We start from the raw sequence: 55,906 nt of genomic DNA on the forward strand, positions 1-55,906 counted from the left end.
AAGGCGCCAGATCCACGGTCCGGCGGTCACGATCACCTGCCGGAGCGCCCAGACGCGGTCGGCTGAGCGGACGAGCACGTGATCGTCGTACGGCTCGATCGCCGTGATCGCACAGCCTTCGACCACCTCGGCACCCGCGGCGCGAGCCGTCGAGGCGGCGGCGGCGATCGACAGCTCCGGCCGGACGAAGCCGGTCCTGTCGTTCCAGAGCGCCACATCGTCGTCGCGGAGCACGTGCTGCGGGAAGCGCTCGTGCAGCTCCGCCCGGCCGACCGGCAGCGGGGACTCTCCGGCCGCGACCATCCGGCCGGTCAGCTCCCGGATGAGCGCGGAGTCGCGGCGTCCGATGGTCAGCCCGCCGGTCATGGTCAGCAGCGTCAGCCCGCTCTCGTCCTCAAGCAGACGGTACTCGCGCTCGGCGACCGCCATGATGTCCCGCACGTCTGGCTCGAGCAGGCTGTCCCGGAACTGGCGCGCCTCCCCGACACCAGCGCCCAGCTCGTGACCGACCCGGAACTGCTCGAAGCCGATCGCCGCCACGCCCCGGCGCGCCAGCTGCCAGAGCGCCATGCTTCCCATCGTCCCGACGCCGACGACGCCGACCTCCGCATCCAGGTGCACGGTCGCCTCCTCAGCCGGCCGCGGCCCGCGCGGCGATGACGGAGAAGTCGTCGTCGCCGTTGCCGGCATCCTGTGCCGTGGTCAGCGCCGCGTATGCGGTGACGAGTGCGGGAAGCGGACGGTCGGCCGAGGCGAGCATCAGCCCGATGTCCTTCACGATCAGGTCGGTGGAGAACTGCGTGTCGCCGAACGAGCGCGCCCGAATGGTCTGGCCTTTCATCCCAGCGATCACGCCGAGGCCGGTTCCGGTCAGGGTGGTCAGCACCTCCTCCGTGCTGAGGCCGGTGGCGTGCCCGAGGTCGATGGCCTCGACGAGGCCCTGCATCGAAATTGCGAGCGCGAGGTTGGCGACGAGCTTGCCGCCCGCCGCCTTCGACGGTGCGTCGAACTCCCACAGCCGCGCGGGGTCCGCCCAGAGCGACACGATCGGCAGGGCGACGGCTCGGTCCGCGGCGTCTCCCCCGACCAGTACGCCGAGTGATCGGTTGGCGGCAGGGGCGAGCGAGCCGATCACCGGAGAGTGCACGTAGCGGACGCCCGCCGAGCGCGCCCAGGATGCGAAGACGGTCGCGTCCTCCGGCGAGACCGTGGTCACGTCGACCCAGACCGTCGTGTCGGACAACGGGAGCTCGCCGTCGAGGACGGCTTCGCGAACGGCGGAAGGACCGAAGAAGGCCGTGACGACGAGGTCGGCGCCCGCCACGGCATCCGCAGGGGTCGCCGCGCGTCGTGCGCCCGCCGCGACCAGCGCGTCGGCCCGTGATGGCGTGCGGTTCCAGACCGTGACGTCGTGGCCGGCGTCGACGATGTGCTGGGCGAGGACGCGGCCCATCCGGCCGAGGCCGAGGAAGGAGATGTTCATGGGAGTCCGTTCGAGGAGGTGGATGGGTCAGTGCGCGACGGAGACAGGCGGCTGCTCGGCATCATCGGCGAACCGGCCGATTTCGGGGGTCTGGTGGTAGAACCGCTCCGGGCGGGCGGCGGCGAGTTCTGGCACGGTCTCGCCGTGCAGCAGCTCGCGAGCGGCGAGGTCGCCCCACACGGGCCCCCAGCCGATGCCGCCGTGCGACAGCACGTGGTACAGCCCCGGCGTCCACGGCAGCGCGCCGACCACAGGGCCGCCGGGAGGGATCGGGCGGATTCCGACGCTCGTGCGCGCGACTCTGGACGAGGCGAGCGCCGGCAGGCTCCGCGCCACGTCGGCCAGGATGCGCTCGGCCGACCACCCGTTCGCACCGTGCACGCTCGTCATGCCCTCTCCGCGCCAGTGGATCGCCACACCGCCGGAAGGGTCTGGACGGCTGAGCCAGGTCGGCGCGTCGATGACGCAGGAGGGGACGGTGGCCGGGTCGACCCTGTCCGTGTAGATCATCAGTCCGGGAACGAGGTCGAGCGGGATGGCCGCACCGCCGAGGGCCGCCAGATGGCTGCCCCAGCTTCCGGTGGCGTTCACGACCGCGTCCGCCTCGATCGTTCCTGCTCTGTCGGTCACCACGCCGCTGACGGCGTCGCCGGAGCGCAGCAGCGCGACCACCCGCGTGTCGCGCAGCAGGGTGCCGCCGAGGTCCTGGAAACGCGCGATCAGGCGCTCGATCAGCGCGGGAGCGTCGACCCAGCCACTGTCCTGCTCGAAGATGAACTCGCCGTCCGGCTCGACCAGCAGACCGCGCATCCGGCCCGTCGTCGTCGCTGCGTCGAGGATCGCGACGTCCACACCGCGTTCCCGGCAGACGAGCGCGGCGTCGTGCAGTGCTGCGCGTTCGGCCGGCGCGCCCCAGGTGAGGGTGCCGACCCAGTGCACCCAGTCACCGCCCAGCTCGTCGGCGAGTTCGTGGAAGCGCTGGTGCACGGTGCGCCGCAGCGCCGCGCGTCCGGCCTCCTCCGTCCAGCTCATCTGCGGAAACGACGACAGCCAGGCGAACGACGACGAACTGGTTCCCTGGGCGGGAGCTCCGGACTCGACCAGCACCACGTCAGCGCCGTGCTCGCGGAGCCGGTACGCGACGTGGGCGCCGATCGAGCCGGCCCCGACCACGACCACCCTCATCGCGCATTCCGGAACACGGCGGGAGACAGTTCGGCGACGCTGGAGACGCCGAGGTGTCCGAGCGTCGTCCAGAACTCCTGTTGCAACAGCTCCAGGGTGCGCAGGACGCCGCGCTCTCCGTCCGCGGCGAGGCCGATGGCGACCAGACGTCCGAGCGCGACAGCGTCGGCGCCCAGGGCGATGGCCGTCGCGATGTCGCTGCCCCTGCGGATGCCGGAGTCCAGGACGATCGGGATGTCCGGCCCCGCCGCAGCGCGGATCTCGGGCAGCAGATCGATGGTGGCGGCCGTGCGGTCGATCGTGCGGCCGCCGTAATTGGAGACGTACAGTCCCACCGCGCCGGCGTCGATGGATGCGCGCGCGTCGTCCGCCGACTGCACGCCCTTCACGATGCACGGCAGCGGTGAGCGCGCGATCGCCCGCTTCGCCTGTTCCCAGTTCCAGCGCGGCTGCGTGAACTCGAGCAGCTCTACGAGAGGCGCGGGGTCGGAGCGTCCTTGGCCGAAGTTCGACTCCGCCAGGTTGGTGCGCGGCGAGAAGCGATCCTCGAGCAGGCGCTCCCTCCACTGCCGGATCGGCGAGTACGTCACGCAGATGTGCCGGTAGCCGGCGTCCGCGGCGCGGTGCATCATCTCGACCACGTGGTCCTCCTCGCCGACGAACGTCAGCTGGAAGACCGAGGCGACCGAGGACGCCGCAGCGACGTCTTCGAGGGAGTACGAAGCGGCGACGGGGACCATCTGCTGGATGCCGGCCCGCTCTGCCGCGCGCCCGACGGCCAGGTGACCGTCAGGATGGAATGTCGCCTCCCCGCCGAACGGCGCGGTGAAGGCGGGGAAGCCGAGGTCGTAGCCGAGCACCGTCGTGCTGGTGTCCGGGTTGCTGATCCCGGCGAAGAGCGGGGTGGTGTACTGACGGCGGTCGAACGCGGCGGTGTTGTCATCCGCGGTGCGCTCGTCGCCTGTCCCCGTCCACAGGTAGTTCCACGCCGACGGCGAGAGCTGGCGCTCGGCCTCCGCACGGAGACCGCGGAGCGTCGTGAAGCGCTCGGCGGAGGCGAATCGGTCGTCGATGGCCGTGCCGACCTGTCCCGTCGGCGTGTCCGCCATCAGGCCGCCGCCTCTGAGCTGTCGGTCGCCGTGAACGCCGCAACGATCTGCTCCACCGTGCGCACACGCCCGATGTACGGGAACACGTTCGCCAGCGAGCCTTCGTGCATGGCGACAGAGCCTGTCCCCATCGCGTCTTCGGCGAACACGACGTCGAAGCCGTGGTTGTACGCGCTGCGCGCGGTGCCCTCGACGCCGAAGTTGGTGGAGATCCCCGCGATCACGATGGTGTCGATGCCGTGCCTGCGCAACTGCAGGTCGAGGTCGGAGCCGTAGAACGCGTCGAAGCTGCGCTTGACGATGACCGGTTCGGTGGGCAGCGGCTGCAGCTCCGGCACCAGCTCGTCCCACCCGGCAGGACGCACGGGCTTCGCCGGCCTGGCCACGTCCATCTTCGGGTGCAGCGCATCCGACTCGTCCGGCAGGAAGCTGGTGCGCACGTACACGACCAGTCCGCCGCCGGCGCGGGCCGCCTCGACCATGCTGCCCACGCGGGCGATCACGTCAGAGGCGGAGTTCGGCACCGAGTCGTGGCTCGCCACGCCCTTCTGCATGTCGATGGAGATGAAGGCGGTGCGCGCTGGGTCGAAGAGGCGGTCGGTCATGGTTCGGTGAGCTCCTTTGGTTGCGGTGATGATCGCCGGGCGGCGGCGTGCACAGTTCGCCGCCGCCCGGAGCGTTGCTACTTCTTGGTGATGTTGTACGTCCACTGCTCCGACGAGTACATGCCGTTGTACCCGCTGTACTCATACGGGGCGCGGATCGCCATCAGCGTGCTCGGCCAGTAGAGGTTGACGTTCGGGACGTCCTTCGCCACCGTCTGCAGGATCGACGTCATCAGGGTCTTGCGCTCCTCCGGGTCGGTGGATGCGAGCTCCTGGTCGATCATGGTGTCAACAGCGGGGTTCTTGTAGTTGGACAGGTTGTACTGGTTCGGCACAGCGTGGCTCGACGGGTACTGGCTGAGGATCAGGTCGCTCGGGTCCGGGTAGTCCGGGTTCCACTGGGCGATCTGGATCGTCAGGTTCTCGTGGCTGCCGCTGATCAGCGACACCCACTGCTGGTACGGGATCTCCTTGACGTTGAGCGTGATGCCGATCTTCTTCAGGTTCTCGGCGAGGACCTGGAGGGCCTGTCCGAGTTCCGGGCGTGCATCCGGGTAGCTGATCGACGTGGTGAAGCCGTCCGGCACGCTCGACTTGGCCAGCTCGGCCTTCGCCGTCTTCATGTCGAAGTCGATGGTCGGGATCGAGTCGTAGATCTTCGAGACCTCGTCCGCGTCGGCGAGGTTCGTCCAGAACCCTGGCGATGCGATCGCGTTGGCCGGCTTCGCGTAGCCGCCGAGCACGTTCTTGGTGAAGCTCTCCGCATCCCAGGCGGAAGCGATGGCCTTCCGCACGTGGATGTCGTCGAACGGCTTCGACTCGACGTCGAACATCAGGGAAGAAGTGGCGAGACCGTCACCCTGCTCGATGGTCACGCCCGAGACGTTCTTGAACTGCGACACCTTCGACAGGGCGATGCCGAAGTAGCCGTCGACATCGCCGGAGCGCAGCGCCAGGGAGAGCGCGCTCGGGTCCGCGATGTAGCTGAACGACACGGACGCCACGTCGGGCTTCTCGCCCCAGTACTTCTCGTTGCGCTCCAGCTTGATACCGCTCGAGGCATCGAACGACGCGACCGTGTACGGTCCGGAGCCGACCACGGTCGTCCCAGGGGCGCCGTACTGCGCTCCGGCCTTCTCCACGACGCTTTTCTCGACGATCGGCGCGAACAGCGGGTCGTAGATCCAGGTGGCGTCCGGCTGGGTGAGCTCGATGGTGACCTCGTGCTCGCCGGTCACCTTCGCCTCTTTCAGCGTCTTCAGGTGCGAAACGCTGGCCGAGGTGGAGCCGTCCGCGATGTGTCGGTTGAACGAGAACGCGACGTCGTCCGCCGTTACCGGCTTGCCGTCGGAGAATGTGGCGTCATCGCGCAGCGTGTAGACGTAGGTCGTCGGCGTCGTCGCCTCCCATTTGGTCGCAAGCGACGGCTCGAGCTTCAGGTTGTCGAGCTTCACGAGCGACTCATAGACGAGGCTGTCGACGATGTTCGCGTTGGAGCTGAAGTCCCCGTACATGTCGAGGGCACGCGGAGCGGAGGCGAGTGCCCACTTGAGCTGGATGTCGTCGGAGCCTGCTGCGGCGCCCTTCGATCCATTGCTCTGCGAACACGAGGTCAGCGCGAGAGCGGCCGTCACCGCGGCTGCTGCCGCGACGAGGATCGTCCTTCTGCGGGATGTGATCATGCGACGTTCACTTTCTCGAGGGTTGATGATGCGGGTTACGGCAGTGCGATCGCGTTCTGCGGCACAGAGGCCACGAGCGAACGGGTGTACTCCTCTCGTGGTTCGTCGAGCACGGAGCCGGTCGGCCCATGCTCGACCAGGCGACCGCGGTGGAGCACGTAGACGCGGTCGGTGATCTGGCGCACGACGGCGAGGTCGTGGGTGATGAACACATAGCCGACGCCGAGCTCGGCGCGCAGCCGGTTCAGCAGGTTCAGGATCTGCGCCTGCACGGAGACGTCGAGCGCAGAGACGATCTCGTCGCAGACGATCAGGCGCGGTTTGCGCGCGAGCGCGCGGGCCAGGGCGACGCGTTGGCGCTCCCCGCCCGACAGCGACGCCGGCTTGCGGCGCGCATACGACGCAGGGAGGCCGACGAGGCCGAGCAGCTCGGCGACATCCGCCGTCGAGGCGCGCGGGTCGTCGAGCCGCAGAGCCTCGCGCAGCACGGAGCCGATCGAGCGCGCCGGGCTGAGCGTGGAGAACGGGTCCTGGAACGCCATCTGCACGGCAGAGCGCAGCTGGGCGACCTGTCCGTGCCCGAGGGACTCGTAGTCGGAGGCGTCGACGCCGCCGATCCGGATGCTGCCGTCGCTCGGCGTCTCCAGGCCGACGATGCTCCTGCCGAGCGTGGTCTTTCCCGACCCGGACTCGCCGACGATGCCGACGCTCTCACCGGCAGCGACCTCGATGGATACACCGTCGAGGGCGACGACGGTCCGGCCGCCACGGGTGAACTCCTTGCGGAGGCCGACGACGGAGAGGAACGCGTCGGAGCCCTCTCCGTCCGTCCCCGCATCCACCGCTGTCGCCGTGCTGACGCTCGCCGGCGCGGACGCCGCAGCGACCTGCGGGCGGATCTCCTCGATCCGGATGCACGCCGAGAGCCGCCCGGTCTCCCCGCCGACCTCGCGCAGCGGCGTCGCGCCGGCACGGCAGTCGTCGGTCACCCACGCGCACCGGTCGGCGAACGGGCAGCGGTGCAGCACCGAAGCGGCCTGCGGGACCGACCCTGGCATCGAGTACAGCGACGCCGCCCGGTGGTCGAGCGGAGGGTCGGACTCGAGCAGGCCCCTGGTGTACGGGTGCAGCGGTTCGGCCAGCATCCGAGCGCTCGGCGCCTGCTCAAGCAGCTGGCCGGCGTACAGGACGTAGACGCGGTCGGCCATCGAGAACGCGACGCTGAGATCGTGCGTGATCAGGATCATGCCGACGTTCCTCGCGCGCTGGACGCTCCTGAGCAGCTGCAGGATCTCCGCCTGCGTCGTCACGTCGAGGGCGGTGGTGACCTCGTCGGCGATGAGCAGCGTGGGATTGGAGGCGAGCGTGGCGGCGATCCCGACGCGCTGCCGCATTCCGCCGGACAGCTCGAACGGGTAGCGGGTGGCCACGCTGGGATCGTGGATGCCCACCTCGGCGAGACGCTCGATCTCAACGGCACGCGCCGCGGCTCCGCGGAGCCGCCGACCCCGGCCGTCGCGGAGCGTCTCGCTGATGTGTCTGCCGCTCGGCAGCAACGGGTTCAGCATCGTGAAGGGGTCCTGGAAGATCATCGCGAAGTCGTCGTGCAGCCGGCGCCCTCTGCTGCCGGGCAGCAGCTCGTCTCCGCGGTAGCGCACGCTGCCGTCGACCGTGACGCCTGCGGGCAGCAGCCCCATCAGGGCGCGCGCCGTCATCGACTTGCCCGAGCCGGACTCGCCGACGATGGCGACCGTCTCGCCGGCGGACACGCTGAGGTCGACGCCGGCCACCAGGGGACGCAGCTCGCCGTCGACGGCGGCGGTGACCCGGAGGCCGGACACCGTCAGAAGCGGTTCGGTGGGGATGCTCATGCGCGTGCCTTCCCTCTGGCGCCCAGTCGCTCCAGCAGCCAGTCGCCGACGATGTTCATGCTCGCCGCGGTCAGGGCGATGGCGAGTCCCGGCCCGACCGCCGCCCACGGGTTCATCGCGACGAGGTCGCGGCCTTCGGCGAGCATCCTGCCCCAGTCGGCGGCACCAGGCGCGACGCCGAGGCCGAGGAAGGACAGCGAGGCGAGCGTGACGATGCTGGTCGCGAAATTGAGGAACGTCTGTGCGACCGTGAGCGGCATCAGGGTCGGCCAGACGTGGCCGACCAGGATGCGCCTCGACGGGACGCCGACGACCCGCAGCGCCTCCACATACGGAAGGTTGCGCTGCGCGACGGTCGCGCCGCGCAAGAGCCGGGTGTCCGCCGGAGCGGTGAGCACGATGAGGACGAGAACGGCCTCCCAGTACGTGCCCTGCAGCACGCCGACGACGACGATCGCGATCAGCAACTGCGGAACGGCGAACATCAGGTCCACCCAGCGCATCACCAGGGTCTGGTACCAGCCGCCCCGGTAGCCGGCGGTGAGACCGAGGAGCGTGCCGATCAGCATCGCGCCGATGGCGATCACCGTCGGGCCCATCAGAGCCGAGCGGGCGCCTACGATGATGCGGGAGAACACATCCCGGCCCAGGTCGTCTGTGCCGAGCAGGTGCGACAGCGACGGCCCGGCCAGCGTGTCCGTGAGGTTCTGAGCACCGGCCGGATACGGCGCGATGAACTGGCCGAACACCGCGCAGACCACGACGAGCCCGACGATGACCCAGGAGAACCCGACGAGCACCGAGCGCTTGCCTGTGCGCGTCCTGACCAGCGGCTCCGGCGTTGCGACGACGGCGCTCACGCGATCGCCCCCTTCATCCTGGTGCGCGGATCTATCACGAAGTAGCTGAGGTCGACGATGAGGTTGACCAGGACGACGAGGACCGCGATCAGCATGGTCGTGCCCTGCACCACGGGAATGTCCTTGTTGTTGATCGACGAGATGAGGAGTGAGCCGATGCCCTGCAGGCTGAAGGTCTGCTCTATGAGGACGGAGCCGGTCAGCGTCGTGGCGATCACGAGGCCGGCGGCGGTGACGATCGGGATGAGCGAGTTCCGCAGCCCGTACACGAACAGGATGCGCACCGCCCCGACTCCTCTGCTGCGCGCGAAGTTGATGTAGTCCTGCTCGAGGCTGTCGATCAGCGCCGCCCTCGTCATCTTCGTCATCAACGCGGTCCCCGTGATCCCGAGGGCGAGGGCGGGGAGGGTGAGGTGCCAGAACCGGTCGCCGAAGTCGGCGTCCCCCGCGCCGATCACGGGGAACCAGCCCAGCTGGATGGCGAACACCCACAGCAGGATGAGGCCGGTGGCGAAGGTCGGGGCGCTCACGCCGAAGATGGCGAGGCCGACGGCGCCGCGGTCGGTCGCGGTGCCGCGCTTGACGGCGGCGGCCGTGCCGAGCACCAGCCCGGCGACCGCGGCGACGAGGAAGCCGTAGACGGCAAGGAAGAGCGTGACGGACATCCGCGAGGCGATGGCGGTGGTCACCGGCTGGTTGAGCATGATCGACCGGCCGAAGTCGAAGTGAGAGGCGTTCCCGAGCCAGATCAGGTACTGGACGATGAACGGCTCGTCCAGGTGGTACTGCTGCCGGATCGCCGCGACGACCTCCGGCGACTTCTCACCGAGGCCGAGGAGGACGTCCACCAGGTTGCCCGGCGCCAGGTAGATCAGCGAGAAGACGAGCAACGAGATGATCAGCAGCAGCACGACCAGGCCGAGGAGTCTCCGCGCGATGAAGACGCCGAGGATGCGCAGGTCCATGCGTTTCGTCCTTCCGGAACCGGGGTGGAATGGCGGATGAGGTTGTATGGACAGTAACGGGATACACGATTGTGCGTCAATACTGGACACGCTTCTTTTACATGCCCGTAAAAATGGAACCTGACGCCCATGCTGTGCAGTATTGACGACGGGCAGTGTGCAGAATATGCTCATTCCGACAACGCGGCGATCCGATCGAATTCCGGTTGAATAGAGCCGTCCGCGACCCGCCGAAAGAAGGTGCCACCGTGACGACCGACGCCGCCACAGCGGTCTCCACCGCCGACTCCCACTTCGCGCTGTCCGCTGACGACGCCGCGGGAGACGACCGATTCGCGTCGTCGCTGGTCGCGGTCGGTGCGCGGTTGCGGGAATTCCGCCGCGAAGCCAAGTTCTCCCTGCGCGACCTGGCCGCCGCGTCCGGGCTGTCGCCGAGCTTCCTGTCCCTGGTCGAACGCGGCGAATGCTCGCTCTCCCTGACCTCGCTGTTCTCCATCGCGCACGCGCTGAAGATCGACCCGAGCGACGTGCTCAACGCCGGGGCCGCTCCTGTGCAGCCGAAAGCCGAGTACGGAGTGTGGCGCGGTCCGCAGCACGCGACGACGCGCACCGTCGTGGGCGAGCGCGAGTACTTCCCGTTCGCCGCCGACGTCGCCCACGGCGTCCTCAACCCGATGTTCTTCCGCGTGCAGCCCACGGCGACCATCGCGCCCCTCGCCGTGCACGACGGCGAGGAGGTGGCATACGTCGTCTCCGGGACGCTGTGGCTGCGTCTACGCGACGACGAGGTCGAACTGCAGCCGGGCGAAGCCATCCACTTCTCGTCGCAGACGCCTCACTCGATCGCCAATCGCACGGATCAGCCGGTCGAGGCACTGTGGCTCACCACCAACACGACGGCCACCGCCCAGCACCACGAATCCTGACCCACCGCTCGACACCGACGAGCATCCGACCCGCGCCCGACCATGCAGCCGGGTCGTCAACGCCCACGCGCCGTGACCCGGCGCAGGAACCGAGGGAGCACTATGCCAGCCACCACCGCCATCGTCATCGGAACCGGGATCGCCGGCGCGGCCACCGCGTTCTCCCTCGCCAGGCGTGGCGTGACGGTGACCATGGTCGAGGCGGGCTTCGACGGCCAGGCGACCGCCGCGGGTGCCGGGATCATCCAGCCGTGGAGCTCGGTCGTCACCGGCGAGTTCTACGACCTGTACGCGGCGGGCGCCGACCACTACGACGAGCTCATCGCGCAGCTCGCCGCCGTGGACGTGCACGACATCGGCTACCGCAGGGCGGGCGCGCTGGTGGTCAACCGCGAATCGGGGGTGCTGGACGAGGTGGAGGCGCGGATCACCGGCCGTCTCGGCGGTGCACGATCGGCCGGCCAGGTGTCGCGCATCCAGAACAGTCGCGCGCGCGAGCTGTTCCCGCCGCTCGGCGAGGGGTTCGACGCGCTGCACATCTCCGGCGGCGCCCGCGTCGACGGGCGCACCCTGCGGACCGCGCTGCTCGCCGGGGCGCGGACCCTGGGGGCGACCATCGTGGAGGGAATCGCCTCCATCGCCGCGGTGAACGGGGGCGGCTGGGCGGTCGAGACCGCCGGGAACACCCTCGAGGCCGACACGGTGGTGGTCGCGACCGGCGCGTGGACCAACCGCATGCTGGAACCGCTCGGCCGCCGCATCCCGGTGGAGCCGCAGCGCGGGCAGATCACGCACCTGCGCGTCGGCACGGCGGACACGCGCTTCTGGCCGTCGGTGCATCCCGTCTCCAGCCACTATCTGGTCGCGTTCGACGATTCCCGCGTGGTGGTCGGCGCGACTCGCGAGACCGGCTCCGGCTTCGACCCGCGGGTGACGGCGGACGGGCAGCGCCAGATTCTGGACAATGCGCTGTCGGTCGCCCCCGGCCTCGCGGACGCGACCCTCATCGAGACCCGCGTCGGCCTTCGCCCGCTCCCCGACGGCGAGCTGCCGACGGTCGGTGCACTGCACGGCCTGGACGGCGTATACGTGAACGCGGGGTTCGGCGCAGCCGGCCTGACGATGGGGCCGCTGGTGGGCGATCGTCTCGCCGCGGTGATCACCGGGGAGGCCGCGGCGCCGTCCGCCGGGTTCCTGTCAGACGTGGACGCGCGCGTCTGACGTCGGCGGAGACCGACTGAACCCGGCAGAGACGAGCTGGCGCCGGCCCGTGCCGGCGCCGCTCAGCCCAGCTCTCGCCGCATCACCCAGCGCTGCGTCGCGCCAGAGTGCGCATCCGTCGCCTGCACGCGGGCCAACCCGTGCTTCTCGAACAGGGCCACCGTTCCCACGTAGCCGCTGATCACATCCACCCGCTCTCCCCCGGTGTCCACCGGATACCCTTCCACCAGCGCGGCCCCGGATGCGCGCGCGTGTTCCACCGCGCCGTCCAGCAGGTCGTGCATCAGCCCGCGCTTGCGGAAGCCGCCACGCACCACGAAACACACGATCGACCACGGGTCGCGTTCCTCGTCGAGGTGCGGAATGGTCCGCGAGTTCATCAGCCGCCGGTACGTCGATTTCGGCGCCACGGAGCACCAGCCCGCCACCTCGCCATCGAGGTAGGCGAGCACACCGGGCCCAGGTTCCGCCGAGCACTCCGAGCGCATGTATTCGATGCGTTCCGGCATCCCGAGCCGCGCATCCCGGTACGACATGCACACGCACCCGCCGCCGCCCGGCTTGCGCGGCACCATGAAGGTGGCGAAATCGTCCCAGTGGCCGGTTGCGGGAAGCACATCGATGGACATGGGAAGACGCTACCGGCCACCACGGACATTCACGGCACGATCGGGCGGGTGAGCAGGCGCGCCGCCCTCTAGTACTCGCCCTTGATCACGAAGAACGACCCGCGGATCGTCCCCGCCAGCTTCGACTTCTGCCGCGCGAACTTGAACTTGTCGGCCAGCTCAGCAGGAATCTCCATCCCGTCCGACAGCTTGAGCCCGACCGCCCGCTTGCCGGCATCATCGATCGTGTACATCACGTTGATCGACAGCCCGGACTCGTAGAACACGTACGCCATCCGGATCCCCTCGACCTCGAACGCCGTCGCCTCCAACGCCCGCGATGCGATGACCAGGTCCCGCTCCTCCTTGAGGATGCGCGTGACCCACGCCAGCGCATCCGCCGCCTCCCCCGGCTCGTCCACAGAGCCGACCGTGAAATCGTGGTCGTACTTGTTGTGGAGGTAGCGCGCCTCGTTGGCCCGCAACCCGGCGAGCGCCTCGGCCACGGGCGACGACTCCAGCCCGGCAGTGGAGACAGTGACGAAGTCGACGGTGTACGGCATGGGCGGCCCTCCTGGGTTGGCTGATGGTGCGGGTGGTGCGGGTGGTGCGGTCGAATTCTGCCACAGCGCGTCTGGGGGCGCCGGAATGCGACGCGCGTCGACGGCTTGCGCAGACCGCGTTCACCCGGACGCTGAGTCCGCGTTCCCTGAGCGCTGCGGGGCCGGACCAGCGACTTCGGCGAGCGCCCTCAGGTATCGCGTACCGATCGACACAGCCGTGATGGCGCGAAGTCGGTACCCGAGCGGCTGCGCGTGCCACGTGGCGTCGCGGCGAACCTCCGTCAGCCACACCCGCTTGGACGCGATCCCGTCAACTTCGCCGATCCACATCGCCGATCGCTCGCGCTCCTTCTCGATGCCGATCAGAGACGATCGGGCGGAGAAGGCGCGAAGCACCTCGGCTGTACTGTCCGCCGGAAAGTCCTGATCGAGCACGCCGGGCCACTCCGGTCGGCTGCGCGAGAAGGTGGCATCGAAACCGCGAACCCGTTTCGCCCTCCTCACGCTGCGGGAAAGGACCGCGATGTAGCCGTCGAAGTATCCGCCGTCCTCCGTCCGCGCAAGGACGGTCCACTTCCTCCCGACCGCGACGACGAACCCGCATACAGGGTCGCTGTACCGGTGCGCGCTCCACGCGCACGAGGTCGGCCGATTGCTGGGCCGACCGGAGTCTGTCGATCGTCATTCTGACCATCCGCTCACGCTATCGAACGACGTCAGCTTCTCGATCTCTGGAGGTGCTTCCTACGGAGCTGCGTCCGTGCTGCGTGCGGGATACCGCGCGCACTCTCGCTCCCACTCGTCCGCTGCCAGGCCGATATCGGCGAGAGACATCTGCACCGTCACGACCCGAGCCTCCTCGCCGGCGCCACCGACTCCATCCTCTGGATGCGCCGCGCCCCCGGAGAACACGACGCGAATCACCGCATCATCGTCGCTCAGGAGCGCGCATTCGAAAGCCAGCTCTGGCTCGGTGAAATCGAGCGACGTGACGCTGCGGCGGTCGTCGCCCCGACCGCTCTGCGATATCACGCGCAGCCATCGCCCGAGCTCACCCGCCTCGAATGCGGTCAGGCACGGGTCGCGGAACTCCCCCGTGCGGCCATTCGAGTGGATCTTCCCTATGACGACGAGCCAGTCGGCGTCCCATTCCCCGGCGGGGTGAGGCGGGGTGAGGTCGGGGAACTGATATCCGGAGAGGAAGAGCGAAATGGATGCTTCTGCGAAGGCGAGTCTCATGGGATGTCCGCGGTGGGAACGCCCGACCTCGGCTCCGCTCGGCTGTTGTAGACGATTCGGCTCTGGTAGACGCGAACATTGTCGAGACGCTTCCCGCTCGCTTCTCGCGTCGGGTCGTTCGTCACCAAATCCACTCGTTGATTATGCACGCCCAGTGCCGCTTCTGGATCGTGGGGACAGCATCTCGGCGGCGCGCGACCCGTATGGTGCGCGGAATGCCACGGTGGTTCAACGAGCCTGGTCAGCCGAGCGAGAGGCTGAACCCTCCGGAGAATGCCACCGTCGCCAGGCCGACGACGGCCAGGGTCACCAGCACTGCATACGCGACCGTGACGACCCATGCGTTCCGAGGCCGATGGGCCGCTGGGACGAGCACGACCGTCAGCGGCAGGAGCAGGAGCGCTCCGGAGACGACGGCGGGCGCCACGCGGACGTCGGGTGCTGGACACGGGTACGCCAGAGCACACACTGTCGGGATGCCCTGCGCGAGCACCAGGAGGAGCCAACTGACGAGGACGATGCAGATGGCGGGCCATGCTCTACGGAGCGTTCTCGATAGGGTGACGTCGGTGTCCATCGGTCCATGGTGGCAGGAAGACCCCGCGGGCGCGTTCGGACCGCGGTGATCGAGGGTCCTTGAGGGGCTGCGAACATCGAATTCACGTCCGATCCATCCGAGCCGGCGGGGAGCGATGCGGTCTCGGTGCGAACGTCAAGACCAGGGATGGTGAACGGTGGTCAGCTTCCCCACTCGGCGGACCAGAGTTCTTCGGCCTCGAGGGTCAGATCGATCGTCTGACGCAGGAGACTCCCCATGGATGTCGACTGCAGCAGGGTGTACCTGTCGTACTCGCCCAGTGGGGCGATCGCTGCCAGTTGCCACACGGCCGCGACGGGATCGTCCGACAGTTCGGCGTCGGCATCCGGCTGCGGCTCCGCGACACGGGCGATCACCCGGCGGACAACCGCTTCGGCCTCGGCCCGCAGGGGTGCGAGCGCCTCGGACCACTCCAGCTCCGGCAGCATCGAGAGCTCGGCCCGAGGATACGGGTTCTCGTCGACCCAGCGATCGACCGTGAACCGCCTGGTCCCCACACCGACGATGAGCAGGTCGTCGGCGCCAGCGGCCGCGCTCACGAGACGCGCCATCGTTCCGACCGATGCACGCTGGTCGCCACCCCCGGCTTCGGGTCCGCGCTCGATGAGGACCACGCCGAACTCGAACCCCGGCTCGTCCTCGTCGAGCAATCGCCCGACCATGGTGAGATACCGCGGCTCGAACACCCGCAGGGGGATGGGCACGAATGGGAACAGCACTGATCCGAGCGGGAACATCGGTGACGGGGCCATACCCCAGTGAAGCACCGCTGACATAGAGTGAACAGGTGCCCCGGCCGCGCCCCGAGATCCCAGGAACCGGACAGGAGTCTGTGTGGGACTACCCGAGACCGCCACGCATCGAGCGCGTCGCCGCGCCTGTCACGATCCGTCTGGGCGGGCAGCTCATCGTTGAAACGCGAGACGTCGTCAGGGTGCTCGAGACCAGCCATCCGCCGGTCTACTACCTCCCGATAGCGGACTTCGCCACCGGTGCGCTGCTCGACGCCGACGGATCGTCGTTCTGCGAGTTCAAGGGCACCGCACGATATCTCGACGTGCGCGGCGGAGGCGAGGTCCGGTCCGCTTGCGCGTGGAACTACCCGCATCCGTCGCCCGGCTTCGAATCGCTCCGAGACCGCGTCGCCGTCTACCCGCAGCAGATGGACGAGTGCACCGTCGACGGCGAGGTCGTCACGCCGCAGCCCGGAGGCTTCTACGGCGGCTGGATCACGAGCGCCGTCGTCGGACCCTTCAAGGGGTCGCCCGGGTCACAGGGCTGGTGAACTCCGGGGATATCTAGACGTTGAAGCGGAACTCCACAACATCCCCGTCCTGCATCACGTAGTCCTTGCCCTCCATGCGCGCCTTCCCCCGAGACCGCGCCTCGGCCACCGAGCCCGCATCCACGAGGTCGTCGAACGAGATCACCTCGGCCTTGATGAAGCCCTTCTCGAAGTCGGTGTGGATCACGCCGGCCGCCTGGGGGGCCTTCCAGCCCTTGTGGATGGTCCAGGCGCGCGACTCTTTCGGGCCGGCCGTCAGGTAGGTCTGCAGGCCGAGGGTGTCGAAGCCGATGCGGGCGAGCTGGTCGAGGCCGCTCTCGGTCTGGCCGGTGGATGCGAGGAGTTCGGCCGCGTCGTCGGCGTCGAGGTCGATGAGCTCGGATTCGAGCTTCGCGTCGAGGAAGACCGCCTGGGCGGGAGCGACCAGGGCGGCGAGTTCGGCGCGGCGGGCGTCGTCGGTCAGCACGGACTCGTCCACGTTGAAGACGTAGATGAACGGTTTCGCGGTGAGCAGGCCGAGTTCGGCGATGGGCTCCAGGTCGATGGATGCGGCCGACAGCGGCTTGCCCTCGAACAGCACCGCGTGCGCCGCCTGAGCCGTTTCGAGCACGATCGGCTCCAGCTTGCGGCCCTTGACCTCCTTCTCGTACCGAGGGATCGCTTTGTCCAGCGCCTGCAGGTCGGCGAGGATCAGCTCGGTGTTGATGGTCTCCATGTCGCCGGCCGCATCCACCTTGCCAGCGACGTGGACCACATCCGGGTCGTCGAAGCCGCGGACCACCTGGGCGATCGCGTCGGCCTCGCGGATGTTGGCGAGGAACTTGTTGCCGAGACCTTCGCCCTCGCTCGCGCCCTTGACGATGCCCGCGATGTCGACGAACGACACCGGAGCAGGGAGGATGCGCTCACTGCCGAAGACCTCGGCGAGCTTGTCGAGCCGCGGGTCAGGCAGGTTCACCACGCCGACGTTCGGCTCGATCGTGGCGAACGGGTAGTTCGCCGCGAGCACGGTGTTCTTGGTCAGCGCGTTGAAGAGGGTGGACTTTCCCACGTTGGGGAGTCCGACGATTGCGATAGTGAGAGCCACGATCGACCATTCTACGGGCCGTGCGCCGCGCACCCCCGCGCTGCGCAAAGCACTCGTGCGAAACGTGCGGTGCGCGCGCTCCGCAGCGTGTGTTCGGCACGAATCGTGCGCCGCGTCAGCCCGGAAGCACGGTGCGGTAGCAGTGCGTGACGTACGGGAGCTCGAACGTGTCGCGGCCGGCCAGGTCGGGATGCTCGGCCGCGAGTCTGCGCAGCGATGCGATCACGGCGGCCTGGGTGTCGGCGTCCTTGGTGATGAAGTAGCTGCGCGAGCGGGCCAGGTCGAGCATCCCGTCGACGGTCAGCTGCTGCACCCAGCGCACCTCGTGCCGTTCCAGCGGGCCGAACGGCTCGCCGACCACGGGTTCGACCTCGTCGCTCGCGTACGCGGAGCCGGTGTCCATCAGCTCGCCGAGCCGCCGCACCCAGCCGACGGACTCGTCGCGGAAGTTCCACACCAGCCCGAGCGCCCCACCCGGGCGCAGCACGCGCGCCACCTCGGGAACCGCGACGGCGGGGTCCACCCAGTGCCACGCCTGCGCTGCCACCACCAAGCCGGCGGAGTGATCGTCGACCGGGATGCTCTCCCCCGTGCCGAGCCGCGCTGCCACCCCGGGGAGTCGCTCGCCCAGCACGCGCAGCATCTCCGGAGAGGGATCGACGGCGGTCACATCCAGCCCTCGCTGCACGAGGGCGGCGGTGAGCTTGCCCGTGCCTGCGCCGAGGTCTACGGCGGGGCCGGTGGCGTCGCCGATCAGCCAGGACACGGCCTCGGCCGGATAGCCGGGACGCGCGGCGTCGTACACGTCGGCAGCCTTGTCGAAGGAGCGGGCATGGGCGTCGTGGTCGTTCCGTTCGTACATGCTGCCGATGCTACGCGCGCACCCTGCGGCGGATGCGCGCTCGCCGGTGGATCCACACCCCGGCCCGGCGTGCGCCCGCGCGCGGATGTACGCCCCGCCCCCACGCATCCACGGCACACCGCCGCCCTAACCAGGCGGCGTCGGTGGGCCGTGCGAGCATGTTCCCGTGCCACTGGACTTCACCGCTATCGACTTCGAGACCGCGAACGGGAGTGCGGCGTCCGCGTGCTCGGTCGGGCTCATCAAGGTGCGGGACGGCAAGGTGGTCGACCGGGTCGGCTGGCTCATCCAGCCGCCCATCGGACACGACTTCTTCCAGGAGTGGAACACGCGCATCCACGGCATTCGCGCAGAGGACGTGGTGAACGCCGCCGGCTGGATCGACCAGCTTCCCGACCTGGTCCAGTTCGCGGAGGACGACTACCTCGTGGCGCACAACGCCGGGTTCGACATGGGCGTGATCCGCGCCGCGTGCCAGGCCACTGCCATCGCCTGCCCCGACTACAGCTACCTCTGCAGCCTGCAGGTCGCCAGGCGCACATACACGCTCGACTCGTACCGGCTGCCGGTCGCCGCGATGGCCGCGGGGTTCGAGGACTTCCACCACCACGACGCGCTGGCCGACGCCGAAGCCTGCGCCGCCATCATCGTGCACGCCGCCCGCCGCCACGGGGCGGCCAGCATCGACGAGCTCGCCGTGAGCACCGGCTCCCGGCTCGGCCGCATCGGCACCGCGCAGGCCGCGTAGCGCTCCCAGCCACTCCTACCCACGCCCACTCGCCGCGCCCACCCGCGCACCGGGGCGGACGGGTGCTAATGTCGGGACCACCCATTTGTCCTGACATGAACGAGGTATCGTGCCCCAGAGCGACGGCCCCCTCCCGCAGCACCTGTTCATGGACCTCGACCACTCCGGGCCGGTCCCCCTCTACTTCCAGGTGGCGACGCGGATCGAGAACGCGATCGTGGACGGCGAGCTGCCGCCTGGATCGCGGCTGGAGAACGAGATCGCACTCGGCGAACGCCTCGGCCTGTCCCGGCCGACCGTACGGCGCGCCATCCAGGAGCTGGTCGACAAGGGCCTCGTGGTGCGCCGTCGCGGGATCGGCACCCAGGTCGTCCACGGTCCCGTCACCAGGAAAGTCGAGCTGACCAGCCTCTACGACGACCTTGCGCGCGGCGGCAAGCATCCGGAGACCACCCTGCTGCTGCACGAGGTGATCCCGGCAGGACCCACGATCGGCGGGGTCCTCAACCTGGAGGCGTCGAGCCCCGTCCTGCACCTGCGGCGCCTGCGCAGCGCGGACGGCGTGCCGGTCGGCGTGCTGGAGAACTACCTGCCGTCCGACTTCACCGACATCACGGCGGCCGACCTCGGCGAGCACGGTCTCTACCAGCTGATGCGCGGACGCGGCACCACGATGCGGGTGGCGCGTCAGACGATCGGCGCGCGTCGCGCATCCGCCGAGGAGAGCACGCTGCTGGAGATCGACGGCGGCGGACCGGTGCTCACCATGGACCGCACCGCGTACGACAACTCCGGCAGAGCCGTCGAGTTCGGCCACCACTGCTACCGGCCCGACCTCTACTCCTTCGAGATCACCCTCGTCGACAAGTAGGCCACGCAGAGGTGCCGGCTGTCACGCGTAGAACGCGGGACGCTCCACATAGCTGACCTCGGTGCGGAGGCCGCTGGCCTGCGCACGCACGCCCGCCTCGCAGACCGCGGCGGCGAGGTAGCCGTCCCAGGCGCTCGGGCCGTCGATCGCACCGCGGCGCACTGCATCCACCCAGCGCTGCACCTCGGTGTCGTACGCCTTCGCGAACCGCGTCGTGTACGACAGGTGCTCGGCCTGCCGGAACGCGCCGTCCACATACCGGGCGATGCCCGACGTGCGCCCGATCTCGGCGACGCTCCGCTCGAACACGGCGTCCGTTGTCACCTGGTAGCCGAACTGGATGTTCACGCTGATCTCCACGTCCGCCAGCACACCGGATGCGGTCTCCAGCAGCACCAGCTGCGGCTCGCGCAGGCCCTCGGGGGCGAGCGAGTTGCGGCGCGGCTTGCGCACCTCGACGGCGGCGATCGGCTCGCCGACGAGCCACGGCACCACGTCGATCTCGTGCACCACGGAGTCGGTGATGAGCATCGACTCTGTGTAGCCGGGCGGGGTCGAAGGGTTGCGGTGCGCGCAATGCAGGGCGAGCAGGGCGCCGGCGTCGCCGGAGTCGATGAGCTCTTTGAGCTGCAGGTACTCGTCGTCGAAGCGTCGCATGAAGCCCACCTGGATGCGCGGACGCCCGGTCTTCTGCTCGGCCTCCAGGATGCGCAGCGACGACTCGGAGTCCGGCGTCAGCGGCTTCTCGCAGAGGATGTCCACCCCGGCGTCGAGCGACGGCAGCAGCACCGACTCGTGGAACGGGCCAGGGGTCGCGATGATGACCGCGTCGATGCTGTCGTGCTCCAGGGCGTCCTCGATGCGGCTGCGCGTCACGGCAGCAGGTGCGCCTGCAGCGGCAGCGGCGGCGCGGGCGGCGTCCGGTTCCACGACGGCCGCGACCTCGGCGCCTGCGATGTGCTTGGTGATCCTGGTGATGTGGTCGGAGCCCATGATCCCGGCGCCGACGACGGCGATGCGGAGGGGTTCGGTGGTCATGCTGGTCTTCTTTCGGTGGGGAGGGGTCGCCGGATCGGGAAGGGGGTCAGTCCTGGCGGGCGTGCCGCGTGCATCCGAAGATGTGCTCGCGGGTGCGCTTCGCGATCGGGAACGGACGCTCGATGTCCGTGCCGTACATGTCCTGCTCGACGATCGCGAAGATGTTCTGATCGATGGCGCTGACCGCCTCGATGATCGGCGCGAAGTCCGGCACTCCGGCCGGCGGCTCTGTCATGACACCGCGGGCGACGGCCGTCGCGAACGGCACGTCGTTCTTGAGCACGTCGGCGAGGATGTCGCGGTCGACCTGCTTGAGGTGCAGGTAGCCGATGCGCTCCGGATACGCCTGGATGAGCTTGAGGTTGTCGCCGAGGTAGTAGGAGAAGTGCCCGGTGTCGAGGCACAGGTTCGTGTAGGCGGCGTCCGTCTCTGTGAGGAACCGCTCGACCTCGCCGTACGTGCCCACGTGACTGTCGGCGTGCGAGTGGAACTGCTGGTGCATCCCGAACTCCTCGAGGAGCGCCTTGCCGAGCTTGTCGTGCCCGGCCGCGAGCTTCGCCCACTGCTCGTCGTCGAGGGTGCGGCTCTCCAGCACTTCCTCCGTGGCGTCGCTGCGCCACAGGTCAGGGATGACCACGAGGTGCTCCGCCCCGAGCGCTGTGGCGAGGCCGGCGACCTGCAGCGCCTGGTCCCATGCCCTCTGCCACTGGTCCTCTCCCTTGTGGAAGCCGGTGAACACCGTGCCGGCGGACAGCTTGAGGCCGCGGGAGCCGAGCTCGTCCTCGAGCTGGTGCGGGTCGGTCGGCAGGTAGCCGTACGGCCCCAGCTCGATCCAGGTGTAGCCGGAGGCGACCACCTCGTCGAGGAAGCGCTGCCACGGGATCTGCTTCGGGTCGTCGGCGAACCAGACTCCCCACGAGTCAGGGGCTGTGCCGATCCGCAGGGCGGGGGTGCTGTCTGTCATCGTTCTCCTCTGGATGCTCTGGATGCTCTGGATGCTCGTAATGCGCTGGATGCCGTCAGCCGACGTACGGCCGCTGGCGCGTCTTCTGCTTGTCGTATGCGGCCCTGGCGTCGCGGGTGCTGTCGAGTTCCGAGGTCTCCGCGACCGGCACGTCCCACCAGCCGTCGCCGTCCGGCGAGAACAGCAGCGGGTCGCTGTTGATGTGGATGAGGGTGGGTCCCGTCGCCGCCTTGGCCCGCGCGACGGCGGCCGTGAGGTCGGCGATCGCGTTCGGGGTCTGCTCGACCCTGATCACGTCGACGCCGAGGCTCGCCGCGTTGGCCGCGAGGTCCACCGGCAGAGCTGGGCCGTCGTCGAACGCGTTGGTCGCGTCGTCGCGGAACCGGTACTTGGTGCCGTAGCGCTGCGAGCCGACCGTGTCGCTCAGGTGCCCGATGGAGGCGTAGCCGTGGTTCTGGATGAGCACCACGATGATCTTCACGCCCTCCGCCACCGCGCTCACCAGCTCGGTGTGCATCATCAGGTATGAGCCGTCGCCGACCATCACGATCACGTCGCGGTCGTCAGCGCCGCGCTTGGCGCCCATCCCGCCGGCGATCTCGTAGCCCATGCAGGAGAAGGCGTATTCGACGTGGTAGCCCAGGTCGTCGCGCACCCGCCACAGCTTGTGCAGGTCGCCCGGCAGCGAGCCGGCGGCGCAGACCACCACATCCCGTGGGTCGCTCGCCGCGTTCACGGCGCCGATGATCTCCGACTGCGACGGACGGTCGAGCCCGCGATCGGCGAAGCTCGCGTCGACAGTGGCGTCCCACGAGCGCTTCTCGCTCGCGACCTCGTCGCGGTAGGCGGCCGGCGTTCCGAAGCCCGCCAGCGCGTCCCGCAGGGCGACGAGCGCCTCCCTGGCGTCGGCGATCACCGGCAGCGTCGAGCCGTGCTTGTACGCGTCGAAGGATGCGACGTTGACGTTGACGAACCGCACGCCGTCGCGCGCGAACGCCGTGCGGGATGCGGTGGTGAAGTCGCTGTAGCGCGTCCCGATCCCGATCACCAGGTCCGCCTGCGCGGCGAACCGGTTGGCGGCGGTCGTCCCCGTTGAGCCGATGCTGCCGAGCGACAGCGGGTGGTCCCACTCGATAGAGCCGCCGCCCGCCTGGGTGGTGCCGACCGGGATGCCGGTGGCCTCCACGAACGCGCGCAGCTCTGCCACGGCGTCGGAGTAGATCACACCGCCGCCCGCGACGATGATCGGACGTTCTGCCGCGGCGATCGCCCTGACCGCGCGGGCGAGCGCGTCGCGCTCCGGCACGGGACGGCGCACGTGCCACTCGCGGTCTGCGAGGAACTCCAGCGGCACGTCGACGGCTTCCGCCTGCACGTCCTCCGGCAGCGCGATGGTGACCGCTCCGGTCTCCACGGGGTCGGTCAGCACGCGCATCGCGCCGAGCGCGGCGGAGAAGAGCTGCTCGGGTCGCGTGATCCTGTCGAAGTAGCGCGACAGCGGCTTGAACGCGTCGTTGACGCTCATCGAGGCGTCGTGCGGCAGTTCGAGCTGCTGGAGCACGGGGTCGGCCACCCGCGTCGCGAACGTGTCGGACGGCAGCAGCAGCACGGGCAGCCGGTTGGTGGTGGCGAGGGCGGCTCCGGTGAGCATGTTGGTCGCGCCGGGGCCGACGGACGCTGCGCAGGCGAACGTCCCGCGGCGGCGGCGCAGCCGCGCGTACCCGACGGCCTCGTGCACCATCGCCTGCTCGTTGCGGGCCTGGTGGTACGGCATCATGGCGGGGTCCTGCACGGCGAACTGCTTGAGCGCCTGCCCGATGCCTGCCACGTTGCCGTGCCCGAAGATGCCGAACGTCCCGGCGATCGTGCGCTCGCGGTGGTCGCCGTCGACGGTCCACTGGTGGGCCAGGAACTCGACGAGAGCCTGGCTCACGGTCATGCGCTTGGTGCCGCTCACAGGGGTGCTCCTTCGGTGGATGCGGTGGTGTCGGTGGATGCGATGGTGTCGGTGGATGCGGTGGTGTCGGTGGATGCGGTGGATCCCGTGGATGCGGCGCTGTCGGTGGATGCGTACGGGAGCCGCGCATCCATCCCGTCCGCGTCCCAGGTCCGACGCACCCAGCCGTGGGCGGGGTCGTCGGTGATGAGCCAGGAGCGCTCGGCGTCCGGCCCGGCCATCACGTTGAGGTAGTAGAGGTCATAGCCCGGCGCTGCGACGGCCGGGCCGTGGTAGCCGTGCGGCACGAGTGCGATGTCGCCGCTGCCGACCCGCGCGTCGATGGCGATGGGGCGCTCGTCCGACGAGTACGTGGCGAACACGGCGAACGGCGCCGCCTCCGCCGGCGCGTCCGCTCCGCGCGTCACCGCCGTCTCGAAGTAGTAGATCTCCTCCAGCCTGGACTCGACGCCCGGCCGGTGCTCGTCGTGCTTGTGCGGCGGGTACGATGACCAGTTGCCGGCGGGCGTGATCACCTCGCAGGCGATCAGCTTCACCGCATCCAGCGCACCGGGCACGCCGAAGTTGTGCACCTGGCGGCTGGACTGGCCACCGCCGCGCAGCTCGACGGGCACCGCGGAGGACGGCAGGTAGGCGGCAGGGCGACGCTCGGCTGTCACGGCTTCCGTCACTGCGACGCGCCCGTGCCCGCCGATCGTCGCTGATGTCCCTGCGCCGAGGTAGAGCACGTCGGTCGGGCCGTCGAAGACGGACGCGCGCCCGGCGAGGACCTGCGAAGCGGTCGCAGCGCCCTGCTCGTCGTACTCGACGGTGAACGACCCGGCGAGCGGCACGATCATCCGCTCGACGTCGCCGGCGGCGAGCGCCACGGTGGCGCCACTGTCGGCAGAGCCGTCGAGCTCCGCCACCCGCAGGCCGGTGTGCTGCCAGCCAGGGATGCGCGCGTCCACCACAGACTCCCAGCCGTCCTCCGCCAGGTCGCCTGGGCCGTATACCCACTCACTGCCGTTGCGCATGACTGCTCCTACTTGGTCTGCGGGAATCCGAGGTTGATGCCGCCGTGGCTCGGGTCGAGCCACCGGCTGGTGACGGCCTTCTCGCGCGTGAAGAACTCGAAGCCGTGGACACCGTACGCTTTCGCGTCGCCGAACAGGGACTGCTTCCAGCCGCCGAACGAGTAGTACGCCACCGGCACGGGGATGGGGACGTTGATCCCGATCATGCCCACCTGCACCTCGTTCTGGAAGCGGCGCGCCGCTCCCCCGTCGTTGGTGAAGATCGCCGTGCCGTTGCCGAACGCGCCCGAGTTGATGAGCTCGACGCCCTCCTCGTACGTTGCCACGCGCACCACGGAGAGCACGGGTCCGAAGATCTCCTCCGTGTAGACCCTGGATGAGGTGCTCACCCGGTCGATCAGCGTCGGTCCCAGCCAGAAGCCGTCGGCAGCGCCGTCGACCTCGATGCCGCGGCCGTCGATGACCACATCCGCGCCGTCCGCGATGGCCACGTCGATGTACGACGCGACCTTGTCGCGGTGCTCGCGCGTGATCAGCGGGCCCATGTCGCAGTTGCGGCGGCCGTCGCCGATGCGCAGACCGGCGACGCGCTCCGTCACCTTGGCGATGAGCTCGTCGGCGACGGGCTCGACGGCGACGATGACGCTGATCGCCATGCAGCGCTCGCCCGCCGAGCCGAACCCGGCGTTGACCGCGGCGTCGGCGACCAGGTCGAGGTCCGCATCCGGGAGCACCAGCATGTGGTTCTTGGCCCCGCCGAGCGCCTGGACGCGCTTGCCGTTCTTCGCTGCGGTCTCGTAGATGTAGCGGGCGATCGGGGTGGAGCCGACGAAGGAGATGGCCTGCACCTCCGGGTGTTCCAGCAGCCCGTCGACGGCGACCTTGTCGCCCTGGAGCACGGTGAAGACACCGTCCGGCAGCCCGGCCTCCGTGAACAGCTCGGCGAGCCAGACCGCTGCGGACGGGTCCTTCTCGCTGGGCTTCAGCACCACGGCGTTGCCTGCCGCGATGGCGGCGGGAAGGAACCAGAGCGGCACCATCGCCGGGAAGTTGAACGGGCTCACGATGCCGACGACACCGAGCGGCTGCTTGAGCGAGTAGACGTCGACGCCGGTCGAGACGTTCTCGGAGTGCTCGCCCTTGATGAGGTGCGGGAATCCGGTGGCCAGCTCCACCACCTCGAGTCCGCGGGTGATCTCGCCGAGCGCGTCTGAGACGACCTTGCCGTGCTCGCTCGTCACGATCTCGGCCAGGTCGCCCTTGCGGGCGTTCAGCAGCTCCCTGAACGCGAACATCACCTGCTGGCGCTTGGCAATCGAGGTGTCGCGCCAGGCGGGGAACGCTGCGGCGGCCGAGTCGATCGCCGCGGCGACCTCCGCCTCGTCCGCCAGGCCGACGTTCGCGCTGGCCGTGCCGATGGCCGGGTCGTAGACCGGAGCGAGCCTGCCGCTGGTGCTGGGCGTGCGACGGCCGCCGATGTAGTGCGGGATGACGGGGAGGTCGGTGTCTGACATGGTGCTGATGCTCCTTCGCGGGCGGTGCTGGGCGGGTGACGCCGGTGGGGGTGAAGCGTGGGTGGGAGGCGTTGGTGGGTGGGTCGGTGGCCTGGTCAGTGGACGATGGATGCGGCCTGGTCAACCGCTGCCGCGACGTCGTTGTGCTCCGGGTAGAGCAGGGTGCGGCCGACGACGAGACCCTTCACGCCCGGCAGGCCGATGGCGCTCCCCCAGGCGTCGTACACCGCACCCGGCGCGGCGCCTGGCGCCGGATCGCCGCCGAGCAGCAGGGTCGGCAGGGTGGTCGCCGCCATCACCGCCGCCATGTCGTCGACGACCGGCAGCTTCAGCCAGCTGTACGCCGAGCTCACCCCGAGACCGGAGGCGACGGCCACCGAGGTGATCACCGCCTCCGTCGACAGGTCGTTGACGATCCGCTCGTCCTTCCACACGCTCATGAACGGCTCGATCATGATCGGCAGCCGGGCGGCGGCGGCGGCGGTGACCGCGTCGGCCGACGCTGCGAGGGTGGCCGCGGTGCCGTCGTCCGCGAGGTTGATCCGGACCAGGAGCTTGGCGAAGTCGAGGCGGGCGGCGACCAGCGCATCCACGTCGTATGCGGTGAACCTGTCGTCCATCTCGAAGGTGGCGCCGCGCAGCCCTCCGCGGTTCATCGAGCCGACGGCGATGCGGCCGTCCAGGAGGCCGAGCACGGCCAGGTCCTCGATGATGTCCGGGGTGCCGAGCACTCCATCCACGCCCGGCCGTTCGAGTGCCGCGGCGAGGCGCTGCAGCAGGTCGTAGCGGTCTGCCATCGCGAGCGGGTCGGAGCCGACGCCGAGAGCGCCGCGCGCCGGATGGTCGGCCGCGACGATGAAGAGCCGGTCGTCCCCGGTCAGCAGTTCACGCGTCTGACGAGTGGCGAGGGCGTCGGCGATCCGCTCAGGCTCCGCCGCGCGGATGCGGCGCAGCCTGTCGAAGTCGGCAGCTGAGATGGGGCCGTCAGCGAGCTGCACGGGATGCTCCATCCAGCAGCGCGTCGACCTCTGCGGTCGTCGGCATGGCGGTCGAGCACTCGCGGCGGCTGGCGACGATGGCGCCGGCCACGTTGGCGAAGCGGATCACCTGTTCGAGCGGCCAGCCTGCCAGCAGACCGTGGCAGAGGGCGCCGCCGAAGCCGTCGCCTGCGCCGAGGCCGTTGACCACCTGCACGGGGAACGGCTCGACCTCGACGGTCTCTGTCCTCGTCTTGGCGAGCACGCCGCGCGGGCCCTGCTTCACGACGGCGAGCTCCAGGCCGCGGTCGAGCAGCGCATCCGCCGCGCGGTGAGGGTCGGTCTCCCCGACGGCGATCTCGCACTCCTCGCGGTTGCCGACGGCGACGGTGACGTGTTCGAGCGCACGGGTCACCTCGGCGGTGGCCTCAGCAGGCGAGTTCCAGAACATCGGGCGGTAGTCGAGGTCGAGGACCGTCAGCGGGCGGCGGCCCCGAGCGTCCCAGGCGGCGTGGTGGGCGGTGCGGCTCGGCTCCTGCGAGAGGCCGGTGACGGTCGCCCAGAAGATGCGCGCACCCCGGATGGCGGCGAGGTCGAGCTCGGACGGCTCGATCACGAGGTCGGGCGCGATGGGCTCGCGGTAGAAGTAGAGCGGGAAGTCGTCAGGAGGGAAGATCTCGCACAGCGTGATGGGGGTATTGAGGCCGGGGACCGTGGAGACGAAACGGTTGTCGACGCCGAGCCGCGCGATCTCGGCGCTCACGTATCGGCCGAGCGGGTCAGCGCCCGTGCGCGTGACGATGGCCGCGCGGCGGCCGTGGCGGGCAGCGGCGACGGTGACGTTGGTGGCGCTCCCGCCGAGGTACTTGCCGAACGTGCTGACCTCTTCGAGGCCGACGCCGTCCTGCAGCGGGTAGAGGTCCACGCCTGACCTGCCGATGGCGATGAGGTCGAACGGCGCCTCTGATGCTCCCGCCGCCTGATCTGTGATCTGGGTCATCCCTCGGTGGCCGCCTTTCGCGCATGTCCTGACATAGTGACATGGAAAGCCTATTCGCGGCGTGCCCTGCGCGCAACCTCCCACTGTCGGAGGCCCCTGTCACACTCGAAGCATGGACCCCATCCTCTCCCTTCTCCTCGGACTCCTCGCCGGAATCGTGCTCGGAGCGGCGGCGGGCGGCTTCGCCGTCGCCACGCTCCTGCGTCGTCGCGCCGAGTCGGCGGCATCGGCCTCCCCGGCCGTTCCCGTGGAGGACCCGGCCGTCGTCGCGGCGCGCCACGCGGCAGAGCTGGCGGAGCTCCGCGCGGCGGAGGCGGCGGTGCAGGCCGAGATCCGGCAAGACCTCGCCGCCACGCAGGCCACGGCGGATGCACTCCGCGAGCAGGTCATCTCGCACCAGCTGCAGTACCGCGAGCTGGTCGAGCGCCACCGCGTCGAAGCGGAGGCCAGGGAGCAGAGGGAGCGGGCGGAGAGCAAGGTGCTGCAGGCGCTCGCCCCGGTGCGCGAGAGCCTGAGCGACATGCAGAAGAAGGTCACCGAGCTCGAGACGCAGCGCAACCAGCAGCACGGCGAGCTCGCGCAGCAGCTCAAGTCGGCCACGGAGTCGGAAGAGCGCCTGCGCAGCACGGCGGAGTCGCTGGCGTCTGCGCTGCGCTCCAACAGCACGCGCGGCGTGTGGGGCGAGACGCAGCTGCGCAGCGTGGTCGAGGCGGCCGGGCTGATCGAGCGCGTCGACTTCAGCGTGCAGTCGAGCATCCAGTCGGAATCCGGCGCTGGGCGTCCGGACATGATCGTGCACCTGCCGGGCGGCAAGAGCATCGCGCTCGACGCCAAGGTGCCGTTCAACGCCTATCTCGAGGCGAGCCAGATCCCCGCCACCGCCACCGGAGCGGACGGCGCCCAGCGGGATGCGCTGCTCAAGCAGCACGTCAAGGCGGTGCGCGACCACATCACGGCCCTCGGCAACAAGGCGTATTGGACGGGTCTCGACTCCTCCCCCGAGCTGGTGATCGCGTTCATCCCGAGCGAGTCGCTGGTGTCGTCGGCGATGGAGGCGGACCCGTCGATCATGGAGTTCGCCTTCAGCAAGCGGGTCGCCCTCGCCTCGCCCGTCACGCTGTGGTCGGTGCTGAAGACGGTGGCGTTCAGCTGGCAGCAGGATGTGCTCACCCAGGAGGCGAAGCAGCTCTTCGACCTGAGCCGCACCCTCTACACACGCCTGTCCACCACCGCCGGCCACATCGAGAAGCTCGGCCGCTCGCTGGAGCGCACGGTCAAGGACTACAACGGCTTCGTCGGCTCGTTCGAGCGCCAGGTCTTCCCGGCCGCCCGCAAGCTGAACGCCCTCGACGAGTCCAAGATGATCGGCGTCCTCGAAGGCATCGACGAGGCGCCGCGAGAACTCACCGCGTTCGAGCTCGTCGCCGAGCTCGACGACGAGCCCACCACCGCCCCTGCCGCTGCCCTCCCCGACCGCCGCTCCGCCTGACCCCAGCCGCCTGACCTGACCCCAGCCATCGAGTCCGGAGTTATTCAGGCGACGCGCCGGGCGCGGGCGTGAACAACTCCGGGCTCGATGGTGTGGGAACGGCTCAGAGCTGGTCGGCCTCGAGCCACTTGGCCGCGAGGTGGTCCGCGATCACACGGCGGATGGTGCCGGACTTGCTGCGCAGGACGATGCTCTCTGTGCGGATGATCGGGCCCTTGCGGCGCACACCCTCGACCAGGCCGCCGTCCGTGACGCCGGTCGCGACGAAGAACGTGTTGTCGCCCTGCACCAGGTCGTCAGCACCGTAGATGCGGTCCATGTCGAGACCGGCCGCGACGCCGCCGGCACGCTCCGCGTCGTCCTTCGGCGCCAGCTTGCCCTGCATGAACCCGCCGAGCGCCTTGATCGCGCACGCCGTCGTGATGCCCTCCGGGCTCCCGCCGATGCCGACGCACATGTCGATGCGCGACTCGTAGCGGGCGGCGTTGATGCCGCCGGCGACGTCGCCGTCGAGCATCAGCCTGGTCCCCGCTCCCGCGGCGCGGATCTCCTCGATCAGCCCCTCGTGACGCGGCCGGTCCAGGACGGCGACGCGGACCTCGCCCACCGGCTTGCCCTTCGCCTTCGCCAGCTCGCGGATGTTGTCCCCGATCGACTGCGAGAGGTCGACGACCCCGATGCCCTCCGGCCCCGTGACGATCTTGTCCATGTAGAACACGCTCGACGCATCCAGCATCGAACCTCGGTCGGACACCGCGATCACCGACAGCGCGTTCTGGCGGCCGGCGGCGGTCAGCGACGTGCCGTCGATCGGGTCGACGGCGATGTCCACCGCCGGTCCGCGACCGTTGCCGACGTGCTCGCCGTTGAACAGCATCGGGGCGTTGTCCTTCTCGCCCTCGCCGATGACGATCAGCCCGTCGAAGTTGACGGTGCCGAGGAACTTGCGCATCGCATCCACGGCTGCGCCGTCCGCCGCATTCTTGTCGCCCCTGCCGATGAACGGCGTCGCCCGGATCGCCGCGGCCTCTGTCGCTCTGACGAGCTCCATGGCCAGATTCCTGTCTGGATGCAGGTAGAGGGATGCGGTGTCAGTGCTGATCATGATGGGTCCTCCCGGACGGATTCGATGTCGTCGTCTTCGACGCTGCTGTATCGGCGATGCCAGTGTATCCGCGCGCCGCCGCGCGACGACGGAAAGCGCACGAACGTTCACCTGGCGTACGCGGCCGGCGCATCTATGCCCTCGAGCGGGGCTCCTCCCCCGCCAGCAGGAGCGCTCCCACCGGCTCGGTATGATGAGACCCGTTCGACACTTCGACTTCAAGGAGCTGCAATGCCCATCGCCACGCCGGACCAATATGCAGAAATGCTCGACAAGGCGAAGGCCGGTGGTTTCGCGTACCCCGCGTTCAACGTGTCGTCGTCGCAGACGATCAACTCGGTCCTCCAGGGCCTGACGGAGGCCGGCAGCGACGGCATCATCCAGGTGACCACCGGCGGCGCAGACTACTTCGCCGGTCAGACCGTCAAGAACCGCGCGGCGGGCGCCATCGCCTTCGCGAAGTTCGCCACCGAGGTCGCCAAGAACTACCCGATCACGGTCGCCCTGCACACCGACCACTGCCCCAAGGACGCGCTCGACAGCTTCGTGCTGCCGCTCATCGCCGCCTCAGAGGAGGAAGTCCGCGCTGGGCGCAACCCGATCTTCCAGTCCCACATGTGGGACGGCTCTGCTGTGCCGCTCGCGGAGAACCTCGAGATCGCGCAGGACATGATCAAGCGCACCAAGGCCATCAACGCCATCCTCGAGGTCGAGATCGGCGTCGTCGGCGGCGAAGAGGACGGCGTGCAGCACGAGGGCTCCAACGAGGCGCTCTACACGACCCTCGCGGACGTGGAGAAGGCCGTCGAGGCGCTCGGCCTCGGCGAGAACGGCCGCTACATGGCCGCCCTCACCTTCGGCAACGTGCACGGCGTGTACAAGCCGGGCAACGTCAAGCTGCGCCCCGAGCTGCTGAAGACGATCCAGGACGGCCTCGCCGCCAAGTATGGTCACGGCCCCAAGCCGCTCGACCTGGTGTTCCACGGCGGCTCCGGCTCCACCGACGCCGAGATCGCCGAAGCGGTCGCCAACGGCGTCATCAAGATGAACATCGACACGGACACGCAGTACGCGTTCACCCGCTCGATCGCCGACTACATGTTCAAGAACTACGACGGCGTCCTCAAGGTGGACGGCGAGGTCGGCAACAAGAAGCTGTACGACCCGCGCGCGTGGGGCAAGGTCGCGGAGACGGCGATGGCCGCCCGCGTGATCGAGGCCACCAAGCAGCTCGGCTCTGCCGGACACTCCGGCAAGTAGTACACCGCGGCGGTCGGGGCTCGCGCTCCGGCCGCCGCGTCATATCCAGGGAGGTTGGCCGCCATGGCCGACGAGGAACAGAAACCCGACCAGCGACCCCGCCCGAAGTACGGCGAGCTCGCGCCGGAGGGATGGGTGTGGCATCCACCGGCGGATGCGAACCGACTGGACACCTCGCATCCCACAGCAGAGCCCGACCGCTACGGCGAACACGGGGACGCGGCCCAGCAGGACGCCGCGCACCGCGACGCCGCCCAGCGCGCCGCGATCCCCGTCCACCGGGATGCGCGCGCCCCGTACGCGGACCGTCCGGGCTTCGCCAGCCAGCACCAGCAGAGCCCGTCGACGCAGCTGCGCTCCGACGCACCGCGCTGGAACATGATCGTCACCGTCGTGCTGATCGTCTTCGGCCTGTTCGGCGCCACCAACTCGATCAGCGGTCTGCTCTCGCTGCCCTCCGCGATGCAGCTGATGCACCTCAACCAGAACCTCGGCGACTACACGCCGGCGGCGTCGGTGCAAGGAACGCTGATCGCCGGCGCTGTCGTCATCGGGCTGCTCTGGGTGATCTCGACCGCCCTGTCCGTCTGGCTGCTGGTCAAGCGCAGGATGGCGTTCTACATCCCGCTCATCGCCGGCGTCGTCGCGCTGATCGCGCTACTCGGCTTCATGTCTGCGGTGCTGCTCACCGATCCCGTGCTGATCGACTTCTACAGCGGGATCACTCCTCCGCCGACGAGCACGCCCACCCCGTAGAACGTCCCGGCCGTCCGCACGACGAACGACGAACGGCCCGGCGCATCCCGCACCGGGCCGTTGCTGCGTTTCCTGCTCCTGCTCCGTCTCCGGATGCGGTTACGCAGCGGCCTCGCTGCGCGCCTCGCGCAGGCCGGCCGCGAGCGGCGTGGTCGGCCGTCCGATCAGCTCGCTGAGCGTCGGCGTCGCGTCGGCGAGCGCGCCGTCGCGGATGTTGCCGTCGAGCGCCACGACGAACCCTGCAGTGCCGTCGTCCAGCCCGGCACCGGTCAGGATACTCACGTGCTCCTCCGGGCTCACCGACCGGTATGCGACGGGCTGGCCCAGGATATCCGAGACCGTCTCGGCGAGGTCGGCGAACGTCCAGGCGACATCGCCGGAGAGCTCGTAGACCGCTCCGTCGTGGCCGGGAGTGCTGAGGACCACGGCTGCGGCGTCCGCGTAGTCGGCGCGCGATGCGCTCGCGACCCGGCCATCCGCGGCGCTCGACACGATCTCGCCCGTCGCCGCGGCGGTGTCGACCTGGCCGACGTAGTTCTCGGTGTACCAGTTGTTGCGGAGGATCGTCACCGGCAGACCGGACTCCGCGAGCAGCCTCTCGGTTGCGGTGTGCTCCGGAGCGAGGACGAGCGCGGTGTCGTCGGCGTGCGGCGCGCTGGTGTAGACGATCCGGCCGACCCCGGCGGCGACGGCCGCGTCGATCGCGTTGGCGTGCTGCTGCACGCGCTTGCCGACCTCGCTGCCGGAGACGAGCAGGAGCGCATCCGCCCCGGCGAACGCGGGCACCAGTGTGTCCGGCTTCTCGAAGTCGATGGCCGCGGTCTGCACGCCGAGCGCCGCGAGGGGCGCGAGCTTCTCCGCCGAGCGGCCGAGCGCGCGGATGTCGGTGGCGGGAACTCCGCGGGCGATGAGGGATTCGACGACGAGGCGTCCGAGGTTGCCGGTTGCTCCGGTGACGACGATGGTCATAGTGATGGTTCCTTTCGGTCGGTCATCGAGGCCAACAGAGACCCCCCGCCGATACTTCCCAATCGAAGGTACCCACTTTTTGGTAAGTTACTGACGTGGAGACCAGTAATCAGACGTTGAACGGCTTCGGCTTCACCGATGGCGTGCTCCCCTCGGCCTGCCCGACCCGTGTCGTCCTCAACCACGTCACCAGCACCTGGGGCGTGCTCGTGCTCGTGGCGCTCTCCCAGAGCGACCACCGCTGGGGCGAACTGCGCCGCACCGTGCAGGGCATCAGCGAGAAGATGCTCGCGCAGACCCTCCGCACCTTGGAGCACGACGGCTTCGTCCTCCGCACGGCCCAGCCGACCATCCCGCCCAGAGTCGACTACAGCCTCACGCAGCGCGGCCGCGACCTCACCCAGCATCTCCTGCCCCTGATGTCCTGGATCGCCGCCAACGCCGACGCCATCGTCGCGCCGGACTGAGAGTCAGCGACGGCCGCCGAGGGCGCGGGCGTCCTGGTTGCCCGCGAGGTCTTTGCGGAGCTCCTTGGGGAGCGAGAACATGAGGTCCTCTTCGGCCGTCTTGACTTCCTGCACGTCGCCGTAGCCTGCGCCGCGGAGGTCGTCCAGCACTTCCTGCACCAGCACCTCCGGCACGGATGCGCCGCTCGTCACGCCGACCGTCGCCACGCCGTCGAGCCACTCCTGCTTGACCTCGCTGGCGTAGTCGACCCGGTATGCGGCCTTCGCGCCGTACTCCAGCGCGACCTCGACCAGGCGCACGGAGTTGGACGAGTTGGCCGAGCCGACCACGATCACCAGGTCCGCCTGCTCGGCGACCTTCTTGATCGCGACCTGGCGGTTCTGGGTGGCGTAGCAGATGTCGTCGCTCGGCGGGTCCTGCAGGTTCGGGAAGCGCTCGCGGAGGCGGCGCACCGTCTCCATCGTCTCGTCGACGGACAGCGTGGTCTGCGAGAGCCAGACGACCTTGTCCGGATCCTTCACCGTGATCGTGTCCACGTCGTCCGGGCTGTTGACCAGGGTGACGCGGTCGGGCGCGTGGCCCGCTGTTCCCTCGACCTCTTCGTGCCCCTTGTGGCCGATCAGCAGGATCTCGAAATCGTCGCGGGCGAAGCGCACGGCCTCGCGGTGCACCTTGGTGACGAGCGGGCAGGTGGCGTCGATGGCCCGAAGCCCTCTGTCGGACGCCGCCTGCACGACGGCGGGAGAAACACCGTGGGCACTGAACACGACGTGCGCGCCCTCCGGCACCTCGCCGACCTCATCGACGAAGATCGCTCCCTGCCGCTCCAGCGTGGAGACGACGTGCACGTTGTGCACGATCTGCTTGCGCACGTAAACGGGCGCACCGTAGTGCTCGAGCGCCTTCTCGACGGCGATGACGGCCCTGTCCACACCCGCGCAGTATCCACGCGGTGCGGCCAGCAGGACCCTCTTGTGTCCGACGACCGGGGTATCCTGTAGCCGGCCTCGCGCACCGGGAATCCTCGGCATCGGAAGGCTGATGGTTGCGTCGCTCACCCTTCGATCCTAGGTGAGTGCGCTGAACACTGGTTGGGAGGCTCGGTGACGGAGACGACCCGCGCACCGTCGATGGAGGTCGGCCCGCCGACAGCGGACGCTCCGTGGCCGGTCGCCACGCTGGCCGGAAAGATCCGCGGCTGGATCGAACGCCTCGGCACCGCCTGGGTCGAGGGCGAGATCACCCAGTGGGGCGTCTCAGGCGGCAACGTCTACGGCAAGCTCAAAGACCTCAACGAGGATGCGACCGTCAGCTTCACGATCTGGTCCTCCGTCAAGGCGCGCATCCCTGCCGACCTGAAGCAGGGCGACCGCGTGATCGCCGCGATCAAGCCCAACTTCTGGGTCAAAGGCGGCTCGCTCACGATGCAGGTGTTCGACATGCGCCACGTCGGTCTCGGCGACCTGCTGGAGCGCCTCGAACGGCTGCGCCAGCAGCTCACCGCCGAGGGCCTGTTCGCGCCGGAGCGCAAGAAGCGCCTCCCGTTCCTCCCGCACACCATCGGGCTCGTCACCGGCAAGGACTCCGACGCGGAGAAGGACGTGCTCCGCAACGCTCAGCTGCGCTGGCCGCAGGTGCGTTTCCGCACGGTGTACGCCGCCGTCCAGGGCGACAGGACGGTCGCAGAGGTGACCGCCGCCATCCGGAAGCTCGACGCCGACCCGGAGGTCGAGGTCATCATCGTCGCCCGCGGAGGCGGCGATTTCCAGAACCTGCTCGGCTTCAGCGACGAAGTGCTCGTGCGGGCCGCCGCGGCCGCCGCGACCCCGATCGTCAGTGCCATCGGGCACGAGGCGGACCGGCCGCTGCTCGACGACGTCGCCGACCTGCGCGCATCCACACCGACGGATGCGGCCAAGCGCGTCGTCCCCGACGTCGCGGAAGAGCTCGCCAGGGTCCAGCAGGCGCGCGCCCGCATCGGGATGCGCGTGACGCACATGATCGCAGCAGAGATCGACCGCATCGGTCACCTCCGCACCCGCCCGTCCCTCGCATCGTCGAGCTGGATCGTCGACTCCCGCGCGGAGGAACTCACCCGCTTCGTCGCCCGCGGCGCCGAGCTGATCGAGCGCAGCGTCGACAGGGAGGCCAGGAGGGTGGCCGAGCTCCGCGGCCAGCTGCGCGCGCTGTCGCCGCAGGGCACGCTCGACCGCGGCTACGCGATCGTGCAGCTCGCGACCGGTCACGTCGTGACCTCCCCGGACGAGATGCCACCCGGCACCGACCTGCGCCTCACCGTCTCCGGCGGCGCCGTCGCCGCGACAGCGGGAGCCCCCATCCCGTCGCCGGCAGGGCACACAGAGTCCGCCGCCACGAAGACAGCACTCAGCTAGACAAATAGAATGGATGCCATGCCCCCCACCGAGTCGACTTCCAGCGACGACGCCCTCGGCAGCGATCCGCTCGCCTCGCTCAGCTACGAGGAGGCGCGCGACGAGCTGATCCGCGTCGTCGGTCAGCTGGAGCAGGGCTCGTCGACGCTGGAGGACTCCATCGCACTGTGGGAGCGCGGCGAAGCGCTCGCCCGGCACTGCGAGGAGTGGCTGATCGGGGCGAAGGCCCGGCTGGATGCGGCGCGCGCCGGTGCGGGTGCTTCGGCAGGCGTCGGCGCGGGAACCGCCGGATCGACGGACGCCGAATGAGCAATCGCACCAAGCCGCCGGCGGTGGTCGCCGAACTCGGACGCCCGGAGACGCCGGAGGAGACCGCAGCGCGCAAGGCCGTGAACTCGGCCAATCACCGCAACAGGCAGACCGTCAACAACCTCGTGTACTCGCTGATCGCCTGCGTCGCGCTCGTGGCCGTGATCGTGCTGTTCGTGCCCCGCGGCAACCCGACATCGTCGGCGCCGCCGGTGGACTACGCATCCATCGCCGCGCAGGCGCAGGGGTCGGAGCCGAACCGGCTCCTCGTGCCGGAGCTGCCGTCGGACTGGAAGTCCAACAACGCCGAGCTGCGCACCAAGACGCCGGACGGCGTCGACTCCTGGTACGTCGGGCTGATCACCCCGAAGGCCCAGTACATCGGCATCACCCAGGGCTTCGACGCGAACGACACCTGGACGGCCCAGCAGGTCAACAAGTCCATGATCAAGGGCACCCGCACCATCGACGGCGTGCGCTGGGACGTCTACGACAACCGCACGTCCAGCGACGACAACGGCAACGTGGAGTACGCGCTCGTCAGCTCGGCGGGCAAGAGCACGATCATCGTCTTCGGCACGGCCAGCGACGCCGAGTTCGGCACCGTCGCAGGTTCCCTCGCCGACCAGATTCGCCAACTCGGAGGTTCGTGATGGGTAAACCGAGGCCGTCCCGCGTCTGGGACGCCATGCTGCGTGGAAACGAGCGGTTCGTCTCCGGGGAGCCTGAGCATCCCCGCCAGGATGTCGAGCGCCGGGAGACCATCGCCACCGGGCAAGCGCCGCTGGCCGCGATCTTCGGATGCGCGGACTCCCGGCTCGCCGCCGAGATCATCTTCGACCTCGGGCTGGGCGACGCCTTCGTGGTCCGCAACGCCGGACAGGTCATCTCCGACTCCGTGCTCGGCTCCCTGGAGTACGCGGTCGGCGTGCTGGAGGTTCCGCTGATCCTGGTGCTCGGGCACGACGAGTGCGGCGCCGTGCGTGCCGCCATCGACTCCCAGGCGCAGGATGCGACCCCGCTGCCTCCGCACATCGCGCACCTCATCGCGCCGATCGTCCCCGCCGTGCATGCCATCGCCGGCGTTCCAGCCGGCCAGCCGGTCGATCCGGCAACGGTGGATGCGCTCGCGGTCGGCCGGGAGCACCTGCGGCACACCGTGGCCGAGCTGCTCGAAGGCTCCGAGATGATCAGCGCCGCCGTCGCGGACGGTTCGTTGGCTATCGTTGGTGCCAACTACCGGCTTCAGGAAGGTCGGGTCGTCCCCGACGTCGTCGTCGGATTGGCCGACCCGGTCACCGACTGAATCGCGGGAAGACCGGCGAATCCGCCGGCCCCGCACCAGAAAGGAAAACACACCGTGGTGGACACCCAGGCGGACGCCGACTACCGCATCGAACACGACACGATGGGCGAGGTCCGCGTTCCAGCGGCCGCGCTCTACGGCGCGCAGACGCAGCGCGCCGTCGAGAACTTCCCGATCTCCGGATCGGTGCTCGAGCCGACGCAGATCGCCGCGCTGGCCCGCATCAAGAAGTCGGCAGCTCTCGCCAACGCCCAGCTCGGCGTGCTCGACCAGTCGATCGCCGACGCCATCGCGGCCGCGGCCGACGAGGTCGTCAGCGGTGCGCACGACGGCGAGTTCCCGATCGACGTGTACCAGACGGGCTCCGGCACGTCGTCGAACATGAACATGAACGAGGTGCTCGCGACACTGGCGTCCCGCACCCTCGGTCAGCCCGTGCACCCGAACGACCACGTGAACGCCTCGCAGTCGTCCAACGACGTGTTCCCGACCTCCGTGCACATCGCTGTGACGGGCGCGCTCATCGACGACCTCATCCCCGCGCTCGACCACCTCGCGGTGTCGCTCGAGGAGAAGGCGGAGCTGTGGGCCACCGTCGTCAAGAGCGGCCGCACCCACCTGATGGATGCGACGCCCGTCACCCTCGGCCAGGAGTTCGGCGGATACGCCGCGCAGATCCGTCTCGGCATCGAGCGCGTGCAGGCGTCCCTGCACCGTGTTGCGGAGGTCCCGCTCGGCGGCACGGCCGTCGGCACCGGCATCAACACGCCCCTCGGCTTCCCGCAGCTCGTCATCGAGCTGCTCACGCAGGAGACCGAGCTGCCGATCACCGAGGCCCGGAATCACTTCGAGGCGCAGGCCAACCGGGATGCGCTGGTCGAGGCGTCCGGAGCCCTCCGCACCATCGCGGTCAGCCTCACCAAGATCTGCAACGACCTGCGCTGGATGGGCTCCGGCCCCAACACGGGCCTGGGCGAGCTGCACATCCCGGATCTGCAGCCCGGCTCGTCGATCATGCCTGGCAAGGTCAACCCGGTCATCCCGGAGGCCGTGCTGATGGTCGCCTCCCGCGTGATCGGCAACGACGCGACGATCGCCTGGAGCGGCGCGTCCGGCCTGTTCGAGCTGAACGTGGCGATCCCCGTCATGGGCACCGCCCTGCTGGAGTCGATCCGCCTGCTCACCCAGGGCTCGCGCGTCCTCGCCGACAAGACCATCGCCGGCCTGGAGGCCAACGTCGAGCGCGCCCGCGCATACGCGGAGTCGAGCCCGTCGATCGTGACGCCGCTCAACCGCGCGATCGGCTACGAGGCCGCAGCCAAGGTCGCCAAGCACTCCGTCGCCCAGGGCATGACCGTGCGCGAGGCCGTCATCGACCTCGGGTTCGTCGACCGCGGCGAGGTCACCCTCGAGCAGCTCGACAAGGCGCTCGACGTCCTCAGCATGACCCACCCGGGCTGACCCGGATCGCGTCACACCGACCATCGACACGAAGGGCGCTCTCCTCCGGGAGGGCGCCCTTCGGCGTTGAGTGTTCACAGCATCGCTCCGACCGCCCAGAACGCGCAGAGCAGGTACGGTCCGAGCGGCACCCCCTCCGCGGTGGGAGCGCCGCGCAGGATCCTGCCTGCCGCAGCGATGCCCGCCGCGCCGAACGCGACGGCGAGCCAACCCGGGATGGCGACCACCGCATCCACGTCGGTGTCCGCTGCCAGCTCGGCAAGCACGAGCGCGACGAGACCCGCGAGCTTGACGTCGCCCATCCCGAGCGCTCCCCCGGCCGCCGCACAGAGCAGGAACGCGAGCACGACAGCTGTCATGGTCACCGACCCGACGAGCGAGCCGACGCCCCCGCGCGCCAGCGCGCCCGAGACCGCGCCCACCGTCGCGAACGCGTAGCCGGGGAGCACCAGTGCGTTCGGCAGCCGCCGTTCGCGCAGGTCGGCGTCGCACAGCGGCAGCGCCACGGCCGCCAGATACGCCGTGCCCACCCACCGCGAAGCGGCCGCTGCCGAACCTTCCACCGCCGCCAGCGCACACGCCGCAAGCGCAACCACCACGACAGCCACCACCCACCAGGCAGCGCAGAGGCCGACCGGTGCACGCCCGGTCGGCCTCTGTAACGTTCGCCGCTGCTTCCCCACAGCGCGACGCTAACAACCCGTCGAACACCCCAGGACGTTATCCACATTCCAGGGCGTGGATGCGGTTGTTCACATCACTTCGTTCCCTTCCAGCATCTCCGTCACCAGCGCCGCGATCGCCGAGCGCTCGGAGCGGGTGAGGGTGATGTGCCCGAACAGCGGGTGGCCCTTCAGCGTCTCGATCACCGAGGCGACACCGTCGTGGCGGCCGACCCGGAGGTTGTCGCGCTGGGCGACGTCGTGCGTCAGCACCACCCGGGAGTTCTGCCCCACCCTGCTCAGCACCGTCAGCAGCACGTTGCGCTCCAGCGACTGGGCCTCGTCGACGATCACGAACGCGTCGTGCAGCGACCGGCCCCTGATGTGCGTGAGCGGCAGCACTTCGAGGATGCCGCGGTCCTGCACCTCGTCGAGCACGTTCTGCGAGACGAGGGCCCCGAGGGTGTCGAAGATCGCCTGGCCCCACGGGTTCATCTTCTCGCCCTGGTCGCCCGGCAGGTAGCCGAGCTCCTGGCCGCCCACCGCGTACAGCGGCCGGAACACCATGATCTTCTTGTGCTGCTGTCGTTCGAGCACCGCCTCCAGGCCGGCGCAGAGCGCGAGGGCCGACTTGCCGGTGCCCGCGCGTCCGCCGAGCGAGAGGATGCCGATCTCGGGGTCGAGCAGCATGTCGATGGCGAGACGCTGCTCGGCCGAGCGACCGTGCAGTCCGAACACATCCCTGTCGCCGCGGACGAGCTTGAACTCGCCGTCCCCGACCACGCGGCCGAGGGCCGAACCACGGTCGGAGTGGATGATGAGGCCCGTGTTGGCCGGCATCCCGTCGACCAGCTCTGTGCGCATCCACTCGTTCTCGTACAGGTCGCTCATCGCGTCGCTGCCGAGGGAGAGTTCCGCGAGCCCCGTCCAGCCGGAGTCGACGGCGAGTTCGTGCCGGTACTCCTCGGCCGCCAGGCCGATCGACGCCGCCTTGACGCGCAGCGGCAGGTCTTTGGAGACGACCGTGACGGCGAGCCCGTCGTTGGCGAGGTTGAGGGCGACCGCCAGGATGCGCGAGTCGTTGTCCCCGAGCTGCAATCCGCTCGGCAGCACGGACATGTTGGAGTGGTTGAGCTCCACCCTCAGCGATCCGCCGTCACCGACCGGGATGGGGAAGTCGAGCCGTTCGTGCTTGATCCTCAGTTCGTCAAGATTGCGCAGTGCTTGCCGCGCGAAGTAGCCGATCTCTGGATCGTTGCGTTTGCCCTCCAGTTCGCTCACGACGACGACGGGGATGACGACAGCGTGTTCGGCGAACCGGAAGATCGCCTGGGGGTCGGACAGCAGGACCGAGGTGTCGAGCACGTATGTGCGCTCCGCCTGGTTGGTTCCGCTGTCGGTCGACTCGAACTGTCGGGTACCTGATTCAGCCACGACCACTCCCACCCCGCTCGCTCTGGAGAGCTCGCGGATCTGTTTGGCGAGTCGGCCGGTGGGTGTCGAAACGAACTTACGTGGCCGTCTCGATCGGGCTCCGTGCCCGATAAGCCGAACCTACGCCGCACCTCCGACACGCTCGGCAGACACACCGCCGTGTCGCGTTTCCATCAGGTGAACTTTCGCCCCCACTTCGGGTGCGCCGCCCTCCCTGATGATCGAGTCCGAAGTTGTTCAGGCGTCGCGCGGCGTGTCGGGCGGAACAACTTCGGACTCGATGGCTGCGGGGGCGGGAGCGGGTCAGGAGAGGGAGGCGTAGGAGGTGAAAGCAGCGCGGAGCATGTCGAAGGTCTCGTCTGTGGTGCCCGCGTGCACCGAGATGCGCGCGTTCGTGGCGCGGATGGATGCGGTGATCCCGTGATTGAACAGGGACGCGCTCAGCGCGGTCAGCTGCTCCGGCAGCGGTTCGAGCACGACCATGCCGGCCCGCTCGGCGGCGTTGCGCGACGACGCGACCGGGATCGCGTACTCGTCAGCGAGGTCGAACACGCGCTCGACCCTGTCGCCGATCGCCGCGCTGACGGCGGGGACGCCCACCGCGGCGATGTCCTCGAGCGCCGCCGCGAACCTGGCCTGCGCGATCGGGTCCGGGTTCGAGATGCTGAACGCCCGCGTGCTGGAGCTCGGCTCTCCGACCTCGTCCCACGACCCGTCCAGGTCGGCGCCCGTCCAGCCGCTGAACACCGGCGTCAGGTGCTCGATCGCGCGCGCGCTCGCGACGAGGAACCCGGTCCCCCATCCGGCGCGCGCCCACTTCTGCCCTCCGGCCACCACGACGTCCGCCACCTCGTACGGCGCGTCGACGACGCCGAAGCCCTGGATCGCATCCACGATCAGCAGCCGGTCGCCGATCACCTGGCGGATGCCGTCGATGTCGGCGAGGTAGCCCGTGCGCGAGTCGACGAGACTCACCATCACGGCCGTCGTGTTCGACGTCAGCTGCTCCTTGATGCGCGCCGGCGTCACCCGCTGGTGGTCGGTCTCCAGCCAGGTCGGCGTGACGACGCGCATCGCCTGCGACGCCCGCACCGCCGCGTATGTGATGCTCGGGAACTCGGCGGCAGAGAGCAGCACCTCGCCCCCGGTGAGTCCGAACGCGGCGTGCATGAGCCCGATGGATGCGGTGGGCTGGAACGACACCTGGTCGGAGGGGAAGCGAGTGAGCGCCCCCACCGCATCCCGTACCCGCTGATCCTCGGCGCGCATCCGCTCGATGCTGCCGAACCGCGCCTTGGCGAGGATCTCGTACTGTCCGACCGCTTCGGCGAGCGCCGCCGCCGAGATCGGGCCGACCCTGCCGTAGTCGAGGTAGCCGGACTCCTCGGTGAACCCGGCGGCGAACTCGTCGATCGTCATCGTCGTCATGTGTGTTGTGACCTCCCGGAACATTCTGTCAGTCCGGGCGTGAGCGCATCACACCATGACGAGCGTCCACAGCGGCGGATCACACTGGGCGGATCACACTGGGCGGATCATACTGGGCGGATCATACTGGGCGGATCACACGGCCGCGCGTGCCCGCTCCTCCGCGTGCGCGTCCGAGCGACCCGCCGCTGCATCCGCGAGATAGCGAGACACCGGGGGCAGCCAGAGCGGCACCGCCGCCGCGAGCGCACAGACCGTCGCGACGAGGAGTCCGAGCTGCAAGCCGCCGCCGTCGCCACCGACCCCCAGCAGCGACGACTCGGTGGCGTCGCCGAGGAGGACCACCGCGACCGCGCTGACCACCAGCCGGGCGAGCGCCGATCCGCGCTGCACGAACAGCGTGGCGACGACCTGCACCGTCACCACGACAACGGTCACCCCGGCCTGCACGAGCGCCACGATCGCCGGGCCCCAGGCGTTCGGCACGATCAGTGCCTGCGCGACGGCGAGCACGCACGCCACGAACGCGACGAACGCGGCGGCGACCGAGAACCACAGGTATGGTCCTGCCGCCTGTGCGCTCCGACCCTGCTCGGAGTCCGGCGCAGCACGCAGCGCGGTCGGTCGCCGCGCCGTGAGCGCGAGAGCGCAGGCCACGAGCGTCAGCGCCGCGAAGCCCAGCCAGGTGAGTGACGTGGAGGTGAACAGGCTTCGCGGATCGAAGTGCGTCAGATAGGCGAGCTGCACCACCTGGACGACGACGAGCAGTCCGGCCAGCAGGATCGCCGCGATGAGCCAGCCGAACCCGGCGCCACGCGCTGCCCTGCGTGCGACGCCGAGCACCACGCACACCACGGTCAGCGCGAGCAGCAGTGCCCTGGTGCCGAACTCCGTGGCGAACAGAACGCCCTCGCTCATCCCGACGGTCCACAGCGCGTAAAGGCCGATCACCCGCAGCGCCGACCAGGCGAGGCCGATGCCGAGCAGCGCGGCGGCCGACGCCAGCCAGGCCGCGACGCGCATCCGGCCGTCGTCCGCGCGCCACGCCGTCAGAGCGAGCCGTCTCGCAGCACCCATCGCAACCCCCATCGGTCGAACCCCGTCGTCACGGTCCGCCCGGCACCCCCTGGCGGATTCCCTCGACCATAGCAGCGTCCGCGCGCTCAGCCGCCGAAGCGGCGCTGCCGCCGCGAGTAGTCGCGCACGGCGCGCAGGAAGTCGACCTCGCGCAGGTCGGGGCCGAGGGCTTCCACGAAGTAGAACTCGCTGTGGGCGCTCTGCCAGAGCATGAAGTCGCTGAGCCGCTGTTCGCCAGAGGTGCGGATGACGAGGTCGGGGTCGGGCTGCCCTCCGGTGTAGAGGTGCTCGCCGATCAGGTCGGGGGTGAGCAGGTCGGCGAGGGTCTCCAGGCTCCCGCCCTTGGCGTGGTGGGCGGCGACGATGTCGCGCATCGCATCCACGATCTCCTTGCGCCCTCCGTAGCCGACGGCGAGGTTCACGTGCAGGCCGGTGTTGTGGGCTGTGCGGTCCTCAGCGCCCGTCAGGGCCGCAATCAGCGGCTCCGGCAGCCCGGCCGCCGAGCCGACGTGCTGGACGCGCCAGTCGCGGTATCTGGACAGGTCGTCGGCGAGCTCGGCGATGATCTCGATGAGGTCGGAGAGCTCGCCGCTCTCCCGGTTGGTGAGGTTGTCGCTGGAGAGCAGGTAGAGCGTGACCACCGAGATCCCGAGGTCGTCGCACCACTCCAGGAACTCGCGCATCTTCGCGGCCCCTGCGCGGTGCCCGTGCGCGACCGTCGTCAGCCCGAGCTGGCGCGCCCAGCGCCGGTTGCCGTCGATGATCATGGCCACGTGGCGGGGCATCGACTCGGCGGGCAGGTTGCGCTTGAGCTTGTTCTGGTAGACCCCGTAGAGCAGCCCACGTCCGAGGGGGAAACTCCATCTGCTCACGGAAGTACGTTACCCCGACCGCAGCGTTGAACTCACAGCATGAGGTCACGCGACTCCCGTACCCTTGGGCCATGACACCGCACGACGCCCAGAAATCGGAAGACGTCGCCGAGTCCCTGAGCGGGCCGGCGGACGGTCTGGACTCCTCCGATGCGGCCGTGAAGGCGGATGAGGACCGCGGTCCAGACCTCCCCAACATCCCGCTGCTGGATGCGTCCCCCGCCAACCCCGCCGAGATCAAGCCCACCTGGCGCGGCTGGATCCACGCCGGCACCTTCCCCGTCACCATCGCGGCAGGGATCGTGCTCATCACGCTCGCGCACGGCGCCCCGGCGAAGTGGTCGTCCGCGGTGTTCGTGCTCACCTCGCTGCTGCTGTTCGGCAACTCGGCGCTCTACCACCGCTTCAACTGGAAGCCGAGGATGAAGGTCCTCCTCAAGCGGATCGACCACGCCAACATCTTCCTGCTGATCGCGGGGACATACACCCCGCTCGCCGTGCTCGCGCTGCCGCCGTCGAAGGGCATCCTGCTGCTGTCGCTGGTCTGGGCCGGGGCGCTGCTCGGCATCGCCTTCCGGGTGTTCTGGATCCACGCGCCGCGCTGGCTGTACGTCCCGCTCTACCTGGCGCTCGGCTGGGGCGCGCTGATGTACGTCGTCGACCTGCTCGACGCGAACGTCGCCATGATGGTGCTGGTGCTCGTCGGCGGGCTGTTCTACTCGATCGGAGCGGTCATCTACGGCATCAAGAAGCCGAACCCGGTGCCCGGCGTCTTCGGGTTCCACGAGATCTTCCACACGCTGACCGTCCTGGCGTTCCTCTGCCACTGGACGGCGGTGCTGCTGATCGCGCTGCACCCGGTCTACAACGCGGGCTGAGCGCGGGGCGACTCAGCGCCGGGCGACTCAGCGAGCGGTGTCGTCCTGGCCGTCCGGCCCCGCCTCGCCGCTCTGGCCAGCCTGCTCGGCGTCCAGCTTCTCCGCGATCTCGGCGCGGTAACGCACCCGCCGGATGCGCCTGGTCATGTCGAGCGCGAGGAGCACGGCCGCGACGGCCACCAGGAAGGTGACCACGAAGCCGACGACGCCCGGGGTGACCTGGTCGTCGCTCGGGCCGCCGGTCGGAGTGGGCGTCGGGGTCGCAGCGGTGACCCACACGGCCGCGCGCAGCAGCGCATCCTGGATCATCGCACTCCCTCGCGGTCGAGAACGATTCCTGCGCGCAGGGCGGTTACGGGCATCCGGGTCTCCACTTTCGAGCCGTGGACGAAGCGCAGGGTTTCACAGCTTCGTCTCCTAGTCTGGGTTCAAGCCTACCGTCGCCAGGACGGTGCACTTTCCACGGGAGAACGCTCAGTGCAGGGAGAAGCATGGCGGTGACCGAGACCATCGATCGCCGTTACGGTCGTACGCCCAATCGCAAACGCCGGGATCGCTGGTGGATCATCGGAGCGGCCATCGCGTTCGTCGCGATCTTCACCGCGTGGGTGTTCTGGGCCGGCTGGGACAACGACCAGGCCGACCTGGAGACCACGGACACGGCGTACACGATCACGGATGCGCATCACGTCTCGATCAGCTTCTCCGTGAACACGCCGCCCGGCACCCCGGTGACCTGCGCCATCCAGGCGCTGAACGAATCGTTCGCGGTCGTCGGCTGGCGCATCATCAGCATTCCGGCCTCCGAGAAACGTCTCACCGAATACACGGAGACGATCAGGACGACCGAACAAAGCAATACCGGTTTGATTTCCAGCTGCTGGCTGACCTAGGATTCTTCGATACGCCCCGACCTGATGTCGGGGCGTCGACTTTATCCAGCCGGTCCCCGGACCGGCCGATCTGCCCAGCCGGCCCCCGGACCGGCGGCGCAAAGGAGTTCATCATGTCTCAGGAGTCTCAGGTCAGCTTTCTGACCCAGGATGCGTACGACCGTCTCGCGGCCGAACTCGAGGAGCTCAGCGTCAACGGCCGAAACGAGATCGCGAAGCGCATCGAAGCGGCCCGCGAGGAGGGCGACCTCAAGGAGAACGGCGGATACCACGCCGCGAAGGACGAGCAGGGCAAGATCGAGGCCCGCATCGTGCAGCTCACCAACCTGCTGCGCAACTCGACGGTGAGCGAAGCCCCGCAGAGCCACGGTGTCGTGGAGCCGGGAACGGTCATCACCGCGACGATCGCGGGCGACGAGAGCACGTTCCTCATCGGCAACCGCGAGATCGCCGCAGGGACCGACCTCCAGGTCTACTCCGAGGGCAGCCCGCTGGGCGAGGCCATCCTCGGCCTCAAGGTCGACGAGTCGACCACGTACACGGCCCCGAACGGCAAGCAGATCGCCGTCACCATCCTGAAGGTCGAGACCTACACCGGCTGACCGCCGCTCGACTCGTACGAAAAGCGCGGTGCAGGAATCCTGCACCGCGCTTTTTGCACGACTCGTGCGGCCTACTCGTAGTCGAGGACGGGGTCGTAGCCCGCGGCGCGCAGCGCCTCGATGACGTGGTGGCGGTGATCGGTGCCGCGGGTCTCGACGCTGACGTCGAGCTCCACCTGACTGAGCTGCAGGCCACGGCCATGGCGGGTGTGCAGCACCTCGACCACGTTGGCGTTGACGCCAGCGAGGATCTCGGAGATGCGCGCGAGCTGACCGGGACGGTCGGGCAGCATGATCGTGAGCTTGAGGTAGCGGTCGGAGGCGGCGAGACCGTGGCTGATGATGCGCTGCATCAGCAGCGGGTCGATGTTGCCTCCGGAGAGGATCGCGACGGTCGGACCGAGCGCGGGGATCTTGCCGGCGAGGATCGCCGCGACTGCGGCGGCGCCCGCGGGCTCGACGACGAGCTTCGCCCGTTCGAGCAGCACGAGCAGCGCGCGGGCGATGTCGTCCTCCGACACGGTGACGATCTCGTCGACCACGTCGCGGATGATCTGGAAGTTGAGGGCGCCCGGCTTGCTCACGGCGATGCCGTCCGCGATGGTCGCGACGAGCGCGATCTCGGTCGGCTCGCCCGCGTCGAGCGACGGAGGGTACGCGGCGGCGTTCGCGGCCTGCACGCCGATCACGCGGATCTCGCGCCCCTCGGCCGCCGCACGCTGCTTGACGGCGCTGGCGACACCGGAGATGAGCCCGCCGCCGCCGATCGGCACGACGACGGTGGCCGCATCCGGAACGTCCTCGAGGATCTCGAGCCCGAGCGTGCCCTGGCCTGCGACCACGTCCGGGTGGTCGAACGGCGGGATGAGGACGGCGCCGGTCTCGGCGGCGAAGTCGGCGGCGGCGCGCAGCGTCTCGTCGACGATGCTGCCGCTGAGGACCACATCCGCCCCGTAGTCGCGGGTGGCCTGGAACTTGGGGATGGCGACGCCCACCGGCATGAAGATGGTGGCGTGGATGCCCAGCTCCCTGGCCGCGAACGCGACCCCCTGAGCATGGTTGCCCGCCGAGGCCGCGACGACGCCGCGCTCGCGTTCCTCCGCGGTCAGCTTGGCCATCCTGTTGTATGCACCGCGGATCTTGTACGACCCGGTGCGCTGCAGGTTCTCGCACTTGAGGAGCACCGGTGCGCCGAGCACATCGGCGAGGAACCGCGACGTCTCGACCGGTGTCGGCTCCGCGACCCTGGACACGATGGCACGCGCGGCCTCTATCTCGTCGAGGCTCGGCCCAGCGAAAGGAGTGCGCGTCGAATCAGTCAGCGTGGCCACGGGGGACAGCCTACTCGCGGACGTATTCCGCCAGCCGAATGTGACCCACGGGGACCGTTGTCGCCCGCATCCGGTGCGGCGCCGTCACCATCACGTGCGCGCCCTGCGCGGCTGCCGAGGCACTGTCTGCCAGAGCACGGTATCCGGCGCGGCGTACGGGCCGGCGGAGCCCTCGCGCCACGCTCCGCTCGACACATAGTGCACCATCACGTTGAGCACGGCCGCCACGGGCACCGCGAACAGCGCGCCGGGAATGCCTGCGAGGAGCGAACCGGCTGCGACGGCGAGCACGACAGCCAGCGGATGCACCTTGACCGCCGTCCCCATGATCAGCGGCTGCAGCACGTGACCCTCGATCTGCTGCACCAGGAGCACGACAGCGAGCATGATGACCGCGAACACCCAGCCTTTGAAGATCAGCGCGATGAAGATCGCCAGCGCGCCGGTGACCACGGCGCCCACCACGGGGATGAACGAGCCGAGGAAGACCAGCACGGCGATCGGGATCACCAGCGGCAGCCCCAGGAAGAACGCCCCGAGGCCGATGCCGAGCGCGTCGATGGACGCGACCAGGATCTGCACCTTCACGAAGTTGCGCAGCGTCACCCAGCCGGCCTGACCCGCGCCGTCGACCGCCCGGCGGGCGCGCTTCGGGAAGATGCGCACGATCCAGTTCCAGATCGAGCGGCCGTCGATGAGGATGAACAGCGTGCTGAACAGGGTGAGCAGCACCCCGGCGAGCACGTGGCCGAGCGTCGAGCCGATCGAGAGGGCGCCGGAGATGAAGATCTGGCTGTCCTGCTGGATGGATTTGGTGAGCGAGTCGAGCGCTCCGCTGATCTGGCTCTCACTGAGACCGAGCGGCCCGGAGGTGAGCCACGCGCGGAACTGATCGTACGCGGCCACCGACTGCGTCTGCAGCTCGTGGCTCTGCCGCGTGACCTGCCAGACCGCCAGGTAGAGCAGCCCGCCGATCACCACGATCACCGAGACCATCGCGGCCACGATCGCCGCCCAGCGCGGCCACCGGTGACGGTGCAGGAAGTCGACGAACGGCACGAGCAGCGCTGAGATGAGCACGGCGATCAGCAACGGGATGATGATGAGCCGCAACTGCACCACGAGGAAGATCGCGACGGCGATGACCGCGCCGATGACCAGCAGCCGCCACGACCAGGCGCCGGCCACGAGCATCCCGTGCGGCAGCGACTCTTCGATCGACGCGCCAGGCTCGCCCGGCTGCCCGGTGCGCGCCGGCTTGCCCTGCGCGGCCCCGCGGGCTTTGAGGAACCAGCCGCGCGCAGGCGCGCGGTTCTCGCCCGGCGTGACGGTGATCTGCTTCGGCGTCGCGTCGTTGTCTGACATGCTCGCCAGTCTAGGCTGGCCGTTCCTGGCGTCCACGGGGTTGACGCGGGCTGTGCGCAACGCACAGGAGGCGCACAGCTGTGGAGGGCAGGGCGGCTCCCGGCGGTGCCGCGACCGTCCTCAGTCCTGGGGAGCGGCTCCCACCGTCACCGGCGTCCCTGCCAGCGACAGGTGGATGCGCTCCCCCTGCGCAGGAGCGTTCCTTGTCTCGTGCTGCACGGCCAGTTCCGTGCCGTCGTCGAGGCGCACCCTGGTGCGGCGCAGCGCTCCGAGGAAGCTCGTCGTCAGCACAACACCGGACAGCGCGGAGACGCCGGTCCCTGTGCCCGCCTCGCCCGTGAACAGCACGTCCTCCGGGCGGAGGTACACCGTCACGGAGCCGTCCGCGGACGGGGACACCAGCGGCACGCGCATCCCGAACACGGTCAGCTCTCCCCCCGCGACGACGCCCGGCACGCGGTTGGTGAGACCGACGAACTCGGCGACGAACGCGGACACCGGCCTGCGGTACAGCTCCTCCGGCTCGCCGATCTGCTCGATGTCGCCGGCGCGCATCACGGCGACCCGGTCGGCGACGGCGAGCGCCTCCTCCTGGTCGTGCGTGACGAAGAAGGTGGTGATGCCGAGCTCGGTCTGGATGCGGCGGATCTCGTCGCGCAGCTGCACCCTGACCTTCGCATCCAGGGCGGACAGCGGCTCGTCGAGGAGCAGCACGCGCGGGCGGGTCACGAGCGCCCTGGCGAGGGCGACGCGCTGCTGCTGACCGCCGGACAGCTGGTGGGCGTAGCGGTCGGCGTGGTGGTCGAGCCCGACCAGTTCGAGGGCCTCTGCTGCTCGGCGGCGGCGGTCGGCGGTCGCGACCCTGCGCATCCGGAGACCGAATTCGACGTTCTGCCCTGCGGTGAGGTGCGGGAAGAGCGAGTACGACTGGAAGACCATGCCGAGGTCGCGGCGGTTGGTCGGCTGGTCGGTGACGTCCTCTCCGTCGATGAGGATGCTTCCCGCGTCCACCCGCTCCAGCCCGGCGAGCGCGCGGAGGGCCGTGGTCTTGCCGCAGCCGCTCGGGCCGAGCAGGGCGATCAGCTCGCCGGGGCGGGCGCTGAGGCTCAGCCCGGCGAGACCGGCGCCTCCACCGAAATCGCGGACCACGCCGCGGAGTTCGACGGTGCTGCCGAGCCCTGGCGCGGACGCGGATCCGGGGCGGACGGAGGTTTCGAGTGCGGACACAGGTCAGCCTTTCGCTGAGCGTCGACGGCCGGCCGTCACGAGACGGTCGACGACGAAGAGGAGGAGGAACGCGAACACCAGCGCGAGCAGCGCGAAGATGACCGCGACGAACGGGTCGGACTGCGAGACCAGCAGCAGAGCGGTCTGCAGGTTCACCCGGCTGAGGAGCGATGCGATGGTGAACTCGCCGAGCACCACGGCCACCGAGAGCACGCTCGCGGCCAGGATGCCGCGGCGCAGGTTCGGCACCAGGATGCGCAGCAGCACGCTCAGCCAGCCGGCGCCGAGAGAGCGGCCGGCCTCGCTGAGAGTGACGACGTCGATCGCCGCGATGTTGCTCTGGATCGCCCGGTATGCGTACGGCAGCACGAGGATGCCGTACGCGAAGGCGAGCGTCCAGGTGCCAGAGCCGAACAGGTCGGTGACCACCGCGTAGGTCGGGGCGAGCCCGACGACCATCACGATCGCGGGGATCACGATCGGCAGCAGGCACACCAGCTCCAGCACGCGCCGCAGTCTCGGGATGCGCACCTCGACCAGGATCATCGTCGGCAGCAGCACGAGCAGCACGATCGCGACGGTGACCACCGCGAGCACGAGCGAGTTGCCGAGCCCCTGGTAGATGCGGTCGTACCGGGTGGTCTCGCCGCTGAAGACGACCACCCACCTGTCGAAGCTGTAGACGCCGGGCTTCGCGGTGCGCAGCGTGAACTCCAGCATCGAGAACAGCGGGATGAGGAAGAAGAGGCCGAAGATCGTCCAGATGACCGTGCGCGCGACCGGCCCTGGGCCGAAGCGCAGCGCCTGCGCGTTGCGCCGGGCGCGTGTGCGCCGCTTGCTCTCCACCTGCGCGCCGCTCACCGCTGCCACCTGGCGGTGCGGGAGGCGAGCGCGGAGTAGCCGAGCATCACCACGACCATGACCACGAGCATCCCCAGCGACATGGCGCCGGCGAGGTTGGCGCGGCCGAGGACGGTCTCGGAGATGAGCGCCTGGCGGATCTGCAGGGAGACGATGTTGTTGGCCTGCCCGACCAGGGCCGCGGCGGTCGCGTACGACGAGAACGCGTTGGCGAACAGGAGCAGCAGGCTGCCCAGGAACGACGGAAGCAGCACGGGGATGCCCACCCGGAACCAGTAGGTCGCCCTACTGCCGCCGAGGGTGGCGTTCGCCTCCAGCCACTGCGGTTTCAGCCCCTCGAGCGCCGGCATGAAGGTGATGACCATGAGCGGGATCTGGAAGTAGAGGTACGGCAGGATGAGGCCGGGCACCGTGTAGAGCCAGACGCCGTTCTCGTAGATGTTGATGTGGAACTGGTTGCGCAGCAGCACGGTGACGAGCCCCTGCGCGCCGATGGTCGCGATGAACGCGAACGCGAGCATCACGCCGCCGAACTGGGCGAGGACGCTGCTGGCCGAGTCGACCAGCGAGCGGGTCACGCCTCCCGGACGCGAGCGCAGCATGGCGAAGCAGAGCGCGGCGCCGCCGACCGCGCCGACCACGGCGGTCACCGCGGAGAGGAAGAACGCGCCGACGAAGGAGCCGAAGATGGCGGGTTCCGCGAGGCCGGTGAGGTTCGCCCAGGTGAACCGGCCGTCCGCATCCACGAACCCGCTGCCGACCGCGATGATCGTGGGGATCGCGAGGAAGACGACGACGTAGAAGGCGAACGGGGTGAGGCCGAGGACGGCCGGGAGGCCGCGACGGCGACGCCGGGCCTGGGCAGGGCGCGAACCGGATCCGGAGCCCTGCTGCGCCCGCTCAGCCGGCGTGGCGCCGAACGGCGACCGGCGCCGGGTCTCCCCGGCGCCGTCGCTGTCCAGCGGCGGCGCAGCAGCGCCGACGGTGGTGTCTGTCATCAACCGACCGCGTTCGCCCATTTGGCGTTGAGCAGGGTTCCGGCGTCGGTGGCCTGCTTGTCCGTCATGACGGCGGTCTTGTCGAGCTTGCCGGGGAAGTCGGCCTTGTTCAGGGTGCCGGCCTTCTCCATCGCATCCACGCGGGCCGGGTATGCCCCGCCCTTGAGCCAGGCGTTCTGCGCTGCGTCGCTGTAGAGGTACTCCTCCCAGAGGCGTGCGGCGGCCGGGTGCGGCGCGTCCTTGTTGATGGCCTGGTTGTAGTAGCCGACGTACGCGGTGCCGGGGAGCACGGTGTACTTCCAGTTCACGCCGCCGCCCTTGATCGTGTCGGAGGTCGTGTAGCCCTTCTGGTTGAACGACCAGTCGAGCAGCACCGGGGTCTCGCCGGAGGCGATCGTGTTCGGCTTGCCGTCCGCCGCGTTCCAGTTGCCCGCCTTCTTGAGCTTGGCGAACCAGTCGATGCCGGGGGTGAGGTCGTCGAGGGTTCCGCCGGCCTGCAGGTCGGCGAACGCGACGGCGCCCGCCGCAGCGGCTGCCTGGGTCGGGTTGCCGTTCAGCGCGACGGCGCCCTTGTACTCGGAGCCGAGCAGGTCGTCGAGGCTCTTCGGGGCCGACTTGATCTTGTTGGCGTCGTAGCCGACCGCCATCACGCCGTAGTACCCGACCTTCCAGAGGCCGGTGCTCTCCTTCTCGTCGGCGGGGATGTCGTCCCAGCCGGTGGGCTTGTACGGCGCGAAGTACTCGGTGTTGGCGAGGGCGACGGACGAGCCGATGTCGAAGGTGTCGGGAGCGGTGTCCTGACCCTTGAGCTTCTTCGCGGCGTCGATCTCCTCCTGGCTGGATGCGCTGTCCTGGCTCGGGTTGATCGTGATCCCGTACTTCTTGGTGAAGCCGTCGAAGATCTCCTGGTAGTTCGCCCAGTCGCCGGGCGTCGCGATGATGTTGAGGGTGCCCTCCTTCTTCGCGGCGGCGATGAGCGCATCCATGCCGCCCGCTGCCTTCACATCGGCTGCCGATGCGATGTCCTTCGACGCGGTCGGGTCTGCTGCGTTCGCCCCGCCGGTGCAGGCGGCGAGCGAGAGTGCGACGACGGTGGCCGCGGCGGCAAGGCCGGCGACGCGTGCGCGCTTGAATGTCACGGTTCCTCCAGTGTGGGGTGCCCGGTTGGTCGCCCCGCGTTCGGTCGCGGGACACATGGATTCCCGTCCGGGCCGATGCAAACGTATGGCGGTCGTTCGACCGGCCGGGGTGGCGTCGATGGACGGCAGGTGAACGAGCGGAGAAGGACTGTCCGAGGTTCCCGCTATGGTCGACACCGTGGTAGAAAAGGTCTCCCCCGCGCTCGCACGCCGTATCGCCCTCGCCGCGCAGGGGTTCGGCCGCCCGCATCCCGAGTCGGTCGGCACCCGGCAGCTCAACGGGGTGATCGACCGCATCAACCTGCTGCAGATCGACTCGGTCAACGTGTTCGAGCGCAGCCACTATCTGCCGGTGTTCGCGCGGGTCGGCGCCTACGACAAAGAACTGCTCGACAGGCTGACCTTCGCCGCGAAGTCGCCGCACACGGAGTACTGGCCGCACGAGGCCGGGTTCATCCGGCGCGAGGACTGGCCGCTGTTCCAGTGGCGGATGGACAATTTCCGGGCGCGCTACGGCACGGACCCCGACGGGTGGTACCAGCGGAACGCATCCACGGTGGAGTGGCTGCGCGCCGAGCTCGCCGACCGCGGGCCGCTCGTCGCCGGCGAGATCGAGCACGACGCGAACAAGCGCAGCGGGCCGTGGTGGGGCTGGTCGGATGTGAAGCGGGCGCTGGAGTTCCTGTTCCTGTTCGGCGAGGTGGCGGTGGCGGGGCGCACGCGGTTCCAGCGCCGGTACGCTCTCGCGGAGGACGTGCTGCCCGCGTCGGTTCTCGAGACGACGGTGCCGACCGTGGATGCGGTGCGCGAGCTGATCCGCCGCTCCGCCGTCGCGCACGGGATCGGCACGGCAGCCGACCTGGGCGACTACTACCGCATCAAGCGCGCTCCGGCCGTCGCGGCCATCCAGGAGCTGGAAGACGCCGGCGAGCTCATCCCGGTGACGGTCGGCGGCTGGGAGCGCAGCGGCAGGCCGGAGAAGGCGTGGCTGCACCGGGATGCGCGACTCCCCCGGCGGGTGTCGGCCGCGGCCCTGCTCTCGCCGTTCGACCCGGTGGTCTGGTATCGCGACCGGGCGCTGCGGATGTTCGACTTCCACTACCGCATCGAGATCTACACCCCGGCCGAGAAGCGGATCTTCGGGTACTACACGCTGCCCATCCTGCTGGACGACCGCGTGGTGGGGCGCATCGACCTGAAGAGCGACAGGCAGGCGCGCGTGCTGCGGGTGCAGTCGGCGTGGTCGGAACCCGGAGCGCCCGCCGAAACCGTGGAGCGTCTGGTGCCGCTGCTGCGCAGCACCGCTGCCTGGCAGGGCCTCGACACGGTCTCCGTCACCACCCCGCACCGCGGCGACCTCGCCCCCCGCCTCGCCGCCGCCCTCTGATC

57 protein-coding genes (1 of these 57 only partly in view) are annotated in these 55,906 nt (G+C 69.5%); 18 read left to right on the plus strand and 39 right to left on the minus strand.

From position 1 onward, the window contains the following. The 9 genes from ACIRCZ_RS06515 to ACIRCZ_RS06555 all read right to left on the minus strand — a co-directional run. Positions 1–621: the 5' portion of an FAD-dependent oxidoreductase gene (locus ACIRCZ_RS06515; protein ID WP_402850862.1), read on the minus strand. It extends 516 nt beyond the left edge of the window; the window shows 621 of its 1,137 coding nt (coding positions 1–621); it begins with the start codon at positions 619–621; its stop codon lies beyond the left edge, outside the window. Between the two features lie 10 nt (positions 622–631). After that, a complete protein-coding gene (locus tag ACIRCZ_RS06520; protein WP_402850865.1) occupies positions 632–1,483 on the minus strand; it encodes an NAD(P)-dependent oxidoreductase in 852 nt (283 codons plus the stop codon). A 27-nt stretch (positions 1,484–1,510) separates the two neighbouring features. Continuing rightward, positions 1,511–2,668, minus strand: a complete 1,158-nt coding sequence (locus ACIRCZ_RS06525; RefSeq protein ID WP_402850868.1) for an NAD(P)/FAD-dependent oxidoreductase — start codon at positions 2,666–2,668, stop codon at positions 1,511–1,513. Further along, on the minus strand, positions 2,665–3,777 hold the full coding sequence (locus ACIRCZ_RS06530) for an alpha-hydroxy acid oxidase (RefSeq protein ID WP_402850871.1): 1,113 nt from the start codon (positions 3,775–3,777) through the stop codon (positions 2,665–2,667). The genes ACIRCZ_RS06525 and ACIRCZ_RS06530 overlap by 4 nt, the downstream gene beginning before the upstream one ends. Continuing rightward, positions 3,777–4,382, minus strand: coding sequence for an isochorismatase family protein (locus ACIRCZ_RS06535; RefSeq protein ID WP_055895633.1), 606 nt, complete (start codon positions 4,380–4,382; stop codon positions 3,777–3,779). The genes ACIRCZ_RS06530 and ACIRCZ_RS06535 overlap by 1 nt, the downstream gene beginning before the upstream one ends. A gap of 77 nt (positions 4,383–4,459) precedes the next feature. Then, entirely contained in the window at positions 4,460–6,064 is a 1,605-nt protein-coding gene (locus ACIRCZ_RS06540; RefSeq protein ID WP_402850875.1) for an ABC transporter substrate-binding protein, read from the minus strand. Positions 6,065–6,099: 35 nt separating this feature from the next. Continuing rightward, positions 6,100–7,935: a dipeptide ABC transporter ATP-binding protein gene (locus ACIRCZ_RS06545; RefSeq protein ID WP_402850878.1), complete on the minus strand. Its 1,836-nt coding sequence runs from the start codon at positions 7,933–7,935 to the stop codon at positions 6,100–6,102. Beyond that, positions 7,932–8,795: an ABC transporter permease gene (locus ACIRCZ_RS06550; protein WP_200949642.1), complete on the minus strand. Its 864-nt coding sequence runs from the start codon at positions 8,793–8,795 to the stop codon at positions 7,932–7,934. The genes ACIRCZ_RS06545 and ACIRCZ_RS06550 overlap by 4 nt, the downstream gene beginning before the upstream one ends. Further along, complete coding sequence (locus tag ACIRCZ_RS06555; RefSeq protein WP_055895629.1) at positions 8,792–9,760, minus strand: ABC transporter permease; 969 nt, start codon at positions 9,758–9,760, stop codon at positions 8,792–8,794. The genes ACIRCZ_RS06550 and ACIRCZ_RS06555 overlap by 4 nt, the downstream gene beginning before the upstream one ends. Positions 9,761–10,008: 248 nt before the next feature. Between ACIRCZ_RS06555 and ACIRCZ_RS06560 the strand changes: the two genes are divergently transcribed. Next, positions 10,009–10,686: a helix-turn-helix domain-containing protein gene (locus ACIRCZ_RS06560; RefSeq protein ID WP_402850883.1), complete on the plus strand. Its 678-nt coding sequence runs from the start codon at positions 10,009–10,011 to the stop codon at positions 10,684–10,686. A 102-nt stretch (positions 10,687–10,788) separates the two neighbouring features. Then, positions 10,789–11,907, plus strand: a complete 1,119-nt coding sequence (locus ACIRCZ_RS06565; protein WP_402850886.1) for an NAD(P)/FAD-dependent oxidoreductase — start codon at positions 10,789–10,791, stop codon at positions 11,905–11,907. 62 nt (positions 11,908–11,969) lie between these two features. On the opposite strand, the gene ACIRCZ_RS06570 is transcribed toward ACIRCZ_RS06565, so the two are convergent. From ACIRCZ_RS06570 to ACIRCZ_RS06595, 6 genes are all read right to left on the minus strand, one after another. After that, positions 11,970–12,536 carry a GNAT family N-acetyltransferase gene (locus ACIRCZ_RS06570; RefSeq protein WP_402850889.1) on the minus strand — a complete coding sequence of 189 codons (567 nt, stop codon included), beginning with the start codon at positions 12,534–12,536 and terminating at the stop codon, positions 11,970–11,972. Positions 12,537–12,604: 68 nt separating this feature from the next. Continuing rightward, on the minus strand, positions 12,605–13,078 hold the full coding sequence (locus ACIRCZ_RS06575; protein ID WP_402850892.1) for a phage tail protein: 474 nt from the start codon (positions 13,076–13,078) through the stop codon (positions 12,605–12,607). A gap of 120 nt (positions 13,079–13,198) precedes the next feature. Next, a complete protein-coding gene (locus tag ACIRCZ_RS06580; RefSeq protein ID WP_402850895.1) occupies positions 13,199–13,513 on the minus strand; it encodes a hypothetical protein in 315 nt (104 codons plus the stop codon). A gap of 309 nt (positions 13,514–13,822) precedes the next feature. Further along, on the minus strand, positions 13,823–14,317 hold the full coding sequence (locus ACIRCZ_RS06585) for a hypothetical protein (protein WP_402850898.1): 495 nt from the start codon (positions 14,315–14,317) through the stop codon (positions 13,823–13,825). Positions 14,318–14,558: 241 nt separating this feature from the next. Beyond that, positions 14,559–14,894 (minus strand): hypothetical protein, encoded by a 336-nt coding sequence (locus tag ACIRCZ_RS06590; protein ID WP_402850901.1) that lies wholly within the window; start codon positions 14,892–14,894, stop codon positions 14,559–14,561. A 161-nt stretch (positions 14,895–15,055) separates the two neighbouring features. Further along, positions 15,056–15,652 carry an LON peptidase substrate-binding domain-containing protein gene (locus tag ACIRCZ_RS06595; RefSeq protein WP_402851682.1) on the minus strand — a complete coding sequence of 199 codons (597 nt, stop codon included), beginning with the start codon at positions 15,650–15,652 and terminating at the stop codon, positions 15,056–15,058. Between the two features lie 50 nt (positions 15,653–15,702). Here ACIRCZ_RS06595 and ACIRCZ_RS06600 point away from each other — a divergent pair, with 50 nt between their 5' ends. After that, positions 15,703–16,200, plus strand: a complete 498-nt coding sequence (locus ACIRCZ_RS06600) for a DUF427 domain-containing protein (protein WP_402850904.1) — start codon at positions 15,703–15,705, stop codon at positions 16,198–16,200. Between the two features lie 13 nt (positions 16,201–16,213). On the opposite strand, the gene ychF is transcribed toward ACIRCZ_RS06600, so the two are convergent. Further along, positions 16,214–17,287: a redox-regulated ATPase YchF gene (gene ychF / locus ACIRCZ_RS06605; protein ID WP_402850907.1), complete on the minus strand. Its 1,074-nt coding sequence runs from the start codon at positions 17,285–17,287 to the stop codon at positions 16,214–16,216. A gap of 115 nt (positions 17,288–17,402) precedes the next feature. Next, positions 17,403–18,149, minus strand: a complete 747-nt coding sequence (locus ACIRCZ_RS06610) for a class I SAM-dependent methyltransferase (RefSeq protein WP_402850910.1) — start codon at positions 18,147–18,149, stop codon at positions 17,403–17,405. Positions 18,150–18,315: 166 nt separating this feature from the next. On the opposite strand from ACIRCZ_RS06610, the gene ACIRCZ_RS06615 reads away from it, so the two are divergent. Continuing rightward, positions 18,316–18,897 (plus strand): 3'-5' exonuclease, encoded by a 582-nt coding sequence (locus tag ACIRCZ_RS06615; protein ID WP_055895609.1) that lies wholly within the window; start codon positions 18,316–18,318, stop codon positions 18,895–18,897. 148 nt (positions 18,898–19,045) lie between these two features. Further along, the gene (locus tag ACIRCZ_RS06620; protein WP_055896522.1) at positions 19,046–19,768 is read left to right on the plus strand and encodes a GntR family transcriptional regulator; all 723 of its coding nucleotides are present in this window, start codon (positions 19,046–19,048) and stop codon (positions 19,766–19,768) included. A 21-nt stretch (positions 19,769–19,789) separates the two neighbouring features. On the opposite strand, the gene ACIRCZ_RS06625 is transcribed toward ACIRCZ_RS06620, so the two are convergent. The 7 genes from ACIRCZ_RS06625 to iolC all read right to left on the minus strand — a co-directional run bounded on the left by ACIRCZ_RS06625 (position 19,790) and on the right by iolC (position 28,234). Continuing rightward, positions 19,790–20,806 carry a Gfo/Idh/MocA family protein gene (locus ACIRCZ_RS06625; RefSeq protein WP_402850913.1) on the minus strand — a complete coding sequence of 339 codons (1,017 nt, stop codon included), beginning with the start codon at positions 20,804–20,806 and terminating at the stop codon, positions 19,790–19,792. Positions 20,807–20,852: 46 nt separating this feature from the next. Continuing rightward, positions 20,853–21,770, minus strand: coding sequence for a sugar phosphate isomerase/epimerase family protein (locus ACIRCZ_RS06630; RefSeq protein ID WP_402850916.1), 918 nt, complete (start codon positions 21,768–21,770; stop codon positions 20,853–20,855). Between the two features lie 55 nt (positions 21,771–21,825). Continuing rightward, on the minus strand, positions 21,826–23,709 hold the full coding sequence (gene iolD, locus ACIRCZ_RS06635; RefSeq protein WP_402851686.1) for a 3D-(3,5/4)-trihydroxycyclohexane-1,2-dione acylhydrolase (decyclizing): 1,884 nt from the start codon (positions 23,707–23,709) through the stop codon (positions 21,826–21,828). A gap of 14 nt (positions 23,710–23,723) precedes the next feature. Next, the gene (iolB, locus tag ACIRCZ_RS06640) at positions 23,724–24,743 is read right to left on the minus strand and encodes a 5-deoxy-glucuronate isomerase (RefSeq protein ID WP_402850919.1); all 1,020 of its coding nucleotides are present in this window, start codon (positions 24,741–24,743) and stop codon (positions 23,724–23,726) included. An 8-nt stretch (positions 24,744–24,751) separates the two neighbouring features. Continuing rightward, positions 24,752–26,257 carry a CoA-acylating methylmalonate-semialdehyde dehydrogenase gene (locus ACIRCZ_RS06645; protein ID WP_402850922.1) on the minus strand — a complete coding sequence of 502 codons (1,506 nt, stop codon included), beginning with the start codon at positions 26,255–26,257 and terminating at the stop codon, positions 24,752–24,754. A 95-nt stretch (positions 26,258–26,352) separates the two neighbouring features. After that, a complete protein-coding gene (locus tag ACIRCZ_RS06650) occupies positions 26,353–27,255 on the minus strand; it encodes a deoxyribose-phosphate aldolase (RefSeq protein ID WP_235500487.1) in 903 nt (300 codons plus the stop codon). Further along, positions 27,242–28,234 (minus strand): 5-dehydro-2-deoxygluconokinase, encoded by a 993-nt coding sequence (gene iolC / locus ACIRCZ_RS06655; RefSeq protein ID WP_402850925.1) that lies wholly within the window; start codon positions 28,232–28,234, stop codon positions 27,242–27,244. The genes ACIRCZ_RS06650 and iolC overlap by 14 nt, the downstream gene beginning before the upstream one ends. A 112-nt stretch (positions 28,235–28,346) precedes the next feature. On the opposite strand from iolC, the gene rmuC reads away from it, so the two are divergent. Then, on the plus strand, positions 28,347–29,723 hold the full coding sequence (gene rmuC / locus ACIRCZ_RS06660; RefSeq protein WP_402850928.1) for a DNA recombination protein RmuC: 1,377 nt from the start codon (positions 28,347–28,349) through the stop codon (positions 29,721–29,723). A gap of 103 nt (positions 29,724–29,826) precedes the next feature. Here the strand turns inward: rmuC and glpX are convergent, their stop codons facing one another. Further along, positions 29,827–30,828, minus strand: coding sequence for a class II fructose-bisphosphatase (glpX, locus tag ACIRCZ_RS06665; protein WP_402850931.1), 1,002 nt, complete (start codon positions 30,826–30,828; stop codon positions 29,827–29,829). 231 nt (positions 30,829–31,059) lie between these two features. Here glpX and fbaA point away from each other — a divergent pair, with 231 nt between their 5' ends. Continuing rightward, on the plus strand, positions 31,060–32,088 hold the full coding sequence (fbaA, locus tag ACIRCZ_RS06670; protein ID WP_055895589.1) for a class II fructose-bisphosphate aldolase: 1,029 nt from the start codon (positions 31,060–31,062) through the stop codon (positions 32,086–32,088). 63 nt (positions 32,089–32,151) lie between these two features. Then, positions 32,152–32,844 carry a DUF6264 family protein gene (locus ACIRCZ_RS06675; protein WP_055895587.1) on the plus strand — a complete coding sequence of 231 codons (693 nt, stop codon included), beginning with the start codon at positions 32,152–32,154 and terminating at the stop codon, positions 32,842–32,844. A 99-nt stretch (positions 32,845–32,943) separates the two neighbouring features. On the opposite strand, the gene ACIRCZ_RS06680 is transcribed toward ACIRCZ_RS06675, so the two are convergent. Next, complete coding sequence (locus tag ACIRCZ_RS06680; RefSeq protein WP_055895585.1) at positions 32,944–33,813, minus strand: SDR family oxidoreductase; 870 nt, start codon at positions 33,811–33,813, stop codon at positions 32,944–32,946. 95 nt (positions 33,814–33,908) lie between these two features. Between ACIRCZ_RS06680 and ACIRCZ_RS06685 the strand changes: the two genes are divergently transcribed. Further along, the gene (locus tag ACIRCZ_RS06685; RefSeq protein ID WP_055895584.1) at positions 33,909–34,280 is read left to right on the plus strand and encodes a helix-turn-helix domain-containing protein; all 372 of its coding nucleotides are present in this window, start codon (positions 33,909–33,911) and stop codon (positions 34,278–34,280) included. Positions 34,281–34,283: 3 nt separating this feature from the next. On the opposite strand, the gene ACIRCZ_RS06690 is transcribed toward ACIRCZ_RS06685, so the two are convergent. After that, entirely contained in the window at positions 34,284–35,312 is a 1,029-nt protein-coding gene (locus tag ACIRCZ_RS06690; protein ID WP_055896518.1) for a 4-hydroxy-3-methylbut-2-enyl diphosphate reductase, read from the minus strand. A 72-nt stretch (positions 35,313–35,384) separates the two neighbouring features. Between ACIRCZ_RS06690 and xseA the strand changes: the two genes are divergently transcribed. Genes xseA through ACIRCZ_RS06715 form a run of 5 tightly spaced genes read left to right on the plus strand, consistent with a single transcriptional unit; the run spans position 35,385 to position 39,750 of the window. After that, on the plus strand, positions 35,385–36,674 hold the full coding sequence (gene xseA, locus ACIRCZ_RS06695) for an exodeoxyribonuclease VII large subunit (protein WP_402850938.1): 1,290 nt from the start codon (positions 35,385–35,387) through the stop codon (positions 36,672–36,674). An 18-nt stretch (positions 36,675–36,692) separates the two neighbouring features. Beyond that, the gene (locus ACIRCZ_RS06700) at positions 36,693–36,983 is read left to right on the plus strand and encodes an exodeoxyribonuclease VII small subunit (RefSeq protein ID WP_402850941.1); all 291 of its coding nucleotides are present in this window, start codon (positions 36,693–36,695) and stop codon (positions 36,981–36,983) included. Continuing rightward, positions 36,980–37,636, plus strand: coding sequence for a DUF4245 domain-containing protein (locus ACIRCZ_RS06705; protein ID WP_402850944.1), 657 nt, complete (start codon positions 36,980–36,982; stop codon positions 37,634–37,636). The genes ACIRCZ_RS06700 and ACIRCZ_RS06705 overlap by 4 nt, the downstream gene beginning before the upstream one ends. Then, positions 37,636–38,289, plus strand: coding sequence for a carbonic anhydrase (locus ACIRCZ_RS06710; RefSeq protein WP_055895577.1), 654 nt, complete (start codon positions 37,636–37,638; stop codon positions 38,287–38,289). The genes ACIRCZ_RS06705 and ACIRCZ_RS06710 overlap by 1 nt, the downstream gene beginning before the upstream one ends. Positions 38,290–38,343: 54 nt before the next feature. Continuing rightward, positions 38,344–39,750 (plus strand): class II fumarate hydratase, encoded by a 1,407-nt coding sequence (locus tag ACIRCZ_RS06715; RefSeq protein ID WP_082581435.1) that lies wholly within the window; start codon positions 38,344–38,346, stop codon positions 39,748–39,750. Between the two features lie 74 nt (positions 39,751–39,824). Here the strand turns inward: ACIRCZ_RS06715 and ACIRCZ_RS06720 are convergent, their stop codons facing one another. From ACIRCZ_RS06720 to ACIRCZ_RS06740, 5 genes are all read right to left on the minus strand, one after another. After that, a complete protein-coding gene (locus tag ACIRCZ_RS06720; RefSeq protein ID WP_402850949.1) occupies positions 39,825–40,349 on the minus strand; it encodes a prepilin peptidase in 525 nt (174 codons plus the stop codon). 153 nt (positions 40,350–40,502) lie between these two features. After that, the gene (locus ACIRCZ_RS06725) at positions 40,503–41,852 is read right to left on the minus strand and encodes a PhoH family protein (RefSeq protein ID WP_055895573.1); all 1,350 of its coding nucleotides are present in this window, start codon (positions 41,850–41,852) and stop codon (positions 40,503–40,505) included. A 297-nt stretch (positions 41,853–42,149) separates the two neighbouring features. Continuing rightward, the gene (locus ACIRCZ_RS06730; RefSeq protein WP_402850953.1) at positions 42,150–43,274 is read right to left on the minus strand and encodes an aminotransferase class V-fold PLP-dependent enzyme; all 1,125 of its coding nucleotides are present in this window, start codon (positions 43,272–43,274) and stop codon (positions 42,150–42,152) included. Between the two features lie 135 nt (positions 43,275–43,409). Beyond that, positions 43,410–44,351, minus strand: a complete 942-nt coding sequence (locus tag ACIRCZ_RS06735; protein WP_402850956.1) for a hypothetical protein — start codon at positions 44,349–44,351, stop codon at positions 43,410–43,412. A gap of 86 nt (positions 44,352–44,437) precedes the next feature. Continuing rightward, entirely contained in the window at positions 44,438–45,223 is a 786-nt protein-coding gene (locus ACIRCZ_RS06740) for an isoprenyl transferase (RefSeq protein ID WP_402850959.1), read from the minus strand. A gap of 71 nt (positions 45,224–45,294) precedes the next feature. Between ACIRCZ_RS06740 and ACIRCZ_RS06745 the strand changes: the two genes are divergently transcribed. After that, a complete protein-coding gene (locus ACIRCZ_RS06745) occupies positions 45,295–46,101 on the plus strand; it encodes a hemolysin III family protein (protein WP_082581433.1) in 807 nt (268 codons plus the stop codon). Positions 46,102–46,128: 27 nt separating this feature from the next. Here ACIRCZ_RS06745 and ACIRCZ_RS06750 read toward each other — a convergent pair whose 3' ends face one another. Next, entirely contained in the window at positions 46,129–46,410 is a 282-nt protein-coding gene (locus tag ACIRCZ_RS06750; RefSeq protein ID WP_402850963.1) for a hypothetical protein, read from the minus strand. Between the two features lie 188 nt (positions 46,411–46,598). Here ACIRCZ_RS06750 and ACIRCZ_RS06755 point away from each other — a divergent pair, with 188 nt between their 5' ends. Both ACIRCZ_RS06755 and greA read left to right on the plus strand, forming a co-directional pair. After that, positions 46,599–46,994: a DUF4307 domain-containing protein gene (locus ACIRCZ_RS06755; RefSeq protein WP_235500484.1), complete on the plus strand. Its 396-nt coding sequence runs from the start codon at positions 46,599–46,601 to the stop codon at positions 46,992–46,994. A 113-nt stretch (positions 46,995–47,107) separates the two neighbouring features. Further along, on the plus strand, positions 47,108–47,596 hold the full coding sequence (gene greA / locus ACIRCZ_RS06760) for a transcription elongation factor GreA (RefSeq protein WP_055895562.1): 489 nt from the start codon (positions 47,108–47,110) through the stop codon (positions 47,594–47,596). 71 nt (positions 47,597–47,667) lie between these two features. Here greA and ilvA read toward each other — a convergent pair whose 3' ends face one another. The 6 genes from ilvA to ACIRCZ_RS06790 form a co-directional block, all read right to left on the minus strand. Next, positions 47,668–48,927 (minus strand): threonine ammonia-lyase, encoded by a 1,260-nt coding sequence (gene ilvA, locus ACIRCZ_RS06765; RefSeq protein WP_402850968.1) that lies wholly within the window; start codon positions 48,925–48,927, stop codon positions 47,668–47,670. 90 nt (positions 48,928–49,017) lie between these two features. Next, on the minus strand, positions 49,018–50,292 hold the full coding sequence (locus ACIRCZ_RS06770; protein WP_402850971.1) for an AI-2E family transporter: 1,275 nt from the start codon (positions 50,290–50,292) through the stop codon (positions 49,018–49,020). A 120-nt stretch (positions 50,293–50,412) separates the two neighbouring features. Further along, positions 50,413–51,519: an ABC transporter ATP-binding protein gene (locus ACIRCZ_RS06775; RefSeq protein ID WP_402850974.1), complete on the minus strand. Its 1,107-nt coding sequence runs from the start codon at positions 51,517–51,519 to the stop codon at positions 50,413–50,415. A 3-nt stretch (positions 51,520–51,522) separates the two neighbouring features. After that, a complete protein-coding gene (locus ACIRCZ_RS06780; RefSeq protein WP_055895552.1) occupies positions 51,523–52,389 on the minus strand; it encodes an ABC transporter permease in 867 nt (288 codons plus the stop codon). Then, positions 52,377–53,378: an ABC transporter permease gene (locus ACIRCZ_RS06785; protein ID WP_402850978.1), complete on the minus strand. Its 1,002-nt coding sequence runs from the start codon at positions 53,376–53,378 to the stop codon at positions 52,377–52,379. Before ACIRCZ_RS06785 ends, ACIRCZ_RS06780 begins: the two co-directional genes overlap by 13 nt. Further along, complete coding sequence (locus tag ACIRCZ_RS06790; RefSeq protein ID WP_055895547.1) at positions 53,378–54,517, minus strand: ABC transporter substrate-binding protein; 1,140 nt, start codon at positions 54,515–54,517, stop codon at positions 53,378–53,380. The genes ACIRCZ_RS06785 and ACIRCZ_RS06790 overlap by 1 nt, the downstream gene beginning before the upstream one ends. Before the next feature lie 178 nt (positions 54,518–54,695). Here ACIRCZ_RS06790 and ACIRCZ_RS06795 point away from each other — a divergent pair, with 178 nt between their 5' ends. After that, a complete protein-coding gene (locus tag ACIRCZ_RS06795; RefSeq protein ID WP_055896497.1) occupies positions 54,696–55,904 on the plus strand; it encodes a winged helix-turn-helix domain-containing protein in 1,209 nt (402 codons plus the stop codon). The last annotated feature ends 2 nt before the right edge of the window (positions 55,905–55,906 follow it).

This window comes from Leifsonia sp. NPDC102414, from assembly GCF_044765685.1.
Classification (GTDB): domain Bacteria; phylum Actinomycetota; class Actinomycetes; order Actinomycetales; family Microbacteriaceae; genus Leifsonia.

Coding starts and splice junctions, on each gene's coding strand:
- ACIRCZ_RS06520 (WP_402850865.1), bottom strand. CDS start 1,483: ATGAACATCTCCTTCCTCGGCCTCGGCCGGATGGGCCGCGTCCTCGCC.
- ACIRCZ_RS06525 (WP_402850868.1), bottom strand. CDS start 2,668: ATGAGGGTGGTCGTGGTCGGGGCCGGCTCGATCGGCGCCCACGTCGCG.
- ACIRCZ_RS06530 (WP_402850871.1), bottom strand. CDS start 3,777: ATGGCGGACACGCCGACGGGACAGGTCGGCACGGCCATCGACGACCGA.
- ACIRCZ_RS06535 (WP_055895633.1), bottom strand. CDS start 4,382: ATGACCGACCGCCTCTTCGACCCAGCGCGCACCGCCTTCATCTCCATC.
- ACIRCZ_RS06540 (WP_402850875.1), bottom strand. CDS start 6,064: ATGATCACATCCCGCAGAAGGACGATCCTCGTCGCGGCAGCAGCCGCG.
- ACIRCZ_RS06545 (WP_402850878.1), bottom strand. CDS start 7,935: ATGAGCATCCCCACCGAACCGCTTCTGACGGTGTCCGGCCTCCGGGTC.
- ACIRCZ_RS06555 (WP_055895629.1), bottom strand. CDS start 9,760: ATGGACCTGCGCATCCTCGGCGTCTTCATCGCGCGGAGACTCCTCGGC.
- ACIRCZ_RS06565 (WP_402850886.1), top strand. CDS start 10,789: ATGCCAGCCACCACCGCCATCGTCATCGGAACCGGGATCGCCGGCGCG.
- ACIRCZ_RS06570 (WP_402850889.1), bottom strand. CDS start 12,536: ATGTCCATCGATGTGCTTCCCGCAACCGGCCACTGGGACGATTTCGCC.
- ACIRCZ_RS06575 (WP_402850892.1), bottom strand. CDS start 13,078: ATGCCGTACACCGTCGACTTCGTCACTGTCTCCACTGCCGGGCTGGAG.
- ACIRCZ_RS06585 (WP_402850898.1), bottom strand. CDS start 14,317: ATGAGACTCGCCTTCGCAGAAGCATCCATTTCGCTCTTCCTCTCCGGA.
- ACIRCZ_RS06590 (WP_402850901.1), bottom strand. CDS start 14,894: ATGGACACCGACGTCACCCTATCGAGAACGCTCCGTAGAGCATGGCCC.
- ACIRCZ_RS06595 (WP_402851682.1), bottom strand. CDS start 15,652: ATGTTCCCGCTCGGATCAGTGCTGTTCCCATTCGTGCCCATCCCCCTG.
- ACIRCZ_RS06610 (WP_402850910.1), bottom strand. CDS start 18,149: ATGTACGAACGGAACGACCACGACGCCCATGCCCGCTCCTTCGACAAG.
- ACIRCZ_RS06620 (WP_055896522.1), top strand. CDS start 19,046: ATGGACCTCGACCACTCCGGGCCGGTCCCCCTCTACTTCCAGGTGGCG.
- ACIRCZ_RS06625 (WP_402850913.1), bottom strand. CDS start 20,806: ATGACCACCGAACCCCTCCGCATCGCCGTCGTCGGCGCCGGGATCATG.
- ACIRCZ_RS06630 (WP_402850916.1), bottom strand. CDS start 21,770: ATGACAGACAGCACCCCCGCCCTGCGGATCGGCACAGCCCCTGACTCG.
- iolD (WP_402851686.1), bottom strand. CDS start 23,709: ATGACCGTGAGCCAGGCTCTCGTCGAGTTCCTGGCCCACCAGTGGACC.
- iolB (WP_402850919.1), bottom strand. CDS start 24,743: ATGCGCAACGGCAGTGAGTGGGTATACGGCCCAGGCGACCTGGCGGAG.
- ACIRCZ_RS06645 (WP_402850922.1), bottom strand. CDS start 26,257: ATGTCAGACACCGACCTCCCCGTCATCCCGCACTACATCGGCGGCCGT.
- iolC (WP_402850925.1), bottom strand. CDS start 28,234: ATGACCCAGATCACAGATCAGGCGGCGGGAGCATCAGAGGCGCCGTTC.
- rmuC (WP_402850928.1), top strand. CDS start 28,347: ATGGACCCCATCCTCTCCCTTCTCCTCGGACTCCTCGCCGGAATCGTG.
- glpX (WP_402850931.1), bottom strand. CDS start 30,828: ATGATCAGCACTGACACCGCATCCCTCTACCTGCATCCAGACAGGAAT.
- fbaA (WP_055895589.1), top strand. CDS start 31,060: ATGCCCATCGCCACGCCGGACCAATATGCAGAAATGCTCGACAAGGCG.
- ACIRCZ_RS06675 (WP_055895587.1), top strand. CDS start 32,152: ATGGCCGACGAGGAACAGAAACCCGACCAGCGACCCCGCCCGAAGTAC.
- ACIRCZ_RS06680 (WP_055895585.1), bottom strand. CDS start 33,813: ATGACCATCGTCGTCACCGGAGCAACCGGCAACCTCGGACGCCTCGTC.
- ACIRCZ_RS06690 (WP_055896518.1), bottom strand. CDS start 35,312: ATGCCGAGGATTCCCGGTGCGCGAGGCCGGCTACAGGATACCCCGGTC.
- ACIRCZ_RS06700 (WP_402850941.1), top strand. CDS start 36,693: ATGCCCCCCACCGAGTCGACTTCCAGCGACGACGCCCTCGGCAGCGAT.
- ACIRCZ_RS06705 (WP_402850944.1), top strand. CDS start 36,980: ATGAGCAATCGCACCAAGCCGCCGGCGGTGGTCGCCGAACTCGGACGC.
- ACIRCZ_RS06710 (WP_055895577.1), top strand. CDS start 37,636: ATGGGTAAACCGAGGCCGTCCCGCGTCTGGGACGCCATGCTGCGTGGA.
- ACIRCZ_RS06730 (WP_402850953.1), bottom strand. CDS start 43,274: ATGACGACGATGACGATCGACGAGTTCGCCGCCGGGTTCACCGAGGAG.
- ACIRCZ_RS06735 (WP_402850956.1), bottom strand. CDS start 44,351: ATGGGTGCTGCGAGACGGCTCGCTCTGACGGCGTGGCGCGCGGACGAC.
- ACIRCZ_RS06745 (WP_082581433.1), top strand. CDS start 45,295: ATGACACCGCACGACGCCCAGAAATCGGAAGACGTCGCCGAGTCCCTG.
- ACIRCZ_RS06750 (WP_402850963.1), bottom strand. CDS start 46,410: ATGATCCAGGATGCGCTGCTGCGCGCGGCCGTGTGGGTCACCGCTGCG.
- greA (WP_055895562.1), top strand. CDS start 47,108: ATGTCTCAGGAGTCTCAGGTCAGCTTTCTGACCCAGGATGCGTACGAC.
- ACIRCZ_RS06770 (WP_402850971.1), bottom strand. CDS start 50,292: ATGTCAGACAACGACGCGACGCCGAAGCAGATCACCGTCACGCCGGGC.
- ACIRCZ_RS06785 (WP_402850978.1), bottom strand. CDS start 53,378: ATGACAGACACCACCGTCGGCGCTGCTGCGCCGCCGCTGGACAGCGAC.